Origin of the sequence: Flavobacterium gawalongense (genome assembly GCF_007097265.1) — a bacterium.
GTDB classification, from domain to species: Bacteria; Bacteroidota; Bacteroidia; order Flavobacteriales; family Flavobacteriaceae; genus Flavobacterium; species Flavobacterium gawalongense.
In genome coordinates this window covers 57672-115342 of record NZ_VJZP01000009.1, presented here as the reverse complement: position 1 = coordinate 115342, position 57671 = coordinate 57672, and the positions used below count along the sequence as shown (strand labels likewise).

The window sequence follows — 57671 nt, the reverse complement described above, 5'->3', positions numbered from 1 at the left end:
AGAAATAATTATAGTGGGAAGTTATTTTCTTCCCGGCATACGAATCATTCGGGCCTTGAAAAAAGCATCCAAAAACAAAGTAAAAATTAAATTAATTCTATCCGGAATATCAGATTTGCCAATGACAAGACGCGCTACTTGCTTTCTCTATGCCAAACTGCTTAAATACAACATCGAATTATACGAATGGGACAAATCTATTTTACATGGAAAAGCAGCAGTAATAGATGGTTGTTGGACAACTATAGGCTCTTTTAACCTGAATAATTTAAGTTCTTATGGAAGTATGGAAATGAATGTTGAAATAAATTCTATCACATTTTCTAAAATGTATCAATCCCACCTCAACCAAATTATCGCACAATGCCAAAGAATAACTCCAGAATCTTTGAGAATTAAAACCAATTTATTCACAAAAATCATCAACCTGCTTTCCTATTTATTTACCAGAATAATAGAAATAATCGTCACGTACACACCTTATAAACGATTCAATAATTGACACTATTCCATGGCGATAGCAGCTTTTATTCCAAAAATAGAAAAAGGTTATTCTATTTAGTGAAGGTAAATTTATTGGTGAAAAAAATTATGATTATCAGTACTGTTAATTAAATATTTTTCGTAACTTTAACTCTATCATTTAAACCCATAAAACATTATAAATAAGCATTTTACAATTTTTAAAATACTAATTTAGAATTTAAAGAAATGGAACCTCATCGAATAAAAACTAAAAAAAAAGAGGACTGGATTCAAAAGGATTTCAAGAATAAAATCCCGAAATTAGACAGAAAAACACTATTTGTTCCCAGTCAGGATGAATTGTTTTTCTAGTTCATTTCTCAAAGAACTTTGTTAGCCCAGGTTAACGACGGAGCCGTGAGTCACTGTTCTGTAATTGAATGCTCTTTCAAGCACCAGGTTTAAAAGATTCTCCGCGGAGCTCCAAACTTTTAAACCGGTATTCTTAATCGGGGTTAGGGACAAAATAGTCCCTACTCCATTAACGATTTAAACCCTATGGATTTTGCCCAATACAAAGAAGCCTTTATCAAGGAAGCCCGTAAAATAGGATATTCCCTGCCCAATATTCAACGCTGTCTGGATTATGCTGAAGTTTTATTTTCACATGATGTCCCTGTAATTTACAATCCTACCCACTTATCAGCTCATGTAGGATATAAAAAAGAATACCTAAAAAAAGCGTCTATTTTCCCCAGATATTTTTATCGGGATTTTGAGATTACCAAAAAAAACGGCACCAAACGTCTTATTTCCGAGCCACTTCCCAGTTTGAAAGAAATCCAAATCTGGATTCTAAAAAACATTCTTTATAAAGCACCCATTAGCCCTTTTGCGAAAGCATACAGACCCAATGTAACGTTGCTGGAAAACCTGAGATTCCATAAAAACCAACCCAAAGTTTTCACGCTGGATTTGGAACATTTCTTTCCATCGATTACCATTGAGGCAGTTGAAAAAGAGTTTCATCAATTGGGGTATTCTAAGATGGTATCCAGATTGCTTTCCAAATTATGCACCCGTGACAAGACTTTGCCACAAGGCGCACCCACGAGTCCCTATCTTTCGAATTTAATTTTTAAAGATGCCGATGCTGCCATTGCTGCGTATTGCAAAGAGCAAAAAATAAGATACACCCGTTATGCAGATGACATGAGTTTTTCTGGCGATTTTGATGAGAATAAACTGCTTCTTAAAGTAACGGAAATCGTTGAAAAATTAAACCTTCGAATCAATAAAAACAAAACCAAACTCATGACGTCTAATACACGCCAAGCCGTTACAGGCATTGTGGTCAATGAGAAACCGCAAGTGGTTTTTCATAAACGTAATGAGTTAAGACAGGCCATGTATTACATTAAGAAATTTGGTTTTGAGGAACACCGCGAATATAGAGAGATTAACCAGAAGAATTATCTGGAACATTTGCTGGGAAAAATAAATTTTGTGTTACAAATAAACCCAAAAGACACGGAATTTATTGGGTACAAATCTATACTGATTGACCTAAAAAAGAAACACGATTTAAAAGCATTGGAAGACGAATTGTTGCCAATATAAAAAGAAACACTCCTATTTATACAGATTGAGTGTTGAAAACTCTTTTTTGTGCCATTGGGTACTAAATATTGGTAGAGAACATCAATCGGAAGGAATTTAGCATGCCGTAGGTATGCAACATTTATTATCTTGTCGCGTACCTACGGCACGCTGAAGAAATTTCAATCCAATTACTACTACCAATATTTAGTGCCTGATGGCACATTTTAACCCTTGATTCGCATTAATTATAAAAACAACTAAGAAGCTCCATTTTGGGGCTTTTTACATCCCATAACTACCTGAAATAAAATACTTTATTTCATTTCAGCATTAAATAATTGATTAAATTTGATAAACAAAAATCTGAAATTTTTAATCATTTATATTTAGGACCTGGCCTATTTTGAACATCAGAAAACGATTGACTAAAGTCCGATTTCAAGTTCTGAACATCTTTATAACAAATCAAATAATTAAAAAAGTAATAAGCCATGAAAAAAATAACGACAATTATCGCATCACTATTTTTCTCTACTTTTCTATTTGCACAAACAGCATGGAAAGCAGACCCAATGCATTCTAAATTATCTTTTAGCACTGTACATCATGGTATATCGGATATTGCAGGATTATTCAAAACCTTTGAGATAACCGCCACAACCAACAAAACCGATTTTAGTGACGCCAGCTTTGAACTTTCAACAGAACTGGCATCAATCGATACCGAAGTAGAAATGCGAGATAATCATTTACGAAGTGCTGAATTCTTTGAAGTGGAAAAATATCCAAAAATGACTTTCAAAAGCACATCAATAGAAAAAATTGAAAAAGACAAATACAAACTAATGGGCAACCTCACACTTCATGGAATAACAAAGCCGGTAACTATCAATATGTGGTACAGAGGAACTATAGAAAATCCACAATCAAAAGCAATCACAGCCGGTTTTCAGTTTAGCGGAATTCTAAAACGTTCTGATTTTGACATCGGTCCAAAATTTCCTCCGGCAATGATTAGTGATGAAGTGAAAATTAAAGTAAATAGTGAATTTATAAAACAATAATCTTTTATCATTGATTATAGAAACCCTGTCATTGATACAGGCTAAAATGATTATAGGAAACAAGTTTTTTATCTTTATTAGTCCTAAAAAAGGCAATCTTTTTTAGGACTAATCATTTATATACCAATGAAATAATATAATTTATTCCGTTTTAACAACGAAAAATTGATTAAATTTGATAGTTGGAATGCTCCATTAGACAGGATGAATTTTGGTGTCTCATACTGTCATAAAAATATAAAACTAATCATAGTAACAGTAATTATAAAAACAATCCAGGATGGCATTTATAGACTATTACAAGATTCTTGAGGTGGACAAAAAAGCAACCGAAGCCGATATTAAAAAGGCGTATCGAAAACTCGCCCGAAAATACCATCCCGACTTAAATCCCAACGACAAGGAAGCCGAAAGAAAATTCAAGGAAATCAATGAGGCCAATGAAGTATTGAGCCATGCCGAGAATCGTAAAAAATACGATGAATACGGTGAAAACTGGCAACATGCCGAAGAATTTGAGAAATCAAAACAACAACGACAATACCATAGAGGCGGTCAGCAGGATGGTTTTGGCGGATTTGGCGGCGGCGGTGGAGATTTTTCTGATTTTTTTGAATCGATGTTTGGTGGTCGTTCATCAGGAGGCGGAGGTCGTCGTAATGCGCAGTTTAAAGGACAGGATTTTAATGCTGAACTGCATCTTGATCTAAAAGACGTATACACGACCCACAAACGAACCTTAACCATCAATGGCAAAAACATACGAATCACTATTCCTGCCGGAGTGGAGAATGGTCAGCAAATAAAAATCAGCGGTTTGGGTGGTGAAGGTTCCGGCGGTGGACCTAAAGGGGATTTGTACATCACTTTCACCGTTGAAAACCATACGAATTTTAAACTGGACAAACATAATCTATACTCCACTGTTGATTTAGATTTATATACCGCCGTATTGGGTGGTGATATCACCGCCGACACTTTTGACGGAAAGGTAAAACTGAGCGTAAAACCCGGAACTCAAAACGGAACAAAAGTAAAACTGAAAGGAAAAGGATTTCCTATTTATAAAAAGGAAGGGGAATTTGGTGATTTATATATTACCTATCAAATACAAATACCCACAAATCTTACCGAAAAAGAAAAAGAATTATTTACGGAACTTGCTAAGTTAAGAATGTCATGAACATAGAAAACCTCATCCCTATACCTGCATTATGCACCCATTACAAAGTAGAAATGTCTTTCTTTAACAATCTCAGCGAAATGGGTTTGATCGAAATAAAAACAATCGAAGAAACGCAATATATCCATCCTGATACTATCTATGAAATAGAAAAAATGATACGAATACATCAAGAATTAGCCGTTAATATCGAAGGAATCGATGTGGTATTTAATCTGTTGCAAAAAATAGATGATTTACAGAATGAACTAATCTCCGTTAAAAACAGATTGCGTTTGTACGAAAGTTGAATAGTACTTAAAATTGTATTAATCCTTTAAAAAAAAAATCTTAAAATCTAAAAAGTAATACTTTTTAGTAACCAATAGCATCACACGTTCTATCCCCAAGTCACTTCTAAATCAAGTCCTCATCATTAGAATAAGCATCAAGTGCCTGCTAATTCAGGATATTTTTCTTTACGATAAAAAGAGGGAACGATCATTAAGAAGAAAGAAAGCAATCCTATCCCCCTGACCTTAAACAAGTAGTTATTAGCTATTCTATGAATGCTATTATTTTGGTGGTAACTGCAATGCTTCTATCCTATTTTAGCGAACATTTTGCTCATGCAAGCAGTTTAGGACAAAGTTTTTTTCGGTACCCGTATCATATAAAATAAAAAACTAACGCGATGAACTGGCATTTACTCCCTCTTTCGGAGATAGTCCAATTGTTGAATACAACTCCATCCGGTATTGATGCTGTAACGGCATCAGAACACTTGCGCGAACACGGGAAAAATCAAATCGAGGATAAAAAAAAGAAAACTATTTTGCAGATGTTGCTACATCAGCTATTAGACTTCATGATACTCATCCTTATTACAGCAGCAGTTATTTCTGGAATATTAGGCGATGTAACAGATGCGGTAATAATTCTTGCCATTGTTGTAATAAACGCTTTTGTAGGGTTCATACAAGAATACCGTGCAGAAAAAGCAATGGAAGCATTAAAGAATATGGCCGCAAACCATGCCCGTATTTTACGTGAAGGAAAGATGATTGATACTCCTGCTTCCGATTTAGTGCCAGGAGATGTCGTGGTACTTGAAGCTGGCAATATTATTCCTGCCGATGTCCGTTTTTTTGAAACACATCAGGTAAAAGTGGATGAATCTGCCCTAACAGGTGAGTCGAATAATGTGGAAAAAAATCCGGAAGAACTTTCCGCAGGAGACTATCCGCTTGGCGACCGGGCAAACATGGGTTATAAAGGAACATCCATTACCAGCGGACGAGCACTTGCTTATGTGGTGGCAACAGGAATGAATACCGAGTTGGGAAACATCGCAAAAATGATCCAAACCGATGAAACCACCACTCCCTTACAAAAAAGGTTAACCGCTTTTGGAAAACGATTATCGGTTACCATTCTTATAATCTGCACCGTAATTTTCCTTATCGGATGGTTGCGCGGAGAATCTGTTTTAACGATGCTGATTACTTCCATTTCGCTTGCTGTTGCCGCCATTCCCGAAGCTTTACCTGCACTGGTGACTATTGCTTTGGCTTTTGGCGCTAAGAAATTAGCAAAAAGTAATGCACTTATCCGGAAATTACCGGCTGTGGAGACATTGGGTTCCGTAACTTATATCTGCTCAGATAAAACAGGAACCCTTACGCTGAATAAAATGACCGTACAGGAAATTTTTGAAACTTCAGATACAAAATATGATGCTGTTTTTGCAGAAAGCAATATGCTTCTCCATATAATGGCTTTAAATAATGATGTCTCCAAAGAGGAAAACGGGAAATGGCTTGGAGATTCAACCGAAGTGGCACTAGTTCAATATGCTTTCGATAAAAATTTAAACCGCGCCGATTTAGAATTAAAATTTCCCCGAATTGCAGAATTGCCTTTTGATTCTAAAAGAAAATGCATGACTACAATCCATCAAATCGAAAATCCTGCTGCTGACCAGAGCACAGCCATTATTGTGATTACAAAAGGTGCTGTAGACGTGCTTTTTGACAAACTGAATGTCGATCAAAAATCGCTTATTCCTGAATTTGAACTCAAAGTCAACGAGATGGCCGAGAAAGGATATCGGGTGTTGGGATATGCAATGAAAATTCTTCCCTCGTTGCCGGAAAATTTGGATGCTGATGAAATCGAAACGGAATTAACCCTTATTGGTTTTGCCGGAATGATTGACCCTCCGCGTGAAGAAGCAAGACAAGCTGTTACTGAATGCAAAGAAGCAGGCATCATTCCGGTGATGATTACCGGTGATCATAAGCTAACCGCTAAAGCCATTGCCGAAAAACTGGGAATCATTTCTACTGATGAAGATCTGGTACTGACAGGTCCAGAACTTACAGCATTAACACAGATTGAGTTTATAAATATCGTGGAAAAAGTAAAAGTATATGCACGGGTAAATCCGGAACAGAAATTAAGAATCATTAACGCCTTGCAATCAAAAAACCACTTTGTCGCCATGACAGGCGATGGTGTGAATGATGCACCAGCGCTTAAAAATGCCGATATCGGTATTGCAATGGGAATTAATGGAACGGAAGTTTCCAAAGAAGCCTCGCACATGATTTTGCTTGATGATAATTTTGCCACTATTGTAGTTGCAATAAAACACGGCAGAAAAATATTCGATAATATCCTCAAATTTATTAAGTATATCATGACCGGAAATTCAGGCGAAATATGGGCGATATTTTTAGCTCCTTTTTTCGGATTGCCAATTCCGCTGTTGGCCATACATATTCTTTGGATCAATTTAGTAACTGATGGTTTGCCAGGGCTAGCGCTTGCCTCAGAACCGTCCGAATCAAACATAATGAAACGACCACCAAGAAATCCGAAGGAAAATATTTTCTCAAACGGCATGGCGATACATATTTTGTGGGTAGGATTTTTGATGGGTGCAGTAACCATTGGCATGCAAGCATGGGCAATACACAGCGCAAACACCCACTGGCAAACGATGGCATTCACAGTGCTATGTTTCAGCCAGTTGGGACATGTTATTATCATTCGTTCCGGAACACAATCCATATTCAAAATAGGTTTTTTTTCTAACAAGCCTATGTTAGGTGCCTTAACAATCACTATTATTCTTCAATTTACGATTATTTACACGCCCTTTTTTAACGAGGTTTTTAAAACACAACCCCTAACTATTTATGAGTTGCTACTAACCTTAGCGGCATCAAGTATTATATTTTGTTCCGGTGAATTTGAGAAATGGATTAAAAACAGAAATAAATAAACTGCAATAGTCTTATAATTCTTTATTTCATTTTAGTATAAAATATTCAGTTAATACATTCCAACCTTTTTCACAGGAGCCTTTTTAAATAATATAATATGACAGTCCGCAATATGTTCCAAAGGATAAAATATGGCACACAGATAACACGGATTGAACGGATTTTGCACAGATTTAAATAACTGTTTGATTCACCAAGTAAAAAAATCCGTGTAAATCGGTATAATCTGTACAATCTGTGGGCTAATATTTATACTTTATAAATGTACAAACGACGAAAATTGTATTCGAAATGATTTTAGTCCGCATTACGGATAGTCATATAATATAAAAAGCCATTGATGCAAAATTTTCCTCTTTACATCAATGGTTCTTTCCATTCGCTTCTTAAAGAAAAGTTACTTTTTGTGTTCGTTTGTTTCAGGACGATCGTATTAGTTAAAATAAAAAAAACTGTTCCATAAGTGTCCATATCTTTCCATATTTTTCTAAATTTATTTTTTCTCGACAAAACTATCAAAAAAATAGACGAACAACAAGTAAAACATCTGACAATCAGAGAAATAATCGTATATTTGAGTAGCCATTTTCTGTTAAAAATTAATTCATTCGCTTATGAATAGTATTTTTAAAATAATCGAATTGTTCAAAGTTTTTTTACTTGAAATTGGTGAACTTTCGTATTTTGCCGGCCGTTTTTTTAGAGAAGTTTTTAAACGCCCTTCAGAGTTCAAGGAATTTCTTCGCCAATGCTTTTATATGGGAAATCGTTCCCTACTGCTTGTTGCCGTTACGGGATTTATTATTGGTTTAGTTTTTACCTTACAATCACGTCCCACGTTGCAGGAATTTGGCGCAGTTTCTTGGATGCCATCTATGGTGAGTATTTCGCTTATTAGAGAAATTGGACCTATTATAACGGCCTTGATTTGCGCGGGACGCATCGGTTCCGGAATTGGTGCCGAGCTAGGTTCTATGAGGGTTACGGAACAAATTGATGCCATGGAAGTTTCAGGTACAAATCCCTTTAAATACTTAGTGGTTACACGAATATTAGCGACCACTTTTATGCTTCCTATTCTGGTTTTTTTTGGAGATGCTATCGCCATTTTTGGTTCTTTTCTGGTGGAAAATATCAAGGGAAATGTGTCCTTTTTATTGTATTACAATCAGGTTTTTGATGCATTGGAATTTGGTGATTTAATCCCCGCAACGATTAAAACCTTCTTTTTTGGATTTGCCATAGGATTAGTAGGTTGTTTTAAGGGGTATAATTGTAAAAAAGGAACTGCAGGTGTGGGTTTAGCAGCCAACTCTGCGGTGGTTTTTACCTCGATGCTGCTGTTTATTATTGACTTTATTGCTGTTTTTGTTACCGATATTTTTTATGATTTATAACTGATTATGAGTACTCCAATACAAAATCAAAAACCTATTATAGAAATCAAAGACTTAAAAAAAAGCTATGGTGATAATCATGTTTTGGATGGTTTTAATATGGTTTTGTATGAAGGTGAAAATCTGGTTATCATGGGAAAATCAGGTTCCGGTAAATCCGTAATGATTAAATGCCTAATTGGATTGGAAGAGCATGACAGTGGTTCTATCGTAGTGATGGAAAAAGATATTAGTGAACTCGACCACGAAGAATTAGACGAGCTTCGGACAGAAGTTGGATTTCTTTTTCAAGGAAGCGCACTTTATGATTCCATGACAGTCAGAGAAAATCTGGAATTCCCATTAAGACGTCATAAAAAAAAATTCGGAAAAATAAAAGACACTACTCCATTGGTTATGGAAGCATTGGAAAATGTAGGTTTGGCTCATACTATAAATTTAATGCCCGAAGAACTTTCGGGGGGAATGAAACGTAGGATTGCTTTGGCAAGAACTTTAATTCTCCAACCTAAAATTATTCTTTATGACGAACCAACTACTGGGTTAGACCCCATCACTGCAAAAGAAATTTTGCTATTAATGATGTCCATCCAGAAAAAATACAACACTTCGGCAATTATCATCACACATGATGTGGATTGCGCCAGAGTGATTTCGAACAGAATGATTTTATTGGTCGATGGTATCAATTATATCGAAGGCACTTTTGAGGAATTATCAATCTCAACTGATCCTAAAGTACAAGCATTTTTTAAATAAGAATAAAAATGGAAAAAACGACATCACAAAAAATACGCCTTGGGCTTTTTGTAATAATCGGGTTAATAATTTTTATACTAGCCGTTTATTTCATTGGCGATAAGCAACAAATGTTTGGAAAAACCTACCACTTAAAAGCTATTTTCAATAACGTGAATGGCTTACAAATAGGCAATAATGTGCGCTACTCAGGGATAAACGTAGGAACCGTTGAAGGAATCGAAATGGTTAGTGACACGATCATTCGAGTGGATATGCTTATTGAAAAAAACATTTTTTCCTATATCAAAAAAGATGCAGTTGCCATTATAGGTTCCGATGGTCTGGTGGGAAACATGATTATAAACATTCTTCCGGGGAAAGGCAAATTTCCGCCCGTTAACCCCGGAGATGAGATTAAATCCTTAAATCGCGTTCGTACGGATGAGATGCTTAATACGCTTGGGGTGACCAATAAAAACGCATCGCTTCTTACCGCTGATTTACTTAAAATCACAAAGGAAATCACTGATGGAAAAGGGACTGTGGGTTTATTGATTAAAGATTCTATTTTAGCAAAAGACCTGAAAGAAACCGTACATTATTTAAAAATTGCAGGAAAAGGAACCTCGGAATCTGTTACAAAATTAAACCGAATCATTTCTTCATTGGATAATAAAGACAATGTAATAGGTGTTTTGAAAGATACGGCCGTAGCCAATAATATGAAAACAATTGTTCAAAATTTAGATGAATCAAGTTATAAAATTGACGAAGTTGTAACCAATCTCAACTCGACAATTACAAATATTAAAGACGGAAAAGGCGCTATAAATTACCTTTCAAATGACCCTGAATTAGTACGGAAAATAGATTCTACGATGACTAACATTAATGAAGCCAGTTTTCGTCTAAATGAAAATATGGAAGCTTTGAAACACAATTTCTTATTTCGAGGTTATTTTAGAAAACAGGAAAAAGCAAAATTGAAAGAGCAGAAAAAATAGATTTATGAGATTAACATTGTTGCATTAGAAATACATAAAAGAACATCAAATCATGGTTACAATAGAAAAACTTGGAATAATTTTAAGCCCCACCGACAAAGAATTTGAAAATAATGGTGTATTTAATCCCGGGATTTATCAGGAAGACAATACGATACATATTTTATACAGAGCGGTGCAGCATGGAAATTATTCCACCATTGGCTATGCAAAAACGGAGGGACCGCTTAAGATAATTGAGAGAAAAGAGCAACCATTAATTAGTCGTGATTTTGATTACGAAAAACATGGTGTGGAAGATGCACGAATTGTAAAAATTGAAGACACCTATTACATTACTTATACAGCATATGATGGCATCAATGCGATGGGAGCACTTGCCACTTCAAAAGATTTAATCCTTTTTGAAAAACACGGAATAATAACTCCACATGTAAATTACCAAGAGTATGAAAATTTTGTGAATTGTTGTAGTGAGGCCAAATTAAATCCAAAATACCATCAATATTATAATCTTTTTGCGCAAATAGGATTGGTAGATGATGAGTTTCGACTGCTTAGGGATAAAGATGTGGTATTATTTCCTAGAAAAATAAATGGAAAATTTGTTATGCTGCATCGCATCTGGCCCGGAATTCAGATTGTTCAATTTGATGACTGGAAAGATTTAACTGAATCCTTTTGGGAAGAGTATCTTAAAAATCTTGTCAATCACATTGTCCTTGATCCTAAGGATATATTTGAGGTAAACTACATTGGAGCCGGTGGCTCGCCTATTGAAACTGAATTTGGCTGGCTATTAATTTATCATGGTGTACAAGAAACAACAACAGGAAAAATATATCACGCCAAGGCGGCTTTATTGCAATTAGACAAACCGGAAATTGAAATAGCAAGATTGCCCTATCCTCTTTTCTCTCCTACCAAACAATGGGAAATAGAAGGAGAAGTAAGCAACATTGTGTTCCCAACTGGTCACGCTTTATTTGGAAATGATCTTTATATCTATTACGGTGTGGCAGATAAACATATTGCTGTTGCAAAATTAGACCTCAACGAATTGCTTCTTGAATTGAGAAAACAACCCTAAAGAAGAAGCGTCATGAAATTTGAAAAAGGAATAAAAATGCTAATTGTAAGTTCTTATCCGCCAAGAGAATGTGGATTGGCGACTTTTTCAAATGATATTGCCAATGCAGTGAGGATTGTTTTTGGAGACACGCTTCCCGTTGAAGTGTGTGCTTTGCAAAATAGTGAGCAACAATTTGAATATAATGATGAAGTAACCTATATTTTACCTGTTGACTCATTGGAACATTATCGGATGATTGCCGAAAAAATAAATGAACGAAATGATATCGCATTGGTTTGTATTCAACATGAGTTTGGCCTTTTTAGAGGAGAATATGGCGATTATATCCTCTCCTTTATATTAGCGCTAAACAAACCAATTGTTACTGTTTTTCATACAGTACTACCAAATCCGGATGAGAAGAGAAAAAAAATTGTATATGCCATTGCTGATTTATCAGATCGTATCGTTGTGCTCACCAAAAACTCTCAGGCTATTTTGACTAATGATTACAATGTTCATAAGACGAAAACAATAGTAATTCCTCACGGCAATCATAGTGTACTCTGGGAACAGAAGGATAAATTAAAAGAAAAATACGATTTCTCCGATAAATTAGTGATGTCAACATTTGGTTTAATCAGTAAAAATAAAGGCATAGAAACCGTATTGCGTGCTTTACCGGAAATTGTTAAAAAACATTCTGAAGTTATTTATTTAGTAATTGGAAAAACACATCCTGAAATAATTCATCATGAAGGGGAAAAATATCGAGATAGCCTTATTGATATTGTGAAAGAACTTCATCTCGAAAACAATGTCATTTTTGTCAACGAATACCTTCAATTGCCACAATTATTGGAATATTTAACTTTATCTGATATCTATTTATTTTCTTCCAAAGATCCCAATCAAGCTGTGAGTGGCACCTTTGCCTATGCCATGAGTTGTGGTTGTGCGGTTATTTCTACTCCGATACCGCACGCTGTTGAAGCCCTTGTGGATGGAAACGGATTACTCTTGAAAAATTTTGATAATCCGGCAGAATTTGAAAAAGCAATATTATATCTAATCGAAAATAAAGAAGATCGGATAACCATGGAAAAAAACGCGTTTTCTTTGTCACATGCCACAAACTGGGAAAATATTGCTATTCAATACCGACTCCTATTTGACCAATTAACCAATAGAGAAGACGATTTAAGATTCAATTTTCCACCGATAAAATTGGATCATATTAAGAAACTAACCACTGATTTTGGAATACTTCAATTTTCAAAATTTAGTCAGCCAGATCCAGAATCAGGATACACATTAGACGACAATGCAAGAGCGTTGATCAATATGGTGCTGTATAACAAAGCTTTTCCAAACATAAATACCTTAAAATTAGCCAATACTTATTTGAATTTTATAGAAGGTATTCAGCAAAATAATGGATGGTTTGATAACTACAAAGGTTTTGACAATCAATTAACAAAACAAAATGAAGAAGTAAATCTTGAAGATGCAAACGGGAGAGCCTTATGGAGTTTAGGAACCGTAATTGCACATAGAGAATCCTTACCTGCAGAAATGATTTTACGGGCAGAAAAATGTTGGGATAAAGCAATAAAAAGAATTGACGACATTAAATCCCCAAGAGCCATAGCCTATGCTTTGAAAGGACTGTACCATTATTATTCAGCTTATAAAGAAGAGGGTATAAGGCAGAATATAGAAAAATTTGCTGATGAACTTTTGCATCATTATCACATCAATTCAGCAGAAAACTGGTGTTGGTATGAAGATTATATGACTTATGCGAATAACGTTTTGCCAGAAGCTATGATGTACAGTTATTTAGTTACAAAAAATCCTAAGTATAAAAAAATTGCGGTAATCACATTTGATTTTCTCCTTTCTCATTATTTTATGAAAGGACAATTAAAAGTAATCTCAAACAGAGGTTGGTTCAAGAAAGAAAATGAAAGGGTCTTCTATGGAGAACAGCCTATCGAAGTAGCCACTACCATTATTGCATTGGATTTGTTTTATGAAGTAACCAAAAATAAAAAGTACAAAGACCAGCTAAAACTGGCTTTCATCTGGTTTTTAGGGAACAATCATCTGAAACAAATCATGTATAATCCTGAAAATGGTGCATCTTATGACGGATTGGAAGACAAACACATCAACATTAATCAAGGTGCAGAATCTACCTTATGCTATTTCAAAGCGAGATTAATTATGGAAAAATATTCCGAAAACTAACCTTTAAAACCTTAGATAAAAACTATTTTATTGTGTTTTTTGAAACCTAAAATAGATAATTAATGTTTAAGATTTATTTGTCAAGCCAATGTTCCATTTTTACTTTCTTAGAATATGAATCCTGGTTTTACGAATTTGTCTTTCGGCATTGTGACGCAATTGTTCGTGATGTAAAAACCATCCTGCAATCGCTCCAATAACACTTCCAAGAGGTAACCCATCTGTCTTTTGAAATTATCACTCATTTTGATTATTTGTTCTTTCTAAATACTTTTTAATGCTGCAATGAGTAAATCAATGTCCTCTTTTGAGTTATAATGACTTAAAGAAATGCGCAAACTTGGTTTTTTCAAATCTTCATTAGAAAGCATTTCCGCTAATACATGCGAGGGTTTTATGCTTCCGCTTTGACAAGCGCTTCCGCGGGAAACTGCAATTCCTTTCATATCTAAATGGAATAAAATCATGGCTGTTTTATCTTCTGAAAAAGGCAATAAAACATTCAATATATTGTAAAATCCATCGGGGCTTCCGTTGATTACAAAAGCTGGAAATTCAATTTCAAGTTGGTCTATCAAGTAGTTTTTCAACTCCGAAATATGATTTCGTTCTGTTTCCAAATTACCATACGAAAGTTCCAAAGCCTTAGCCATTCCAGCGATTTGGTGCAACGCCTCAGTTCCTGCCCGCAATCCTTTTTCCTGTTCACCACCGAAAAACAGAGGTTGCAAACCGGAATTTTTTCGAATAAAAGCAAAACCAACGCCTTTTGGACCATGAAATTTATGAGCACTTGCTACAATAAAATTAACGGGTACTGTTTGTAAATCAATTGCTGTTTTTCCAATAGACTGCACGGTATCGGAATGAAACAAAGCATTGTTTTCTTGACAAATAATCCCTGTTCTCTCCAAATCCAAAACAATTCCTGTTTCGTTATTCACATGCATCAAGCTTACCAATGTTTTCTTTTCCTGCGAAAGTAATTCCACTAAATCAGTGATATCAATTTCCCCATTTGGTTTAACAGCCACATAATCCACCTGAATACCGTATTCTTTTTCCAAAACTAAAACCGTATACAACACGGCATGATGCTCGATTTTACTGGTAATGATTCGTTTTACTTTCAAATCTTTAACGGCAGAACGAAGAATCCAATTATTGGCTTCGGTACCGCAGGAGGTGAAAATTATTTCTTGCGCAGTCCCATTCAAATGTTTCGCGATTGACTTTCTGGAAAGCTCCAATATACTTTTGGCATTACGTCCAAAACTATGCGTTGACGATGGATTTCCATAATCTTCCGTCATTACTTTGGTCATTTCCTGGATCACTTCAGCACGAATAGCAGTTGTAGAAGCATTATCGAGATATACTTTTTTCATTTTTTGAAAATTATAAATTATTTTAAGCCTTCCATTTTTGATGATACCGCTTTCAATTTTCTGGGAAAGATCAGTTTCTCATTAAAAACAGCTATCGAGACCAAAATCAGGAAATACGAAAATAATTGAAGGTAAGTTGCTTGTTCATTGTAATAAAATATGGCCAGTAAAAAACCAATAATTGGATTAATATAGATCATAATCCCAACCGCTGACGAATTAATTCCATTTAGGGCGTACAAGTTTAAAAACAAGGGAATAATAGTAAAAAAAACAACAATAACTAACAGACAGCCATAAAACAAAGGCTCAGTAGGAATTGCTCCACTATAATTTGGATAAAACGGCAGAAGAATTATTGCGGCAAACAGTAATTGTATGGTCAGAACCAGGAATTTATCCAGTTCACTATTTTTTCGCTGACTGACTAAATACAAAGCATAAGTAGCCGCTGTAATAAGACTATAAAAAATATCCTCAAAATGATTGAATGATAATAAAATGCAACTAAAAACACTTATCGTTACTGCAATCCATTGCCATTTACTCAGTTTTTCCTTCAGCATAAAAAAAGCAAAAACAGTGGTTAGAATCGGACAGATTAAATAGGCTAATGATGCCGCTTTTACACTAACATGATTCATCACATAAATAAAAACGAACCAATTAGAGGATAGAAACAGCCCACCTCCCAAAGTCAAAACAACAACATTTTTTCGCTTTTTTGTAGTCATATTTTTAAAATGATTCCAGTTTTGCTGCATTACTTTTCGTCGGAAAGCAACATTAATAAGCACCATCACGACAACACTAAAAAAAACGCGGTAAAATAAAATGTCTAAAGACGGGTAATTATGTAACGGTTTTAATGCTAAACTGAAAAACCCCCAGATAAAAAAGGCAGAAAAAGCGGCTAAATAATATTTATTAATTCTCATATTCAGTATTAAATTCAGGCAAAGATAATGATTTCTATTCGCTTTAAATTCCCGATGTCTTCCATTTAAACAAAGCTTTAATGGTCTTTATTAGAAATTTAAAAACCCAATATGCTGTTAAATTCGATGATTTTGAATAGGAATGTATTTGGAACAAATTAAAAATTCTATTTTTGTTTCAAATATTATAAACATGAAACGATTACTAGGATTATTGGTTTTTACATTGCTGCTAAACGGTTGTGATGATGGTGATTTGACTTTAGAGACCATTAGTTTTGAAGATGCTACAACAGAAAGCTGCACTACGAAAAATATCATCTATAAACTGAAAGATAAGGAATCGTTGCTTCTCGAAATTCCTGAAAATTCCTTCAAAAACGAACCCAGTTTAGCTGACACACCTACGATAATAGACATTAGCGCTACCAATAGGGTTGTATATCGTTTTTATGACGGAACGGTTTCCTCTTCAACCATTTGTGAATCTATTCCTCCGGCAACTCCTATTGTAACGGATCAATGGACTGCTACAGACGGTAAAATTCAAATATTTACTACTGCTGTAAAAACAACAAACACTACTGATAATAGTACCAAAATTACCGGATACAATCATAATATAGTTTTCAAAAATATCACTTTTGCAAAAAGCAGCGGTACTCAGGTTTATGAAACGTTTGCTTTTGGAGATTATGTCACCTCAGCAACCCCATTGCCTTTTCTATTTGATGAAACAGTAGAACAATGCAGTACTTCGAAACAAATTTATAATTATACCAGTAGTGAAGCACTCATATTGGACATTGATCCTGCTTTGATTGTTAATGATGCAACGCCTTTAAATGCTCCAAGAACCGGACTTATAAGCGCAACTGCTAACAAGCTTACCTATCGATTGTTTTCTGGATTGCTTACATCAAGCTATTTTTGCAACACTACTTTTCCAACAACTCCTGCAATAAGTGAAGAATGGATAGCTGTCTCAGGGGTATCAAATGTGAGTGGAATTGTTGAAGTAACTACCACTACTTTTGGCACTGGGTTTAAACATACTATCGTGCTTAAAAATGTTACTATGAAGAAAGGGAACAACGATTTCAAACTTGGAGACAGCTATATTTATGGCGAACTTTTGACAACAATTTAAACCCAATTATAAGCCTAAAATCAGGCTAATTTTATATTCAAAAAAACGTCCCATTTTAAGTAAAATTTTCTAATGAAAATTGGCTTAAAATGGGACGCTTTTTTTGTTATTACAAACTAAAAAAAAAAAGACCTTACTTACTATTTTGTTTGATAAAAACTTCTGTTGCTCCCTGGCCGTATTTTTGATAATTGCCTTCTTGAAAAGCAATATTATCATAACGACCCAATAAAAAATCCAGCTCTGCTTTTAGGATTCCTTCACCCACACCATGAATAAAAACAATCTTTGGAATGCGATTGCGAATGGCAAATTCTATGTGTCTTTTTGCCGTTTCAGTTTGCAAGGTCAGAATATCATAATTAGACATTCCGCGCTTATTAGAAACTAATTTTTCGATGTGTAAATCGAACTCCGGAGCTGAAATCTCATGTTTATCTTTGCGTTCTTTAACAAAACTTCGTGGTTTTGGGATTTCTTTCTCTTTCGAAATTTCATCTACATTAATTCTTCTAATAGAATCCATTAAGTTACTGGAATCGTTTATTTTAAGTAATTCATTGACAAAAAATGTCATCGTAAAACCATCCTCTGTTTCTATCGTAACTTGGTTATCTTTCACTGAAAGCACTACTCCGTTCATGGCTTCATCAAGCACTGAAACTTTATCTCCTTTATTAAACATTTTCATCTTCTTTATCTTGATTCTTACTTGGCGTCTTGGCACTCAATTGCATCATTCCAAACATAAAAACAACAATTGCCACTACCATCACATATATATTTTTCTCTACTTTTACTTGCTCGTATAAAGCTACAATGATTGCAATAATCATTATGGGAATTAAAAACTTTTTCATCTCTTTAGGTATCAGTTTCCAAAAGTAATGAATTTAAAATTGCATCAATTTATTATCTCAACCGTTTCTTATTTTTTCGTAAAATTGTAAAAACAAAAAACCATTGGATTTAGAAAAATATATGCTCCCTTGTTTAAGCAAAACACTCTTTGGAATAGAGTGTTTGGGCTGTGGTTTTCAGAGAGGATTATTGTTGTTTTTACAAGGCAATTTTACAGCTGCTTTCAAGATGTACCCTGCCCTATTTACAACGCTATTATTTTTAGGAATTGTTGGTTTGCATTTCGTTGATAAACGAAATAATTATCAAAAATACATCATTGGAATGGCAATCATTAATGGCCTATTTATGATTGCCGGGTATTTTTATAAACACTATTAAGTGATGATTTTATTTTTTCGAAACAGAGAGCAACTTATCACGAATCAAAAAATTGATTTTTAGATTGTTAAAAAAGTAACCTATAAATTAAATAATTTAAACTTCCTCTAAGTCATAAAAATCATTATTTTTGAATTTATGACTGTATTAAATTCATCCGATTGTAAATAATATTGTGGTCATATCAAACCCAAAACTCAGTTACGCCTACACTGATTTCAGCATCTATGAAAGAAATTAACCTTAAAAAAGCACCATTACAAAGAATCGTTTTTTTTCTCATTCTTATTTTGGGAATGATTTATCTCTATTATACCTGGACAAGATTTAAAGAGGAACGAACTGACAGCGTATTACAAATTGCAAGATCTATTGAAGCAGCCTTACCAAAAGGAGCTTTAAAAACACTTGAAGTAAATCCGTCAGATATTAACAAGCCCGATTACCAGACTTTAAAAAATAGTCTGAAAGCAATAATCCGTGTTAATCCCAAGGCAAGCTTTGCGTATTTATACACCCAGAAAAATGGCAAAATATACTTCATGGTTGATTCAGAACCTGAGAGTTCTGAAGATTATTCTCCTCCCGGACAAGAATACACAGAAGCAGACGAACCTACTTTCAAAGCCATCAATAACGGAAATGATATTATCACAGAACCTTCTACTGATAGATGGGGAACATGGGTTAGTGCTTATATCCCCATAAGAGATAAAGTTTCCGGTAAAACCATTGCTGTATACGGTATGGATTTTGACGCAAAGTCATGGAATAATGCCTTACTATTCGAAGTATTTCAATCCAGTTTATTAGTACTGCTATTTCTAATCACATCACTATTTTTATTTAAAATAATGGACAAGAATAAAATCCTTAATTATGACATTATTAACCGAAAAATAGAAGAAAAAAAATTACAAGATGCCTTATTAGTCCTTAAAAAAAAGAATGATGAATTGGATCAATTTGCTTACATTGTTTCTCATGATCTTAAGGCTCCATTAAGAGCAATCTATAGTCTTTCGGAATGGATTATTGAAGATTTAACCAATATTTCTGACGAGACAAATTCAAATTTCAAATTATTACAGGGAAGAATTCTAAGAATGGAAAACTTAATTAATGGCATTCTGGAATATTCCCGCATTGGAACAACAAATATCGAACTTGAAAGGGTCGATTTACATAAAATGCTGGAAGAAATAGTTGAAACAATTGTTCCTAATGAAGGATTTGAAGTTAGTATTGACAACAATTTCCCCATTATTAGTACAGAAAAAATATTAATGCATCAGATTTTCAGTAACCTGATAGGCAATGCAGTGAAATATAACGACAAACCTATTGGAAAAATTGAATGTACTTATGTTTCATTACCTGACTTTCATCAATTTACCATAAAAGACAATGGACCCGGAATTCCTAAAAAATACCAGGAAAAAGTATTTGGTGTTTTTCAAACCATTTTAGCCCGAGATATTAAGGAAAGCACCGGTATTGGCTTGTCTATTGTAAAAAAAATCATCGAAGGAAAATTGGGAAGTATTCATATTGAATCTGACGGAAACTATGGTTCGAGTTTTATTTTTACCATTCCTAAAAAACCAAAAACGATAGTTTAATAAATTTTAGCCTTTTGTAAACGTGCAAAACAACAAACGGATAATCCAAGACAGCTTCGTTTTTTTGTTATATTTTTTTAGAATTTGTTCAAATATGTTACCAATCAAAAAAAACATTCCATTCTCATTCAATCTGCCAATTTCTTTGCATTATTGTTGCCACTGTTTCTAAAAAACGCCTTACTTTTATCCTTTTAAATTAACAATTCAAACCTATAATCGTGACAAAAGATCTGATTATCAAAAATATTAGCGCTTTAAAGAGCCACTTTTCCATCAACTACGGAATCAAGACAAAAACGGAAGCCTTTGCTGAAAAATTATTCTATACGCTATTTGATGCCAATGCGCCTTTGAATGAAAGCGTCGATGAGCTGGAACAACAATTCAAAGAAATCTCAGCAATTGCCTGCAAAAAGCCGCATGCATTATGCGATTCAATTTGGGACAAATACCTTGAAACCTTGCCTTCTGTGCTTGAAAAACTGAATCAGGACGCTGCCTATATTCTAGAAAACGATCCTGCTTCAAACAGTATTGAGGAAGTATATTTGGCTTACCCTGGGTTTTACGCAATCGCCATTTACCGATTAAGTCATGAATTGTATTTACTAGACCTACTACTATTCTCCAGATTGATGAGTGAATACGCGCATCGTATTACAGGTACAGACATTCACGCAGGTGCAACTATCGCATCACCTTTCTTCATAGACCATGCCACCGGAATTGTAATTGGAGAAACCACTGTCATTGAAAAACATGTGAAAATTTACCAAGGGGTAACTCTAGGCGCGTTGAGTGTAAGCAAAGACATGAAAAATGCAAAAAGACATCCTACCGTGGAGAAAAATGTTTGTATTTATGCCAATGCAACTATTTTGGGCGGAGAAACTACCATTGGTAAAAACAGTATAATTGGAGGAAATGCATGGGTTACCAAATCTATTCCGGTAAATTCAATTGTACTTAATACCACTACCACAGAAGTAAAAATAAAAGAGATAAATTAGCATGAAACCACAAAAATTATTAGACCTGATTGGAAATACCCCTTTGGTGGAGACTACTAATTTGATAAAAAATAAAAACGTAAAACTTTTACTAAAGCTCGAAGGAAACAATCCCGGAGGCAGCGTAAAAGATCGAGCGGCTTACAATATGATTAAATCCGCACTGGAAAGAGGCGAAATCAAAAAAGGAGATAAACTCATTGAGGCAACCAGTGGAAATACCGGAATTGCTTTGGCGATGATTGCCCAATTATTCAATATCGAAATTGAATTGGTTCTGCCGGAGGATTCTACCAAAGAACGAACTCAAACCATGCGCGCTTATGGTGCCACCGTGATTTTAACGCCTGCTGACACCGGAATTATCGGTTCCAGAGATTATGCTGATAAAAAGGTGACCGAAGGTGGTTATATCATGTTAAACCAGTTTGCGAATGAGGACAACTGGAAAGCACATTATAAAACGACAGGCCCAGAAATATGGAATGATACTGACGGAACTGTAACGCATTTTGTTTCCGCTATGGGAACTACAGGAACGATTATAGGAACTTCTACATATTTGAAAGAGAAAAATTCGGCAATTCAAATTGTAGGTGCACAACCAAGTGATGGTTCCCAAATTCCGGGAATCAGAAAATGGCCTCAAGAATATTTACCTAAAATTTTCGATGGCTCAAAAGTAGATACGATTATTGAAGTCACCGAACAAGAAGCACGTGAGATGACCAAACGTTTGGCTCTCGAAGAAGGCGTTTTTGCGGGAATGAGCAGCGGTGGTTCGGTTGCAGCAGCCATAAAAATAGCCAATACTTTAGAATCGGGAGTGATTGTTGCTATTATCTGTGACCGTGGCGATCGTTATTTATCTTCGGATTTGTTTGATTAAATCACTTTGACCTTATAAAACAGCCTTCCTTTTAAGTATCTTTCCGATATAAAAGGAAGGCTGATTCAATTTCAACAAGAGCATTTTTTTATTTTAATCCAATGAAACTCCTCTTCTGAATTACAACTTTATAATTTCGTTACAAATGAAAAATACAACATTAATATACTGCATTCTATTTTTATCAATCTTTATGGGAGGAAAAGCACAGGCTCAGGACTGGCCAAATTTAAATAAATACCAAAACGAAAATATGAATCTCAAACCAGCAGAAGCAGGACAAAAAAGGATTGTATTTATGGGCGATTCGATTACCGAATTTTGGGCAACGGTAAATTCCGAATACTTTTCGGGGAAACCGTATATAAATCGCGGAATTAGCGGACAAACCACACCCCAGATGCTAGTTCGTTTCAGAGCCGATGTTATTACATTAAAACCAGCCGTAGTGGTGATTTTAGCCGGAATAAATGATATTGCCGGCAATACAGGTCCTGCAACATTAGATATGATCAAAAACAATATTTTTTCGATGGCCGAATTGGCAAAAGCAAACCAGATTAAAGTGATTCTATGTTCCGTGTTGCCTGCTTTTGATTTTCCTTGGAAACCCAATCAAAATCCTGCTGAAAAAATTGTAGCCCTAAATGAACTATTAAAAAATTATGCCAATGCCAATGGCATTGTATATCTTGATTATTATTCGGCAATGGTAGACGGAAGAAAAGGGCTGCTGACCTCCTATTCAAATGATGGCGTACATCCCAACAAAGCAGGCTATCAAATCATGGCGCCACTTGCCGAAGAAGCAATAACATTAGCATTGAAATAAATCCTCTTTTTTTTAAACCTACATATTAACGAGCTATTGTAGCAAAAATAGATTCTTGTAAAAAATAAATACTAAAAAATGAACTATCGCAGACTGGGTAAAACAGATTTTGAAATCTCCGAAATATCGCTTGGCACTTGGCAAGTTGGCGGAAAATGGGGTTCTCCTTTTAATGATAAAACCGCAGATGAGTTAATCAATACTGCTATTGATAATGGCGTGAATTTTATTGATACTGCTGATGTTTACGAAAACGGATTGAGTGAAACCGCCGTAGGCCGAGTGGTTCGTTCTCGTTCTGAACGAATCTATTTCGCTACCAAATGTGGCCGACACATCAATCCGCATGTCAATGAAGGCTATCAACCAAAAGTGCTACAAAAATTCGTAGAAGACAGTCTGAGAAGAACCGGATTGGAAACATTGGATTTAATACAATTGCATTGTCCTCCAACCGAAGTATTTTACCGTCCGGAAATCTTTGAAATGTTTGATCGTTTGAAAGAGCAGGGAAAGATTTTAAATCTTGGCGTTAGTGTCGAAAAAGTGGAAGAAGGACTAAAAGCTATTGAATTCCCAAATGTAACAACGGTACAGATTATTTTTAACCTTTTCCGTCAGCGTCCAACCGAACTATTTTTCAAAGAAGCATTAAAACGTGATATTGGTATCATTGCAAGAGTTCCACTAGCCAGTGGACTTCTGACAGGAAAATTTAATGCTAAAACAACTTTTGACACTCAAGATCACCGTAATTTTAATCGAAATGGAGAAGCTTTTGACAAAGGCGAAACATTCTCTGGAATAAATTATGAACTGGGATTAAAAGCAGTAGAAGAATTGAAAGTTTTATTTCCTGAAGCAACAAATCTGGCTCCTATTGCTTTGCAGTGGATTTTGAGTTTTGATGAAGTGAGTTGTATTATTCCTGGCGCATCAAACGAAAGTCATGTATTGTCCAATTTATCGGTTTATGATTTACCAAAATTGACCTATGAAAAAATTGCAGCGATGAATGAAATTTATGAGCGTTATATCAAGCCCGAAATACATCAGCTTTGGTAATGAGTTGTTACGAAAGAAAGAAAACCTGTGTGATTTATAAATTCATAAAAAAGCTCGATTTAACTTAAATTGAGCCTTTTTTATGAATTAGCCGTCCGAAAATAGCGACACACCAAAAACATCGTTATGAAATAAAATTCATAGTTAGATTCAAAAAAAAAGACAATAAATTATCAAATTTCGGAAAACAGTTTACTAAGCCAATAATGGAAAATATATTTTATCTCAAATATCGTTTCTTGTTCGTTAGCAAAGTATTAAAGAATTGCAAGTGTTATTTTGTTAATAATTATCATTAGATTTTAGTAAGGAAAATCACTATGTTTGTAGAGTGCTAAAAATCAATTAGCACAACTATAGAATCCTTTACAACGCTATCGGGACAATCATCACAGTACCGTATAATTAAATAAACGATAATCTTAGGTGTTTATGAAAAAAATTAAACTAAAAAAAGTAACCTTACAAAAAACAGTGTTATTCCTAATTCTAATTTTAGGTGTGATATATTTCCATTACACTTGGAAACAATTTAAAAATGACCAGGCTGACGAAGTATTGCAAATTGCAAGATCCATTGAAATAATGTTGCCAAAAGAGAATTTAAAAACACTTAAAGGAAAACCAAGCGATATTGATACCCCGCAGTATAAGGTTATAAAAAATACCTTGAAAGCAATAATTAGCGTCAATACCAAAGCCCGATTTGCTTATATATATACCAAACAAAACGGAAAAATATACTTTATTGCAGATTCCGAACCTGCTGAATCAAAAGATTATTCACCTCCTGGACAGGAATATACTGAAGCTGACTTGGCTTATAGCCTACCTTTTGACAATGGAAAAGAATTTGTTACAGATTCCGTTACCGATAGATGGGGAACATGGATAAGCGTGCTTATTCCTATAAAAGATGAAGTTACAGGAAAGACCATTGCCGTATTTGCGATGGATTTTAACGCAAAGGCATGGGATACTATCTTATTATTCAAAATAATTGAATCCGGTGCGTTAATTGTGTCATTGCTATTGGCATTCCTTTTTTTATTTATAATAAATGCTAAAAATGAAATGCTTAAGTCTGACAACACAAAACACAGACTCACTGAAAATGAGTTAAGAGAAAGCGAGAAAAAATACCGCACCATTTTCGAAAATATACAAGACGTATTCTATCAAACTGACCTTGCAGGGATTGTTCTCGAAATAAGTCCATCAATTAAACATTTCTCTGAATTCGTCAGGGATGAAATCATAGGCACCCCCGTGCATAATCTCTATTATAACCCTGACGACAGAATTATACTGCTTAACGTAATAATGAAAAATGGAGAACTCCGGGATTATGAATTAAAACTTAAGACAAAAACCGGCACAACAAAGCATGTCTCAATTAACGCCCGTTTAGTTTTCGATGCCAATGGCAATCCAAACCATATCGATGGGGCAATACGGGATATCACCGAGCGCAAACATGCTAAGAAGAAGCTCATCGAAAGCGAATACCACCTGCGAACTATCATCGAAGCGGAGCCCGAATGCATCAAGATAGTGGATGCAGAGGGTCGATTGTTACTCATGAATCCGGCTGGGTTAGCTATAATCGAGGCTGATTCAATGGAACAGGTAGCTGGGCAAGAGATCTTTGGTCTCATCACCGCTGAATACCGCAGCGCCTTTATCAAAATGCATAAACGGGTAATTGCCGGCGAATCCGTACAAATGGAATTCGAATTGGTGGGTCTTAAGGGTGGCCATCACTGGCTGGAGACCAACGCTGTGCCTTTGCAGTACCACGGCAAGACGGTACACCTCTCCCACACCCGTAACATTACCGAACGCAAACTGGCTGAAGAGAAGTTAAAGAACAGCGAAATGTTTTTAAAAGAAACACAAACAATTGCACGTCTTGGCACTTATATTATAAACATTGAAAATGGTACTTGGACAAGTTCAGATATTTTAGATGCTATTTTGGGGATTAATTCTAATTATGATAAATCAACACAGGATTGGAATTCGATTGTTCATCCGGAATGGCTACAAATAATACTGGATTATTTTAGGAATGAAGTAATTGCACATAAATGCAAATTTGATAAAGAATATAAAATTATTCGAAAAAACGATAAACAAGAACGATGGGTTCACGCATTAGGTGAAGTGCTCTATAATGAAAAAAATCAGCCAATAAAAATGATTGGTACCATTCAAGATATTACCGAGCGTAAGCGGATTGAAGAGGAACTTATAATCGCCAAAGAAAAAGCCGAAGAAAGCGACCGTCTAAAATCGGCATTCCTTTCCAATATGAGCCATGAGATCCGTACTCCTATGAACGGTATTCTGGGCTTTGCCGAATTGCTTAAAGAACCTAGCTTAACGGGTGAAGAACAGCAAGAGTATATTGGCATTATAGAGAGAAGTGGTACTCGTATGCTCAATATCATCAACGATATTATTGATATTTCGAAGATAGAATCGGGATCGATGAAAATTTTAATTTCAGAAACAAATATCAACCAGCAGATTGAATACATCTATACCTTCTTTAAGCCAGAGATTGATGCTAAAAACATGCAGCTTTCCTTTAAAAACACATTACCATCAAAAGAGGCCCTGATTAAAACAGACCGTGAGAAAATCTATGCCATTCTTACCAATCTGGTTAAAAATGCTATAAAATTTACCCATAGCGGTTCTATTGAATTTGGCTATAATTTAAAGCCTGCCAAACCAAGGGCAGCGGGCATGTCTGGCTATCTTTTTGAACCCTTTGAACTGGAATTTTTTGTAAAGGATACAGGTACTGGCATTCGGCAGGAACAATTGGAAATCGTTTTTGAAAGGTTCAGACAAGGTAGTGAATCGCTAACCCGAAATTATGAAGGAGCCGGATTAGGCTTATCCATCTCAAAAGCTTTTGTGGAAATGTTAGGCGGGAAAATTTGGGTAGAAAGCGAAATTGGAAAAGGTTCCATATTTTATTTCACCATTCCTTACAATTGTGAACAGGAAGTAAAAGAGGTGGTAAAAATTACTGATTTGGTGCGTGATGAAGAAAAGCAAATTAAAAGCCTGAAAATATTAATTGCCGAAGACGACGAAATATCAGGAAAATTACTTACACAAACAATAAAGAAATTTGGTAAAGAAATTTTAAAGGCAAAAACCGGAATTGGAGCGGTTGAAATCTGTCATAATAACCCTGATATCGATTTGGTATTGATGGATATTCAAATGCCAGTAATGGACGGTTATGAAGCCACCAAAAAAATACGAAAATTTAATAAAGATGTAATCATTATTGCACAAACAGCCTATGCGCTAACTGGCGATAAAGAAAAGGCAATAACAGCAGGATGTAATGATTATATCTCAAAACCTGTCAAGAAGGACGAATTAATGGCGATGTTGTATAAGTATTTCAAAGAAGAGGAAGTGAATAACTATAATTAAACGACCGAAAAAAGCTGTAACATAAAAAGGCTCGATTTAATTGTAAATCGAGCCTTTTTATGAATTCTTATTTTTACACTAATGTAGCTGTAGTAGAAATTGCTGCATTCAATAATTTAGAAATGGGACAATTTTTCTCTGCTTTTGTAACCAATTCCTGAAAAACTTCATCCGTTATTCCTTTGATTTTTGCATTTACCGTTAAGTGTGAAGTTATAATCGTTCCTTCGACCAAATCAATATCGCATTTGGTTTCGATGCTTTCAATTTCAAAACCGGTTTCGGTAATATAAGCAGAAAGTTGCATCGTAAAACAACCAGAGTGCGCTGCAGCAACCAGTTCTTCTGGATTAGTCCCTACTCCTTCTTCAAAACGGGATTTGAACGAATATTGTGTATTTTCTAAAGTTTTACTTTGTGTTGTAAGTTTCCCGGCTCCTTCTTTCAGTGAACCAATCCAAACTGCGGTTGCATTTCTTTTCATAATTATAGTTTTTTAGCTTTCTCAAATTTACTTTATTTATCAAAAAATACTTTCAAGAACAGCGTTTTTTTTTACGAAAATTTAAAAAACAAATTCAGAAAAATATAATTTAAACTATACATATAGAATTGCGAAAATGATTATGAATAAAAAAGCAAGAATTTTTTTATAAATAACTTTAATTTATTGTAGTATTTTATTTATGTTTGCGTCAATAATTTATTATTAAAATTTTAAAAACCTAAACCAACCAATGAAATTAACAAAAATTATTTTTTTTGTATCGATTGCAGTACTACTAAACAGCTGTGCTTCTGGATACAAAATGATTAAACCGACAACACTGAATTATATTTCTAACAACACTAGCAATGGAGTTACGATGGAATACAAATACGATTTGTTAAGTAAAAAATACGCAAAAAAGGAATCTAAAAAAGGACTCCGATTAGTAGCGATTAAAATAAAAAACAACACCGAAAAAGATTTAGTTTTTGGAAGAGATATTAAATTGAGTTTTGAAAATGGAAATGAATTATATCTATTGGAAAATGAAAAAACTTTTAAATCTTTAAAACAAAGCCCAGCATCCTACTTATTTTATTTACTGTTATCACCAATTAATTTTTACACTACAGAAACTAATTCATACGGAGTTGCTGAACAAACGAGTTCAACTCCAGTTGGATTGTTACTTGGACCTGGTTTAGTCGCTGGAAATATGATTGCCGCGAGTAATGCTAACAAAAAATTTAAAACAGAGTTGAACGATTACAACATTAATGGTAAGGTCATTAAAAAAGGAGAAACTTCTTTTGGATTAATTAGCTTTCAATCCGACAACTATGACGCTATTAAAGTTACAGTAGACCAAGAAGCTGTAAAGCTAAATGAAAAACAGCCCGAAGTTGCTAAAATTTGATTTTTTAATGAATATTTAAAGCTCAACTGGAATCAATTTAATCTTTTTACTTGCCAGTTTTTGTGCGACTTGCTCGGCTACAAGAGATAAAACAGCCGATAATTGTACGTTTTTAGTATCAAGTGCTTTTTTTGAAATTTCATCTTCATCCTTAATCAGTTTGATAAACGTTTCAATGAAAACAAACTGTTGATCGGTCGATTGACAAATCAAATCTGCAAATTCCCTAATAGAATCTGAAGGGTTTTCTTCTAAAATAAGTTTAGCACAAACCAGAAGTTTGTTCTTCCATTAATATTTCTAACTTGCAGACAGGTCATCAAGTCGCAAAGCGAGTCTAGCCGATAACGTAACCAAAAATCAAACAAATTACAAAATTGTGAGCATAGAAAAAGTAGAAACAATGGTAGAAATAAGCATTGATAATTCCGATAATAAAATTGGATTATTAAATTTAACTGTAATAATCTTATCAATATACGTTTTGGGAGCCTTAATAATTGATACTATTTATGTTCTTCCTACTGAAACTTCGCTCCTATTAAACGTTATTGACAACACTATTTGTGTATTTTTCTTTTTTGAATTTTGCATTCGTTTTTACAAGGCTGAGAACAAATTAAAATTTATGCATTGGGGATGGATTGACTTAGTTTCAAGCATTCCAATGGTTGGTTTTTTTCGAGCAGGTAGACTATTACGGCTCATAAGATTACTTCGTGTGGTAAGAGCATTTCGTTCGACAAGACAAATTGTAAATCACATTTTTGCAAACAAAGCAAAAGGAGCATTGACTTCGGTATTTATTATTGCTGTTTTGCTTGTAATCTTTTCATCCATTGCAATCTTACAAGTTGAAGATGACCCTAACAGTAATATTAAAACTGCTGAAGATGCAATTTGGTGGGCTTATGTTACAATCACGACAGTTGGCTATGGTGACAAATTTCCGGTTACAAGCGAAGGACGAATAATTGCAGCAATCTTAATGACTGCTGGTGTTGGACTTTTCGGGACATTTACAGCATTTATTGCATCTTGGTTTGTAACAGAAAACAAAAAATAAAACAAGTGACGACAAATAACAAAAGAAGTGCAGCTTGAAACAGCGGTTTCCCCACAGGCACGAGCCCAATGCCATTCAGTTAAGGATTCGTCAGTTCGAGTTGAGTAAAAATTTGCGATAGAAAATTTATACGAAGTATCGAGAACCTTTTGATATTAAAGACTTCACGATACTATTTTGAATAGTAAAGCTATCGCATTACTATTCAAAATCACTACCATTGACGTTTTTTCAAAACTAATATAAAACCTATCGTATGGACACAAATAGTAAAGGTTAAATTTGAACACGAATTCCACTAATTTTCACAAATCTATGCGGCTAATACAGTTCGTGAAATTAATTTCACGAATGAATTCGTGGCAATTTGTGAAATTCGTGTTTATTTTTAGACTTATGTCCAGACGATAGGTATAATACGTCATTATATATTGCTTTTTTTTTTGTAAAAAAATTAAGCCTCGAAGTGACTTGTAAAACCTCTTAACTTAATGACATTGGGGTCGGGGTTGCAGCGGAAAGCGGAATTGGGCTCAAATAAAAAACACTTGATATTAAAAATATTTCCCAATTTGAATTTATAAAACCATTCAAACGCTTATTTTTGCGCTATGGCAAAGAAAAATACAGACAAAGTTGTCTTTCATCAGATAAAAGTCCTTGATGCTGGTGCAAAGGGCGTATCGGTAGCAAAGGCTCCCGACGGAAAAGTAGTTTTTATCCCGAATGTGGTTCCGGGTGATGTGGTTGATGTGCAGACTTTCAAGAAGCGCAAGGCCTATTACGAAGGAAAAGCGGTTCATTTTCATGAATATTCAGAGCATCGTGTAGAACCTATTTGCGAGCACTTTGGTGTTTGTGGCGGTTGTAAATGGCAGAACATGAAGTACAGCCAACAGTTGTATTACAAACAAAATGAGGTAAAAAACCATTTGCAACGCATTGGAAAAATAGAACTTCCGGAATTTGAGCCAATCTTAGGTTCGGAAAAACAGTTTTTTTACAGAAACAAAATGGAATTTTCGTTTTCGAACAGTCGTTGGTTAACCGAAAAAGAAATTGACAGCACCGAAGATTTAGGAAACAGAAACGCACTTGGTTTTCACATTCCGAAAATGTGGGACAAAATCCTGGACATCAACAAATGTCATTTGCAGGAAGACCCATCGAATGCGATTAGAAACGAAGTAAAGGATTTTGCCAATGCGCATGGTTTGACTTTCTTTAATCCAAGAGATCACGAAGGATTGCTTAGAACTTTGATGTTGCGAACGGCTTCGACCGGTGAAATTATGGTTTTGATTCAGTTTTTTGAAAACGACAAAGCCAATAGAGAATTACTTTTAGACCATCTTTACGAGAAATTCCCTCAGATTACTTCGCTGCAATACGTTGTCAATAATAAAGCTAACGATACTTTATACGATACCGACATTAAATTATACAAAGGAAGAGATTACATCTTGGAAGAAATGGAAGGTTTGAAATTTAGCATTAATGCGAAATCTTTTTACCAAACCAACTCGGATCAAGCGTATGAATTATACAAAATAACGAGAGATTTCGCTGGACTTACAGGAAATGAAATCGTTTATGATTTATATACCGGAACGGGAACGATTGCACAATTTGTTTCTAAAAACGCCAAAAAAGTTATTGGTGTGGAAAGTGTTCCTGAGGCGATTAAAGATGCTAAATTAAATGCAGAACGCAATGAAATTACCAATTGTGAGTTCTTTGTAGGAGATATGAAAGTCGTTTTTAACGATAGTTTCATTGCACAACACGGTCATCCTGATGTGATTATCACGGATCCGCCAAGAGACGGAATGCACAAAGATGTAATTGAACAAATTATGAAAATTGCTCCTGAAAAAGTGGTTTATGTTAGTTGTAATTCGGCTACACAAGCACGTGATTTGGCTTTGATGGATGAAAAATACAAAGTAACCCGGGTACGTCCGGTAGATATGTTTCCACAAACACACCATGTTGAAAATGTAGTACTTTTGGAAAGACGATAATTGATTTTTGATTGAAGATTACAGAATTCAGATTGCAGATTGAAAAATTGTCATTGATATTGTGATTGATATTAATATTGAAATTTTTCCTTCAGTTATCTTATTGCGCACCGGTTTACACAAAAACAAATTGTAAATGAAAAAAATAATTTTATTGGCATTCGCTTTAGCGCTATCGTTCTCCAGCTGTGAGAAAGATGATATTTGCGATGCAAATACAGCTACAACGCCCAGACTGGTCATTACCTTTTATGATATTACGAATCCCGCGGTTTTGAAAAACGTGACGAATCTAAAAGTGGTTGGTGCAGGAATGACCGATGGAATTATTTTTAATACGAGTGCAACCGGTGAATCAAAATACCTGACTAGCGGAAACGCCATTTCTATTCCATTGAAAACCAACGAGGATACCACCAGTTATAATTTTACACTGAATTCAGGAAATGCAAATCCAGCATTGGTAAACGAAGACAATATAAAGTTCGATTATACCAGAGCCGATATTTTTGTATCAAGAGCTTGCGGTTTTAAGACGCTTTTTACGTTAAACACTTCAAATCCTTATACCCATACAGATGCAGCGGTTCCTGATGAAAAATGGATACAATACATCTCGGTTGAAAAAAGTAATATAGATAACGAAAATGACACACACCTTAAAATATTTTTTTAGTTTTTGCTTCATGTTGTCTCTATTTTTGGCACAAGCACAAGATACTGACACCATCCAAAGAAAAAAAATGGATGAAGTGATTCCTGAAGCTCCAAAGCCAATAACTAAAAAACTTCCGGAAGAAAAAAAGAACGATACCATTGTAAAAACAGATCGTTACGGTTTTCGTGTAGGTGTTGATTTATACAAATTGACTCGTGCCTTATATGACAAAGATTATAAAGGTCTAGAATTAGTAGGTGATTATCGCTTGACAAAAAAATATTTCTTGGCAGCCGAAGTTGGAAATGAAAATAAAACGACGGATGATGACCGATTGAATACTACAACCAAAGGTTCGTATTTAAAAGTCGGTTTTGATTACAATGGCTATGAAAACTGGTTGGATATGGAAAACATCATTTCCATAGGCATGCGATATGGCGTGAGTACTTTTAGCCAACAGTTAAACACTTATAAAATTTACAATGCCAATCCATATTTTGGTGAAGTCCCTGTAATTACATCAGGTAACAAATATAACGGTTTAACCGCAAGTTGGATTGAAGTCGTGGCAGGAGTAAAAGCCAAAGTATTCAATAATGTATTTATGGGTTTCAGTCTTCGCTTGAATCGATTAGTAACCAATAAAGAACCCGATAATTTCAAAAACCTATACATTCCTGGATTTAATAGAACCTACGATGGAGATTTTGGAGTAGGATTTAATTACACTGTTACCTACTTTATACCTTTTTACAAAAAAAAAGTTACTCCTAAGAAAGTGGAGATCAAAAAAGAAGATCAAAAAAAGTAAAACTTACTCGAGTTTCAAAATAAAAAATATCGCAAAGGAAACAACTGTTCTCTTTGCGATATTTTTTGTTTTGAGTAAAACGAACTAAACATAGAGTATACCGTAATACTTTTTAAAACTTAAATGATCTTACATTTCTTATATGGTTTTTATTTCTCAACATATAAGGAATATAAGTCCATTTAAGAAATGGTGCAATTATTCTATTTTATCCAGCAAAAGCATAACTTTTAATTTGAATAATATTTTCTTTCATAAAAGCTAGTAATTATTATTCCTCGATTCTCGTAATTATTAATTTGTAATTCGTAATTTATAAAATTACATTTCCTTTATTTCTTTTATAAAAATCCATTTCATAAATAATTTTTCGCCGTCTTTAGTCTTTACTGCCTGAAATTTAGGTGATAAAAGCGTGCCAACTGCAAAAGCAGTCAACGGAACCCAATAACCGATTAAATTGGTATAGTGATCCACTAAATATCGGAATGACGTAAATAATATTGCAAAACAACCCAATTGGTATATAAATGCACGTACTTGTAATTTGGTCATAATAAATTATGAGTTTTGAGTTATGAATTATGATTTTTTTTAATCTAATATCTTAAATCTGATCCTGATCTCCACTTTCTGACACCTGAAACTTCGTTCTCTTGCTTCCTTCGTACATTTCGTATTTTACCAAACGTGCTTCTAAACCAGCGTTGAAAAGTTTAATTTTTCTCGAAGGTTTTAGTCCAACATATTTCAAAGCTTCAAGATTAGCCGTGATAAACCAAGCATTTGTTCCCGGGTAATTTTTCTTTAAGGTATCTCCAATACTTTTGTAGAATTCTTCCATGTGAATGTCCAAACGCTCATCATACGGCGGATTGAAAACCATGTGTAATTTTCCTTCAGATGTTTTTTCCGTATCAAAAAAGTTCTTTTCCTCGATGGTTACGTACTCATCAAGATTGGCATTTTTGATATTGTCTTTGGCTTTTTGAACCGCACTTGGTGCTTTATCATAGCCTTTTATGGTGTAATGAAATTCACGAACACGTTTCAATAAACTGTCTGAAATAGCATCAAATAAATCATTGTCCCAATCGTTCCATTTTTCGAAAGCAAATTCTTTACGGTTGATGTTTGCCGGAATATTACAGGCAATCATAGCGGCTTCGGCTAGAAATGTTCCAGAACCACACATAGGATCCAAGAAATCACCTTGACCATCCCAACCCGAAAGCAAAAGAATTCCTGCAGCCAGTACCTCGTTTATAGGAGCAATATTGGTAGCGGTTCTATACCCACGTTGGTTCAATGAATTCCCGGAAGTATCCAGTGCAACTGAAACCTGGTCTTTATCGATGTGAATGTTGATTCTCAAATCAGGATGCACTTTGTCAATACTTGGTCGTTGCCCTGTTCTTTCTCTAAATTGATCGACAATCGCATCTTTACATTTCTGGGAAACAAATTCCGAGTGATTAAAATATTCCGAATGTACCGTTGTATCAATCACAAAAGTCTGATTGGCATTCAATAATTTAGACCAATTCACTCCCGAAATACCTTTGTATAAAGCCTGTTCATTATTTGCCTTGAAAAAATAAATAGGTTTCAGGATTTTCAAAGCCGTACGTAACCCTAAATTCGCTTTGTACATAAACCCTTTATCTCCTTTAAAACTCACCATTCTCACACCTTGCTCCACATCTTGTGCGCCCAGCATTTGCAATTCTTTCGCTAATATTTCTTCAAAACCAAAAAAGGTTTTGGCAACCATTTTAAAATTATTTTCCATTGTAAAATCAAGTATTCGTTGCAAAAATACACTAAATTTGCATCAATCGAATTAATTGAAAAAGAATAAATGTCTGCAGCACAAAATCCGCCAACTGAAAATCAACAACAATCACCAGCAAACTGGTATACCTCTTGGTTTGACACTCCGTATTATCACATCCTTTACAAAGACCGAAACTATAGAGAAGCCCAGGTTTTTATGGATAATCTTACACATTACCTTAATCTTCCTGAAAAAGCAAAAGTATTGGATTTAGCTTGTGGCAAAGGCCGTCATTCTATCTATTTGAACCAATTAGGATTTAATGTTATTGGTGCTGATTTATCTGAAAATAGCATTGCTGAAGCCCGTAAAAACAGCAATGAAACCCTTCATTTTAAAGTACACGACATGCGTGAACCTTTTGAAGAGAAATTCGATGCTATTTTCAATTTATTCACCAGTTTTGGCTATTTTGAGAATGACGAAGACAATCTAACCACATTAAAAGCCATCAAAGAAAGCCTTTCAGAATATGGTTTTGCCGTGATTGACTTCATGAATGTCAACCAAGTCATCGACACACTGGTTCCTGAAGAAACGAAAACAGTAGAAGGAATCGATTTTCATATCAAGCGTTATGTAGCCGAAGGCCATATTTACAAAGAAATTGACTTTGAAGACAAAGGACAAAAATTTCACTTTACTGAAAAAGTAAAAGCCTTAACCCTCAAAGATTTTGAAGAATTAATGGAAGAAGCCGGAATTTACTTATTGGATATTTTTGGCGATTACAAATTGAAAAAATTCCACAAAACAGATAGTGAACGACTAATCATGATTTTTAAATAGATAATTTCGGTTAATCGGTTATTTGGTTAATCGATAAAACATGTTAACTATTCAACAAATAAACAGTTAAACAAAAAACATGAATTACCTTTTACCATTACTTTCCGTACTCATAGGGTATATCGTCGCATTGGTTTTAAGACCAAAAAACAAAACCAACCTAAAGTTATTATTAGCCTTTAGCGGTTCTTTTTTACTTTCTTTGACGGTAATGCACTTATTACCGGAAGTGTACGAAAGCGCCAATCCTAACATTGGAATCTTTATTATGTTGGGAATCCTATTCCAAATCATATTGGAGTTTTTTTCAAAAGGGGCGGAACACGGTCACGTACACGGACATGAAATAATAACTCAAATCCCGTGGTTGCTGTTCATCAGTCTTTGCATCCACGCCTTTCTGGAAGGATTTCCCGTAAGTCACCACCATGATTTAGCCATAGGAATTGCCATCCACCATTTGCCAATCGCCATCATATTGACCACCTTTTTCATCAATGCAAGTCTGGATAAAAACGCCATTCTTTTCTTCATGGTAACTTTTGCAATTATGACGCCACTAGGAACCATTTTGTCTGATTACATGCCCATCTTAAACGTATATTATACTGAAATTACAGCCATTGTAATAGGGATATTATTCCATATTTCATCCACCATTATTTTTGAAACCAGCGAAGGACACAAATTCAATATCGCCAAAGTTTCAATGATAATTTTAGGAATTGCCTTGGCGTATTTTATATAATTTTACAATTTGGGCGTGACCCGCTGAAAAAGCGGGTCGGGCTATTCGCTACAATCTTTTTTCTCCTTCCGCTGTCGCTACAGGAGTAAAAAAGGATTTCCGCTGCTATCCCTCACGCATGAAACGTACAGATAACTCGCAAGTTGTCCCTTCAAAAAAATAAAAAAAATGACTTTTACTAAAACCACCGAACAATCCTCCAAATACGAACATTTAGAAAAAATGTCGGTTCAAGAATTACTTTCTAATATCAATCAGGAAGACAAAACCGTTCCTTTAGCCGTAGAAAAAGCCTTGCCGCAAATAGAACCTTTAGTAACCGAAATCGTTGCCAAAATGAAACTCGGCGGACGATTGTTTTACATTGGAGCAGGAACTTCAGGACGTTTGGGAATTCTGGATGCTTCGGAATGTCCGCCAACCTTCGGCGTTCCTTTCGACTTGGTAATCGGGATTATTGCCGGTGGTGACACCGCCATTCGTAGAGCCGTAGAAAATGCCGAAGATAATGCCCCCCAAGCCTGGATTGATTTGCAAGCTTTCGATATAAATGAAAATGATGTCGTAGTAGGAATTGCCGCTTCAGGCACAACTCCTTATGTCATTGGAGGATTACAAGCCTGTAACGAAAATAATATCACCACAGGAAGCATTTCTTGCAATGCAGGAAGTCCGCTTTCACAAACTGCAAAATTCCCTATTGAAGTAGTTGTAGGACCTGAATTTGTAACCGGAAGTTCCCGTATGAAAGCGGGAACAGCCCAAAAATTAGTGCTGAATATGATTACCACCACCACCATGATTCAACTCGGGAAGGTGAAAGGTAACAAAATGGTTGATATGCAATTGAGCAATAGCAAACTGGTAGATCGCGGTGTAAAAATGATTATGGGAGAAATTCCTGTTTCCTACGAGGAAGCTGCCGAATTATTGAAAAAACATGGCAGTGTGAGAAAAGCTGTTGATAATTACAGTGGCCAGTAGGCAGATTACAGACGAACCCTTTCAGAGTTTAAAACTCTGAAAGGGTTATGACAAAGTAACATAACCTTAAACTTTAAACTAAAGAAATGGCAACCAACAAAGAACTATTATCCAAAGGAATCAAATATTTAGCGGGTGCTTTACCGCTACTTTTTTTAGGTCCTGCAGTGATTTATAATGCCTTTATGAATCAGCAAAATGTGTGGCATTATTTGGTTTTAGCAATAGGAATTATAGCTTGTCTTGCCGCCATGTTTCTGATGTATTTGGGATTAAAAACAATTATGAAAAGCTTATTTAACGACTAATTCGTATCTTTACTAAAAATTTCAATCATGGATATTCAAGCTGAAATAAATTGGATTCATCAAGAAATTGATAAAGTAAAAGATCCTTCTTTTGTTGAAAAACTCAAACATCTTTTACAATCACTCAATTCAACAGTTGATGAAACTAGTATTGACTATAATAATGATATTGACAATGCATTAGAAAGTATCAAAAAAGGTAATTTTTATTCTGATGAAGAAGCAAGATCAATTTCAAAAAAATGGGGAAGAAAATAATTTGGTCAAATAATGCTTTAGCCCAACTAGAAGATATTCATTTTTATATTTTTTTTGAAAGCAAATCAATCCAAATTGCTGACAAAGTAATCGAAGCTATCTTTGATAGTACAGAAATTCTAAAAACCCAACCCGAAATTTTTAAACTCGACAAACAAAAGACCAATAATGATGGAACTTTCCGTGTTTGTCTAATTTATGATTATAGCATATCCTATCAAATTACTGAAACTACAATTCTAATTCTCCGTGTGAGACATAACGCCAGAAAATCGAAAAAACTCCCATGGAAAACCTAATTCACGTTCAAAAAACATTTGAAAAAGTCGTTTACATCGATAAAAAAATTAACAATAGAGAATTTGAGGATTGCGTTTTTAAAAACTGTGATTTCTCCAATAGTGATTTCTCCTATAATATCTTCATGGATTGTGAATTCATTGATTGTAATCTGGCCATGACAAAATTATCAGGAACAAGCTTAAAAGGAGTACAATTTAGAAACTGCAAATTGCTGGGCATCCAATTTGAGGAATGCGATGATTTCTTGTTCAACGTCAATTTTCAGGAATGCGTTTTGGATTATTCGTCGTTTGCGAATAAAAAAATGCCAAAAACAAAATTCAATTCCTGTTCGTTGAAAGAAGTAACTTTTGTTGGAGCGAATCTTACGAATTCGGTTTTTGACAACAGTAATTTGGATGGTGCTATTTTTAATAATACCCAATTAGCAGGAGCTGATTTTTCAAAAGCATCTAATTTTAAAATTGATCCCGAATTCAATCCGATGAAAAAAGCCAAATTTTCTACTCAGGGAATTGTTGGACTACTAGACAAATACGATATTAAAATACAATAGTTATAATTGCCCCAGATGGAAGTGAAAACCCCGCAACGTACAGCTGTATTAGGCCTTAAAAAACAGTTTGAAAATAAATCCACTTAAGAAATGAAAAAAATAATACTCCTCCTCCCACTACTGCTACTAATGTCATGCTATGATGCGGAGCGCAATTGTGCAGCTTTTAAAACTGGGAAATTCAAATTTGAATATGAAGTTGACGGTGTCAAGAAAACTACTGTTTTTGAACGCAATGACAGTATCGAAATTGAAACTTTTGAAGGCAAAACAGACACTGCTTCGATACGATGGGTAAATGATTGTGAGTACATTCTACAAAAAATACATCCAAAAAATATGGCCGAAGAAAAAGCAATTGGTATGAAAATTTTGACAACCTCAAAAAATTCCTATACCTTTGAATTCGGAATGATTGGTGTCGACACAAAGCAAAGAGGAACTGTTACTAAGATTGCCGATTAAGTATTTTTAAACTATAAATTATAACTAAATAAAAATGGAAGTATTTTTAAATCCTGACGCTTGGATTGCCTTGTTAACATTGACATTTTTGGAAATTGTATTAGGAATCGATAATATAATTTTCATATCGATTGCCACAGGAAAACTACCTGCCGAAAGTCGTAAAAAAGCTACCAAAATAGGAATGTTCCTTGCCATGTTCATGAGAATTGCGCTTTTGTTTGGTATCAATTTATTGATTCAAATGAAGAAACCTTGGTTTAGCATTGATTTTAGTTGGTTTACTGCAGGAGTGACAGGTCAAAGTATCATTTTATTACTCGGGGGTTTATTCTTGATTTATAAGAGTACGAATGAGATTCGTGAAAAAGTAGACGAAAAAGGACATGAAGAAAAAGAAATAAGCAAAGCGGCCACAAAATCATTTCAAAATGTACTTTTTCAAATTATCATGATTGATTTAGTTTTCTCTTTCGATAGTATTCTTACGGCGGTAGGTATGACAAATGGAGTTGAAGGTGCTTTATATATTATGATTACTGCAGTGATTATATCCGTATTAATAATGATGCAATTTGCTGTTCCTGTTGGAAGTTTTGTAAACAAACATCCTTCTATTCAAATTTTGGGTTTATCATTTTTGATACTAATTGGATTTATGTTACTTACTGAAAGTGCTCATTTATCGAATGCCTTAATCTTTGGAAATCACGTTACACCAGTACCAAAAGGATATTTGTATTTTGCGATATCTTTCTCATTATTAGTTGAAGTATTGAATATGAAAATGAAGAAAAACAAATAAACGAAACTATTTTTTGATAAAGAAGCTCCTTTTCGGGAGCTTTTTTTTATTCTTAAAATTTATTCCCTCCTTAAATAAGGAAACACTAAAAAGACCGCAAATTTGGTCTTTTTTCTTTTTATATATTGTTTTATAAATTAACTTAGACGCAAATAAGCGTCATGAAAAATACCATCTCCCATAGAGTTGCAGACTTTTTAAAAAACTTCCCTCCTTTTAGCTTTTTACAACAAAAAGATATCGAAATCATTTCTGAACAAATATCCATCATTTACAAAGAAAAGGATAGTGTTGTGTTTGCCGAAAACGAAGAAACGCACTCCTGTTTTTATGTAGTCCATAAAGGAGCAGTAGCACTTAGAACAAGCCTCCAAAACGATATTTTGGATATGTGTGATGAAGGAGACATTTTTGGGTTGAGGCCACTTATCGCGAATGAAAATTATAAGATGGAAGCCAAAACCCATGAAGAAAGCATCCTTTATGCCATTCCCATTGCCATTTTTAAACCTTATGCACTAGAAAACAGAGCTGTAGGAAATTTTTTAATAGAAAGCTTTGCCTCTAATACACTCAACCCCTATTCTAAAAGCCACAGCGGAAAACTATATGGTGAAACAACCGGGAGCGAATTCTTGGACAATGATAAAAAGCTATTGGACTTACAGCCTGTAAAATATTCTAAAAAGCTCATTACCTGTTCTTCTATAACCACAGTAAAAACCATTGCTGAAACCATGACCAAAAAAAATGTGGGCGCCATTCTCGTTGTAGAGGATACGCTCCCCATTGGTATCATTACAGATAAAGATTTAAGGAACAAAATTGTGACCGGAAAATATCCAATCACCACAACTGCTGCCGCAATAATGACTTCTCCTGTTATTACTTATCCAAGGAAAATGACCGTTACTCAGGCTCAAATGGCAATGATGAAAAGTAACATTAGCCATTTATGTCTTACAAAAGATGGCACAACAAATTCCAAAGCTGTCGGGATCCTATCCAAACATGATGTTATGGTGGAGCTTGGCAACAATCCGGGCGTATTGATAAAAGCGGTAAAAAGAGCTAAAAAATTCAAACAGATAAAGCCGATACGAGCCAGCATAATGCAATTGTTACAAGGATATTTAGACCAAAATATTCCTATGACACTGACTTCAAAAATAATTACAGAATTAAATGACGTCTGTATAAAGCAAGTCATAGCAATAGCGCTAAAAAAAATGAAAACGCCTCCACCTGTAAAATTTGCATGGTTGGCACTGGGAAGTCAAGGAAGAAGCGAACAATTGCTACATACCGATCAGGACAATGCCTTAGTTTATGAGGATGTTCCGGAAGAATTGAAAATAGAGACCAAAAATTATTTTTTAGAATTGGCTACCCATGTAAATAAAGGACTCTTTGTTATTGGATATGATTATTGTCCCGCAGAAATGATGGCTTCTAATCCAAAATGGTGCTTAAGTCTTGGCGAATGGGAAAGTCTGGTTTACCATTGGATTACCAACCCAGGAAAAAATGAAGTATTATTATCCTTCATATTTTTTGATTATAGTCTGTCATATGGAGATAGTGAACTCGTAAACAAGTTGTCCGAATTTATTTTTGAAAATGTAAAAGCTAATCCTGTTTTTTATATTCATTTGGTAAGCGGCGCGCTACAAAGCCCTTCTCCAACCGGATTCTTCAGACAATTTTTATTAGAACAAGACGGCGCCCACAAAGATTTTTTTGACATAAAAAGACGGGCTTTAATGCCACTAACCGATGCCGCAAGAGTTTTGATTCTCTCTCATTCTGTGAAATCTATTAGCAATACTCCGGAACGTTTTGAAAAATTGGCAGAATTAGAACCCCATAACAGAGAGTTGTATTTAGCATGTTCCTATTCCTATAAAGCATTATTGAAATTCAGAACTAAACAGGGCCTTTTACATCATGATTCTGGTCAGTATATTGCGTTGGAAGCGCTTTCCAAATTAGAAAAAATAAAGTTAAAGCGAACTTTTAAAACCATCAAGGAATTACAAGAACTCATCACTATCCGATTTAATCCTTCAAATATATTATGATGATGAACTTTTTAAAAAAAAGTAAAGCTATTCTATTTGAATTTTGGGGCAAATCCGAAAAATCATCCGATGACGAACAATCAAATGACATCGACGCTATGCGTTTTGTTGTGTTGGATACAGAGACCACTGGTTTTGATTATACTAATGACAGGATACTTTGTATTGGAGCCATCATCTTGCAAAATGGCATGATTCCCATTCATGATAGTTTTGAAGTTTTTATTCAACAAGAACATTACGATCAAGCAAGTGCACAAATTCATGGAATCCTGAAAGAATGTGTCATAGATCGCCCCACTGAATTAGAAGCCTTACAACAGTTTTTGGAGTTCTTAGGAGACTCCGTTATAATTGCTCACCATACTATATTTGACATCACCATGATTAATAAGGCATTGGAGAGAAATGGATTGCCGAAATTAAAAAACAAGACTTTAGACACGGCGGTGCTGTATAAAAAAACGTTATTGGTTTCTAATTTATTGGAACGTAAGGAAAACTATAGTTTGGACGAACTTGCCGATAAATTTGATATTTCAAAAAAGGATAGACATACCGCAATGGGTGATGCCTATATTACCGCAATTGCTTTTTTGAAAATCCTAAACAAATTGAGAAATAAAAAGGAACTTAACTTAAAACAATTGTTTAAATAAAGTCAGAATATTAAAAATAGTTCTGGAAAGCCTGCAGAAGTTTTTATAGGTATTAAACATAAAAAAGTTCCTTTTCAAGCTACCTTGTGGAAACAAATATAAAGAACACAGATTGTACTGATTAAGCAGATTTACACTGATTTATAAGCTAATATAAAAACAGTTAAACACGAATTTCATTAATTCCCACTAATTAATTCGTGCAAATTCGTGAAATTCGTGTTAAATATCCTATTCAATATTATGTCAAGACGGTAGTCTTTTCAGAAGCTTTTTTTAGTCTAAAGACAATGTTATTTGACCATCGTCATCCAATTGAATGTCAATATCATCAGCATCTGTTTCTCCTTGAACTTCTATTTCTTCCGGAATAATTTCCTCTGGAATTTCATACGGCAAAGATTCCAAAAGATTTACTTGTTTCAATTTATCAGTTGTCAATTGATTACCGAGCGCTTTAAACCCTTTTAAAGCAATAAAGGATTCAATATCAACCGTCATACTCTCTTTCTGAACTCCTTTTACTTTTGCAAAAACCAATTCGGCAACAGGACGATAATCCGTAGCTACAATTTCAAGATGTGAATTAGAATGTTCCGTGATGAAACTTTCCTCTTTGTTCTCTGTTTCTACCAAGAAACGTTTGATATAATAGCGCTCTTTTTCACCATCATAATAAATCGCTGAAATTGGTTTTTTAGGAACCCATTTTTCCAAAATTACCATATCTTCATCAAAATGAGTCGATAATTCAGGCGTAATTACTTTTATTTTTCCGGATTGAGATATAATCAAAATCTTATCACTTGGTCTGAATTCTCCCAATAGCTCTCCTCTCCCATCGACGTTTAATCGTTGGACAGTATCGTCAAACCAAACTTTTCTTGGTAATAAAGTCGAAATCCCTTTTTCTTTCAGTTCGATTTTCTTGATTGGATATTTAGTTACCAAATTTCCTTTGGAAGCACGCCCTTTTATGGCTAAACTGGCAAAATCAATATCGAATTTCAATTTTTTAACACTTCCTACCTGACGTAATAGTATCGTAATTACCTCCGCTTCACCATTTGGATTACAAGAGAAATACACTACTTGAGAACCTGCAGTTTCATTGGTTAAATCATAGGCTTTGTCACGGGTTACCCCAGAAACATTGAATCTTTTTATATAGGAAGGACCAGATTTCCCGTCACGGTAAATCATATTGTAAATCGTACGCTTATCACTTTTGTCAAAAATAGCAATATGGATAATATCTTTACCTACAAAAGTTTTAGCATCTACTTTGGTAATCATCATTTTACCATCTCGCAGAAAAACAATTACATCATCAATATCGGAACAATCCGTAACGTATTCGTCTTTTTTCAAACTCGTTCCTACAAAACCTTCTTCTCTATTTACATACAGTTTCGTGTTTCTTAAAACCACTTTGGTAGCTTCGATATCATCAAAAATACGAAGCTCCGTTTGGCGTTCGCGTCCTTTCCCGTATTTCTCTTTTAACTTAGTAAAATAGGCAATTGCAAAATCAATCAGATGTTCTAAGTTGTGTTTTACTTGTTCAATATCGCCTTCCAATGATTCGATTTTGTCCTGTGCTTTATTGCTGTCAAATTTAGAAATACGCATGATTCGGATATCCAATAAACGCAGAATATCTTCTTCGGTAACCGCACGTTTTAAGTGTTTCGTATGTGGTTTCAAACCATCATCAACCGATTTGATTACGCCTTCCCTAGTGGTTTCTTCTTCAATGTCACGGTATATTTTATTCTCAATAAAAATACGTTCCAAAGAAAGAAAATGCCATTGTTCTTCCAATTCGCCTAACTGGATTTCGAGTTCGCTTTTTAAGAGCTGAACAGTCCTATTTGTTGAAATTCTCAACATCGCAGAAACTCCAATGAACAACGGTTTGTTATCCTCAATCACACAACCCAAAGGAGCTACCGAAGTTTCACAGGCCGTGAAAGCAAACAATGCATCAATCGTTTTATCTGGTGAAACTCCTGGAAAAAGGTGTATTAATATTTCTACCTCAGCAGCGGTATTGTCCTCAATTTTCTTGATTTTGATTTTCCCTTTATCATTCGCTTTCAAAATACTGTCAATCAAAGTGGTCGTATTGGTCGAAAACGGAATTTGGGTAATCACCAAGGTATTCTTGTCTAGCTGTGCAATTTTGGCACGTACACGTACACGTCCGCCACGCAATCCATCATTATAATTAGACACATCAGCAATACCTTGTGTCAAGAAATCAGGATATAGGGTAAATGGTTTTCCTTTTAATATTTTTATCGAAGAATCAATTAGTTCATTAAAATTATGAGGTAAGACTTTCGTCGAAAGACCCACAGCGATTCCCTCTGCTCCGGAAGCCAATAATAATGGGAATTTTACAGGCAGATTATTGGGCTCCGCACGACGACCATCGTAAGAAACTCCCCAGTCAGTAATCTTTGGAGAATATAAAACTTCCAAAGCAAATTTAGACAAACGCGCTTCGATATAACGAGAAGCCGCAGCACCATCTCCTGTTAGGATATTCCCCCAGTTTCCCTGACAGTCAATCAGCAGTTCTTTCTGACCAATTTGTACCATCGCATCACCAATACTCTGATCTCCGTGAGGATGATACTGCATAGTGTGTCCAACAACATTAGCTACTTTATTATAACGACCGTCATCTAATTCTTTCAAGGAGTGCATGATACGGCGTTGTACCGGCTTAAAGCCATCTTCAATCGCAGGAACTGCACGCTCCAGAATTACATAGGAAGCATAATCCAAAAACCAATCTTTATACATTCCTGTAACTTTGGTTATGGTATCATTTTCATCTTCTTGGTTTTCGTAAAAATGCTGTCCCTCAAAAGATTTTTTATCTACATCAATAATTTCATCCGAATCATTTTCTTCTAGATTTTCATCAGTAGAATGATTGTTAGAATTATTTTCTTCTTGACCTTCTGGGATTGTATTTTCGTCTTCTTCGTCTTTCATTTATTGAAATCGATTTTATTTTTTACTTGTTACAAACTTAACTAATAATAACTATTATTCAAAAGTTATGTTTTTTGTATACACTAAACCCTATTCCAACTTCCCCAATAAAACACAATCCTGTTCCCATTTTTTGAGTTCCACTTTATAGGCATTGGTGTTTTTGGTGAGTCGTAGGGTATGTGGAGATCCTTTTCGGATGGTTTCTAAATCTAAATCTATGGTTACATTTCGGATGGCAGACTCCATTTCGCTTCTATTGGCTTGTAAACTTTTAAAGTCATATAGTTGCTCTGTTGGCGATTGTAAAAAATTATTCAAAATAGCCCAAACCTTTGAATAGCTACTTTTTTGAGGCACTGCTCTTGACCAGTTTGCAGGAATTTGTGGTTTATTGTCCACTCTGTTTTCTAAATGTTTTTTGGCAATAGTTAAAATAGCATTCCCTAATACCGTATCTTTTAAATTGTTAACCAAAATTGTATCTATCAAATAATCATTCACAAAATCCCTGTCCAAGTTTTGTGTGATGGATTGCGCCACACTTTCTATCCACAACGTATCCTTTTCTTTGTGCTGGGCTATTTGTATGCAATTGGATAGTAAACTTTTTAAAATAGTCCCCTTATGTTCTAAAAAGTTAAAACCAGCAAGAGAATTAGGTAATTTTTCAAGAACTTTTTCTGTTAATTTGGAAAACTGTACTTGATTTAATCGATTTAAAATTGTCAATAAATGATTCAAATTTTTACTGTTCTTCAATATTGCATTATCCAATACAACATCATCAAAAGGTACTGTCGAAAAACGAGTCAATAATTCCATCCATTTATCGGTTGAAATATTCGAAAAATAGTTGATTAAAATATTTTTTGACTCTTGATTGATAAAATCAGCATCGTTTACAACCTTCAAAAAATCAACGATTGCATCAAAAGATTCCGTTTCTTCATCTCTCGAATTGTAGGAGCCTGCCAAATTATATTGAAAAATTTCTTTGCCCATTTCTTTTTCAAAATCGGTTATGGAATCCCATCTTGAAGCGTAATATTGCAACCATTTTAATTTTGTAAAAATAGTAGCTCCTTTCAAAATTGCCAAATGATTTTCTTTTTTCCAAAACACAACAGCTCCATAATGGTACCAAAACATCATTTCCATTCCAGCGTTTCCGGTATAACCTTCGGCTTCTTTTTCTATTGGATCGCCATCATTTATTTCAAAATTACAGATTAAATCTTCTATTTCCACGCTTCTTACATCTATTGAAGGAAAAGACGAAGAATCCCAATGATTAATTGATATATACTCCTCATAAATTTCGCCCATTTCGGCTGAATCCACATCAATTTCATCATCATCATCATCATAATAATAACTTCTTCGGTTACCATAATCATAATCCATCTCCAGCGAACCAGCTTGGTAGGAAGTCACAAGAGCCAGTTTTGCATAATAACCCGCTTTTTCTGCAGCTTTCAATAAAACTTCCGCCACGGGTCTGTCCTTGAGTTTTAGCTGTTCTAATGAAAAATTTGTTGGAGTATATTGATGCCCTAACAGATAAACGTAAGGCATATCAGTACGCTCTGTTTGGCTTTGAAACAAATTTTCAATTGCATCAATTTCAGGAAGTAATGAGGTTAATTTTATATTATTTTCTACTTGCAGGTCAATTAGATTATAAACCAAACAAACTCTGTATCCAGAAGTCGTGGGTTTAATTTCGTGTTGACAATCGGCATAAAAAGCAACATAAGGGAGTGTATCGTTAGAACAATTTTCGGCAAAAGAAACGCTATGTTCTTCTCCATCGAACGAAAGCACTAATTCTCCACCTGAATGTTTGGAAGGTAAACCTATAATCAGTGTTCCAAACATCCCTTTTTCTTTTTCAGAATCTTTGTGTGGAAGAAAAAAATCGCCTTCTTCATAAATAAGCATTTTGTATAAATGGGCTTCTGTTTTTTTATCTTTAATACCTAAATCGGGTTTGATTTTAGTTATCGTTTTATCGATTAAATTATTCCAATTATTGCCTTCAAACTCAATTTGAGAAGCATCAATTTCCCAACAATTCCGAACATTTGTATCAAGAATAGTTTCACTTCCTTTTCCAAAAGGGGCTTTATGAGCCACTGAAATAAGGGCTTGAATTTGTATTTTATTCAGCGGAAATGCAATTTCATCTAAATTTTTGACGCTCATTTTTGGAAAACAAAAATCATTTACGCCTGCGCTAAAAAAAGTACCAGAAGTTGCAATTTTATCAAGTGCTTCAGTTAGTTGTTTTTTAAAATCTATCATTTTTTTATAATCCGAATTAATTCAAACAGCATTTTTTGAATTTCTTACCACTTCCACAATGACATGGGTCATTTCTGCCTATTTTTTCGTGTAGTTCTTTTACAATTGGTTTTTCAACAAAACTTGCTCCCGAATTGCCAAAAAGATAATTCAATCTTTCGTCTGCGTTCTTTTGTTCCTCAATAATTTTCGCTTCGCCTTTAAGTATAGATACTGAAAGTTCCCCAATAGTTTCCATTTCTGATGCTATCATTGGTTTGAAATCTGAAAAACGATGTTTAGCAAATGTCAAACTTTTGTTGAAAATTTCCGCCTCTGTTTCAAACTCAATTTCCGAAATACCGTCTGGTTTTTGCCATTTATGAACAAAATTAAATTCCCACAATGAAGCAGGTTCATTAGCAATTAAAACTCCTTTAAGTTCTTGAGAAGTGGCTATAAATTCGCTGTAGGTTTTGGAATCTATTAGTTCTTTTTCAAACAAAAAGTCATACACATAAACACTTCCCCAGAGTATAGCATACTTATCTGATGTATCATTCGAGAAAAACCCACCCGATATTTCTTGAAGAAATTTATAGAATTCCTGCGTTTCGATTGCAAAGTGTTTTTGGGATTTTTCGTTATTTACCCTCCAATAACGCATCAAAAGCTCCCAAATTTTTGAACTTACGGCAAATCGAATATTCTTTTGCAACATTGTTTTAATAAACTGTGCTTGAAGAATATGGTAGGCGTCCGATTTATTTTCTAAAAATAATTTTTGAATTGATTTTGCATCCCAATTGTCCTCGAAAAGTCCTTTTTCAAATAAAGTTATACTTTGTTCTATTTCTACAAAATCAAAAGTGTATTTTTGAATGTCTTGTACTACTTTTTCTTTTTCAAAAACGATTCCTGCTTGACTTGCCAAATAGTGTTTTTCTAAAGAATTAAATAATTTTATTATAATCAAATCATATTCAGAACCACAAATTAAAGTATCGCTATTGCTAACAGCTTCAAAATTCGGGTCAACTGCTTTTTCAATAATATCGATATGTTGGTAGTATAATAAGGTCTTAAAAAACGATAAAAATTCATCATAGTTTTCGGCTACATTGACTGAAGCATCTGCAAAAATTTTTTCTGTTTCGGCAATATTATTTTGATAGGCGTAATAATTTACTAAAAAACGATTGGAATAAACAGAGCTTTCTTTATATATTTCTGGGTGTTTTTCTTTTATTAAATTTACAAAATCAATAACTTTTTCAAACTTTTTTGCGGTTTTGTGATGCCCTTGCACCTCCAATACAACTTCTAGCGTATCATATTCTTGGTTGAACCCATCAGGCAATTCTTCCGAGAAAAACACCATTGCTTCATCATAAATATCTAATGTATTCTCGGTTGAATTCATATAAACATCCCAAAATTCTTCTGCTTTCATATTTTTAATTATTTACAAATAAACCATTTAACCCATTATTGTCTAATTTTCAATCTATTTTTAACCTGTAAAAATAGCCCTTTCTTCAATACTTTCATTATCAAAATCCGATGAAATTTGCTTTTTTATTTTGGACAAAATAATAAGTATCTATATTTTGATTTTCATTTATTAACTTATTGCTTAACGAATAAAAATGGGGATTTGATTTTAAGGAATGTATTAAATCTAAATTTCGTTTAATCCAATCTAACTCAATATCTAAAGGAAAATGCGCCGATACTATATCACTCCAATCATCATTATAAAGATGCAAAGACATCATTTCATTCTTTAAACATTACTCAAAAATTCCTTAACTCTTTTATCCAAAGGATTGTAATGTAATTTTAAAACCGGATTCTAAAATCATTTGAAATTCGAAAACATAAATTTCCTCACTCAAATTTAGCATTCTTAATTTGAAATCTGGAGGACGATTAAACTCTTTCTGACCAAATCCGAAACAATCAAAAAGGTCATCATTGAGTAAAACCATCAAACCTGCTATTTCTTTTTTTAACAACAAACAATTACAGAACAAAGCCGTATTCAATTCTAACTTGGCTAATTCTTTGTACACCTTTTTTGGTAAAGTATAGTTTTTATTCACTTGGTTTTTATTTTTAGGTCTTCCTTTTAGACTTTTTATCCTTTAAGAGCCGTTTGGTTTTGCGTGAGGGATGGCAGTGGAGCTCTTTTTTTGAATTGCACCGCCTTTAAAGGCGGTGCAATTCAAAAAAAAGCGGGAACGGAAAGCCCGACCTGTAGTTTTTACGAAGGGTCACGCCCACACACTGACGAAGTAAATTAAAATCTACCCCGCTACAAACAACTCCCTCAACTCGGTATTACTAAGATTCCCAATCCAATTTTCGCCTGTGGAAACGGTCAATTCGGCTAGGGCTTTTTTGGATTGAATCATATCGTTTATTTTTTCTTCGAAGGTGTTTTTGGTAATAAAACGATGCACCATTACGTTGCTTTTTTGTCCAATTCTGTAGGCTCTGTCCGTTGCTTGGGCTTCTACGGCGGGGTTCCACCAAAGGTCAAAATGGATGACGTGATTGGCGGCAGTAAGATTCAAACCTGTTCCTGCGGCTTTGAGCGAAAGGATAAATACCTTATCGGCACGGTTGTTCTGGAAACCATCGACCATTGTTGCACGCTGTTTCAAGTTACAGCCTCCGTGGTAAAACAGCGGTTCTTCTTTGTATCTTTCTGTGATAAAATGCTTTAGCAAATTACCCATTTCTGTAAATTGGGTAAAAATCAATACTTTTTCACCACTTTCAATAATACTGTCCAATCGATTAAATAATAATTCCATTTTGCCACTTAGCGAAGCGTCAAGAATATTGTTTTTTAAATATTGTGTGGGATGATTGCATATTTGTTTGAGTGCCAGAATCATCTGGAGAACCAATCCTTGTCGGACAAAAAGGGCTTTATCATCGCTAAGGTCTAAACTATCGATGTCTTCCATAGCCTTTTGTAGCGTTTTTTCATACAAACTAGCTTGCTCATTGGCAAGGGTCGAATAACAATCCATTTCGATTTTATCCGGTAAATCAGAAATAATAGATTTGTCCGACTTTAATCGACGCATCATAAAGGGAGCGGTCACTTTCTTTAGATTTTCGGCAACAGCCACGTCATTAAACTGCTGAATCGGGTTACCATACGTTTCGTTAAACTCTTTGAGGTTACCCAAAAAACCACGATTGCTATAATCCATAATACTCCACAATTCGCTCAAACGGTTCTCGACCGGCGTTCCGCTCATCGCTATAAAATGATTGGCACCAATGGTTTTAATGGCTTTGGTTTGTTCGGTATTGGTGTTTTTTATGTTTTGTGCTTCGTCAATTACGAGCGAATGCCATTTTTTCTTTTTCAATTCCTTGGCATCACTACGCACGATTCCATAAGAGGAAATTAACACGTCAAAATCATCGTCCTTATCCAATTTCCGATTCCCACCGTGGTAAATTTTGGTTTTTAATGTTGGGGCAAATTTGGATATTTCGGTTTCCCAATTCGTCAAAAGTCCCGTTGGGGCAACGACCAAGGCTTTTTCATTTTCGAGCAATCCGTCTTCTTTGTATTTCAATAAAGTGGTAATCACCTGCAAGGTTTTCCCCAATCCCATATCATCGGCAAGAACGGATCCAAAACCAATTTTGGCATTGCGGTACATCCAAGAAAACCCGCGGTGTTGATACGGACGCAGCTGGGCGTTGATCCCTTTTGGCAATTCGATTTCCGAAAAATTAGTCAGTTCGGCAATCAAATCCCGTACGTCATCAGTCAAGCCAACTGTAGCACCTTGGTATTCGCCACTCAAAGCAGCTCGCAACATTTCGAAAGCCGAAAGCTCTTTGGTGGACGTAAAATGTTTGTGTATTTTTTCTAAATCGTTTTGATTGACATAAATATACCTGGATTTGTATTTGAGTAATCCATCTGATTTTTTGAGTAATTTATTGAACTCCTCTTCGCTCATCAAGGTATCTCCAATGGCAATCTGCCAATCAAAATCGAATAATTTTCCGAGCGTAATAAACGATTTTCCTTCCGTTTTTCGTTTAATTTTAAGGCTCGCTTTGGGTTTTAAAATCTCTTGCAATGATTTTGGAAGCAAAATATCAATATCCAAAAGCTGAATCGCTGGAATCATTTCCATCAAGAAAGGTGTAAAAACAGCATTGCCCATTACTATCTTATCTGCTCCTTGACTGTTTATATAACCATCTAAACCATCAATAAACGGGCTTAATTGAGTCAGGCTTTGCAGAATTTCGTAGCGATTTTTATCGAATTTTTCTAAATTTAAAATATCGTGCAAGCCATAAGGTGCTTCATCAGGTTGTTGTTGTTTCTCCTTTATATTTAGCGTAATCAAAAAATCATCGGACAATTCACTGACTACAATTTGCGGTTTGTAATTGCCTTGCGTAATAAAATATTTTTGAGTCCAAGCCGAAATACCGCCACTCAAAGCGTCCTCACCCGGTTTTTTGAATCCGTAAATTTCATTTCTGAAAAACAAATTCAAAAACAAATCGGGATTGGGTACATCTTCCAGAATATGAATCATTTCAGTCAAAAACAACGAAAGCAGATTGAATGCCTGATTGTTGTTAATGGCTTTTTGACCTTTTTTTTCTTCCCAAAGAAAAATGGCTGGTGGCAAAATTTCTTCTAATTTTTCGACCAAATCTCTAACATCCTTACTCAATAGAGCAGGCAACCAGCGTATCGCGAATTCCTTGTTTTGCAATTGCACAATTTGAGGCACCACCGCACCATTTGCCAAAAGATGCACCGAAAAATGCAAAATCGTGTGCAACGAAGCCGTCGAGGGTTGGTAATCCAGTGTTTTAGACGAATGAATTTGGGCTATCTGTTGCAAGAAATGAAGAAATGAAAACTGGGTTTCATTCACAAAAACTTTCGATTGATAGGTTTCGTCAATCGTGATTTTATTCTGGCTGTGTGGATTTATTTTTTGTTCCTGAAGACTTGCCTTTAGAAACAAATTCTCTAATGATATTTTACCCTGAACTACTTTTTGTGCTGCCTTTACCGTTCTGGCAATTTTAGAACTGTATTTTTCCTTAAAATTTCCAGTACCTTGATAGAACGCAGGAAAATCAGCCAACAAAGCGGTTAACGGTTCGTGTATGGGTGATAGTTTAGAAAAAGATAATTTCTTGTATGCATTCTCAGGATTATAGTCCGTTGTTTTTTTCTTTTTGGAATCAAAATACAAATCGGTAATCTTCGGAATTTCAGAAGTCGGGGCATTTACAAAAATTCCTAATTTATTGAGTTCGGCAATCAAATTCACTTGGTGTAGCTCAAATACCAAAAACGGGTTATTATCAATCTCGGCACTCACTTTATACACCACTGCAGCCAAGTGTTTGCAAGGCACTGCCCAATCTGGACAACTGCATTGCATCTTGAAATCGGTCCATTGTTTGGGAAACACTTTCATGCCTAAATTTTCGGCAATGGTCAATACTTCGGGATCGAGCTCTCTATTCAACAATTTAGAAATAATGGTTGGCTTTTTTGCCAAAGCACTAATAAACTCCCCCAATTGCGGTTCAAAAAACGGAGGCAAAGTAATATCTACATTATAGGGTTTTGGCCTACTTCCTGCTACTTTGGCTTCTATTCTATTGCCCTTGAAAATAATTTTTGTAACCGCCCCTTTCTTGGCATAACTTTTTCCCCGATCCAACCTGTTTTCGTAATCAATATTACTTAACGATTGAAGCCATTGCTGACCCCACCAGGTTTTTCCGAAATTACTTGACATATTTTTATTTTTTATAATTTATGATTGACAAAACACAAATTCTATTTATTATTCTTTCCCTAATTTCCCCTTCAAAAACGCAATCTCCTTCTCTAATTTCTCTACTTTTAATAACTTATTTCTAGAGTTTTTTTCTTTTGTAATTCTTCCAAGAATTTTTCGTGTGAATTTTATCTACTACATAATCTAATAAATACTTTTTTGCAGTAATGTTTTGGTTTTCCCTAAACCGGCGCTTGCCCTTCTATTTGGCTGTCATTGAGCATTGAGAAAAGCATAGAAATTTCCAAATTATTTATTTTCGATTAATTGTTTCCAGACTTCGTTAATTTATTTTTCTTAAAGTTCAAGAAATTTCAAATTTTTTTATAAAAAATTTTCCCTACTCGGTTGATATGGTCTTTTAAACTTTCGGAAGTTAATTGATTATAAATTGAAATGTCAAATAAATAAGGAGTATTCAAATCATCAATTTCGAAATTTATTTCTCCAACTAAACCATACTTCAATTCATTTCCAAAAAGTGTCAGGTCAACATCCGAGCCATTTCTAAAATTCCCTTTTGCTCGGGAACCATAAATAATTACCTTCTCGATTTCAGAATGTTTAACAAAAACTGAATTTATTTTAGAAATCGTTTCTTTATTTAAGCCAAATTTCATCATAAAAATGTTTTCATTCTTTCATTAAAATTAATAAAAGCTAAAAAATAAACCTCTTTTATTTTATGAGCTATTTTATCGACTGTTTCCTCATTATAGGTATGAACACTTTCATTTCGGCTTTCTATCATGTCCATCCAAATTTGTCCTTCTTCAAATAAACCTTTATTAAAAGCTTCTCTTGTAGCGCTTCTTGATCCAACAATATTTTGAATTCCTTCAAATATCAAAAAGTCTTTCATCACGTTCCAAGCCAATTCATGTGTATATTCAAAACTTTGAATCAAACCCTGCTCTTCAAGTTCATTAAGTTCCCCTTTTTCAATAAATTTTGTTAATTGAGAAAGAGCTTTTCCAAAATTCTGAAACCTCTGCTTCCATCGAACATCTTGATTTTCCATATTATTCTATATCAGTTTGAATTTTAAACTTTCTCAATCACGTCCAATTCTACCTTCAAATTCTTGATGATAAATTCTTGGCGATCTGGAGTATTTTTACCCATATAGAAAGACAATAATTGTTCGATTGAGGTATTTTTATCCATCATAATAGGATCTAAACGAATGGTTTCTCCAATGAAATTTTTGAACTCATCTGGAGAAATTTCTCCCAATCCTTTAAATCGAGTGATTTCCGGTTTTGGTTTTAATTTTTCGATTGCTGCTTTTCGTTCGTCATCAGAATAGCAGTAAATCGTTTCTTTCTTATTTCGAACTCTAAAAAGTGGTGTTTGTAAAATGTACAAATGGCCTTCTTTTATTAATTCAGGAAAAAACTGCAAGAAAAAAGTAATCAATAATAATCGAATGTGCATTCCATCGACATCGGCATCAGTTGCAATTACGATGTTGTTGTAACGCAATTTTTCTAATCCATCTTCAATATCTAGTGCCGCTTGCAATAAATTGAATTCTTCATTTTCATAAACAATTTTCTTGCTCATTCCATACGAATTCAAGGGCTTACCACGTAAACTAAAAACGGCTTGTGTATTTACATCCCGCGATTTGGTAATTGACCCAGAAGCCGAATCTCCCTCAGTAATAAAAAGTGTACTCTCCAAACTTTTAGGATTTTTAGTATCCGGAAGATGGGCACGACAATCCCTTAATTTCTTGTTATGCAAATTAGCTTTTTTGGCTCGATCTGTCGCTAATTTTCTAATACCGGATAATTCTTTACGCTCTCTTTCGGCTTGAAGAATTTTTCGCAACAATGCTTCTGCAGTTAGAGGATTCTTGTGTAAATAATTATCTAACTTCGTTTTCACAAAATCATTTACAAAAGTACGAACCGATGGCATTCCTGGTTCAGAACCCATATCAGTTGAACCCAGTTTGGTTTTGGTTTGTGACTCAAAAACCGGCTCCATTACTTTGATGCTAATAGCTGTAACAATAGACTTTCGAACATCTGATGCTTCGAAACTTTTATTGTAATACTCCCGAATGGTTTTCACAATCGCTTCACGATACGCTGCCAAATGTGTTCCTCCTTGCGTTGTATTTTGTCCGTTTACGAAGGAATGGTATTCTTCGCTGTATTGTGTTTTACTGTGCGTTAAGGCAATCTCGATATCCTCGCCTTTCAAATGGATGATTGGATATTCTAAATCATCTGCATGAATGGTTTCTTCCAATAAATCTTTCAGACCATTCTCTGAAAAGTATTTTTCGCCATTGAATAAAATGGTCAATCCATTGTTTAAGTAACAATAGTTTTTGAGCATTTTGATTACATATTCGAATCTGAATTTGTAATTTTTGAAAATCGCCTCGTCAGGAGTAAAAGCTACTTTGGTTCCTTTTCGCTTAGTAGTTTCAATAATATCTTCTTCAAGAACCAGATTTCCCGCAGAAAACTCAGCTGCTTTTTGTTTGTCGTCCCGAACGGATTCTACACGAAAATAATTGGACAAAGCATTCACAGCTTTTGTCCCTACTCCATTCAAACCAACGGATTTCTTAAATGCCAATGAATCGTATTTTCCACCCGTATTCATTTTGGAAACTACATCAATCACTTTTCCCAATGGAATTCCGCGACCGTAATCCCTAACAGTAACTGTTTTGTCTTTGATAGTTACCTCAATAGTTTTTCCTGCACCCATGACAAACTCATCGATACAGTTATCGAGCACCTCTTTTAGAAGAATATAAATACCATCATCTGGAGAGGAACCATCGCCAAGTTTCCCAATATACATTCCGGGACGCATGCGAATATGTTCTTTCCAGTCGAGCGACCGAATGTTATCTTCGGTATATTGATTTTGTTCGGACATTTTAAAATTTGTGGATTTTGTGCTAATGTAGTATAATTCGATAAAATTTAAAATAGGAAGCCATCAAAGTTATTAAGAATGATATTGACAACGGAAAAAGACTACAGATTTGAGAATTCAGATTACAGATTTTAGAAAAAGAAATAAAAGGTTGAAAAACTCAAAAATTCTTGATAATCTCTTTCAACTGATT

General features: G+C 34.7%; 52 protein-coding genes (2 of these 52 cut by a window edge). 36 read left to right on the top strand and 16 right to left on the bottom strand.

Annotated elements, in window-relative coordinates; genetic code table 11:
• The 12 genes from FNW38_RS07275 to FNW38_RS07225 form a co-directional block, all read left to right on the top strand.
• On the top strand, positions 1 to 502 hold the final stretch of the coding sequence (locus FNW38_RS07275) for a phospholipase D-like domain-containing protein (RefSeq protein WP_185963106.1). 653 nt of this gene lie to the left of the window's left edge; only the last 502 of its 1155 coding nucleotides appear in the window; its start codon lies off the left edge, out of view; the stop codon is at positions 500 to 502.
• Positions 503 to 711: 209 nt separating this feature from the next.
• Entirely contained in the window at positions 712 to 837 is a 126-nt protein-coding gene (locus FNW38_RS17895; protein WP_262710873.1) for a hypothetical protein, read from the top strand.
• A gap of 186 nt (positions 838 to 1023) precedes the next feature.
• Positions 1024 to 2085 carry a reverse transcriptase domain-containing protein gene (locus tag FNW38_RS07270; protein WP_143386483.1) on the top strand — a complete coding sequence of 354 codons (1062 nt, stop codon included), beginning with the start codon at positions 1024 to 1026 and terminating at the stop codon, positions 2083 to 2085.
• A gap of 473 nt (positions 2086 to 2558) precedes the next feature.
• The gene (locus tag FNW38_RS07265; protein WP_143386482.1) at positions 2559 to 3131 is read left to right on the top strand and encodes a YceI family protein; all 573 of its coding nucleotides are present in this window, start codon (positions 2559 to 2561) and stop codon (positions 3129 to 3131) included.
• Between the two features lie 280 nt (positions 3132 to 3411).
• Complete coding sequence (locus FNW38_RS07260) at positions 3412 to 4314, top strand: DnaJ C-terminal domain-containing protein (protein ID WP_144064717.1); 903 nt, start codon at positions 3412 to 3414, stop codon at positions 4312 to 4314.
• Complete coding sequence (locus tag FNW38_RS07255) at positions 4311 to 4604, top strand: chaperone modulator CbpM (protein WP_143386480.1); 294 nt, start codon at positions 4311 to 4313, stop codon at positions 4602 to 4604. Before FNW38_RS07260 ends, FNW38_RS07255 begins: the two co-directional genes overlap by 4 nt.
• 383 nt (positions 4605 to 4987) lie before the next feature.
• A complete protein-coding gene (locus FNW38_RS07250; RefSeq protein WP_144064716.1) occupies positions 4988 to 7582 on the top strand; it encodes a cation-translocating P-type ATPase in 2595 nt (864 codons plus the stop codon).
• A gap of 615 nt (positions 7583 to 8197) precedes the next feature.
• Positions 8198 to 8980: an MlaE family ABC transporter permease gene (locus FNW38_RS07245; protein ID WP_143386478.1), complete on the top strand. Its 783-nt coding sequence runs from the start codon at positions 8198 to 8200 to the stop codon at positions 8978 to 8980.
• Between the two features lie 6 nt (positions 8981 to 8986).
• Positions 8987 to 9739, top strand: a complete 753-nt coding sequence (locus FNW38_RS07240) for an ABC transporter ATP-binding protein (protein ID WP_143386477.1) — start codon at positions 8987 to 8989, stop codon at positions 9737 to 9739.
• 8 nt (positions 9740 to 9747) lie between these two features.
• Complete coding sequence (locus FNW38_RS07235) at positions 9748 to 10725, top strand: MlaD family protein (RefSeq protein WP_144064715.1); 978 nt, start codon at positions 9748 to 9750, stop codon at positions 10723 to 10725.
• 52 nt (positions 10726 to 10777) lie between these two features.
• Complete coding sequence (locus tag FNW38_RS07230) at positions 10778 to 11815, top strand: glycoside hydrolase family 130 protein (protein ID WP_143386475.1); 1038 nt, start codon at positions 10778 to 10780, stop codon at positions 11813 to 11815.
• Positions 11816 to 11827: 12 nt separating this feature from the next.
• On the top strand, positions 11828 to 14050 hold the full coding sequence (locus FNW38_RS07225) for a glycosyltransferase (protein WP_143386474.1): 2223 nt from the start codon (positions 11828 to 11830) through the stop codon (positions 14048 to 14050).
• A 263-nt stretch (positions 14051 to 14313) separates the two neighbouring features.
• Here FNW38_RS07225 and FNW38_RS07220 read toward each other — a convergent pair whose 3' ends face one another.
• A complete protein-coding gene (locus FNW38_RS07220) occupies positions 14314 to 15438 on the bottom strand; it encodes a cysteine desulfurase family protein (RefSeq protein ID WP_143386473.1) in 1125 nt (374 codons plus the stop codon).
• 17 nt (positions 15439 to 15455) lie between these two features.
• Entirely contained in the window at positions 15456 to 16376 is a 921-nt protein-coding gene (locus tag FNW38_RS07215; protein WP_143386472.1) for an EamA family transporter, read from the bottom strand.
• A gap of 193 nt (positions 16377 to 16569) precedes the next feature.
• Between FNW38_RS07215 and FNW38_RS07210 the strand changes: the two genes are divergently transcribed.
• On the top strand, positions 16570 to 17526 hold the full coding sequence (locus FNW38_RS07210) for a hypothetical protein (protein WP_143386471.1): 957 nt from the start codon (positions 16570 to 16572) through the stop codon (positions 17524 to 17526).
• A gap of 133 nt (positions 17527 to 17659) precedes the next feature.
• On the opposite strand, the gene FNW38_RS07205 is transcribed toward FNW38_RS07210, so the two are convergent.
• Positions 17660 to 18211, bottom strand: a complete 552-nt coding sequence (locus FNW38_RS07205; RefSeq protein WP_143386470.1) for a Smr/MutS family protein — start codon at positions 18209 to 18211, stop codon at positions 17660 to 17662.
• Complete coding sequence (locus FNW38_RS07200; RefSeq protein ID WP_143386469.1) at positions 18204 to 18386, bottom strand: hypothetical protein; 183 nt, start codon at positions 18384 to 18386, stop codon at positions 18204 to 18206. Before FNW38_RS07200 ends, FNW38_RS07205 begins: the two co-directional genes overlap by 8 nt.
• A gap of 103 nt (positions 18387 to 18489) precedes the next feature.
• Between FNW38_RS07200 and FNW38_RS07195 the strand changes: the two genes are divergently transcribed.
• From FNW38_RS07195 to FNW38_RS07165, 7 genes are all read left to right on the top strand, one after another.
• Positions 18490 to 18768: a DUF2752 domain-containing protein gene (locus FNW38_RS07195; protein ID WP_143386468.1), complete on the top strand. Its 279-nt coding sequence runs from the start codon at positions 18490 to 18492 to the stop codon at positions 18766 to 18768.
• 227 nt (positions 18769 to 18995) lie between these two features.
• Positions 18996 to 20390, top strand: a complete 1395-nt coding sequence (locus tag FNW38_RS07190; RefSeq protein ID WP_143386467.1) for an ATP-binding protein — start codon at positions 18996 to 18998, stop codon at positions 20388 to 20390.
• Between the two features lie 221 nt (positions 20391 to 20611).
• Complete coding sequence (gene epsC, locus FNW38_RS07185; RefSeq protein ID WP_143386466.1) at positions 20612 to 21403, top strand: serine O-acetyltransferase EpsC; 792 nt, start codon at positions 20612 to 20614, stop codon at positions 21401 to 21403.
• A 1-nt stretch (position 21404) separates the two neighbouring features.
• Positions 21405 to 22292, top strand: coding sequence for a cysteine synthase CysM (cysM, locus tag FNW38_RS07180; protein WP_143386465.1), 888 nt, complete (start codon positions 21405 to 21407; stop codon positions 22290 to 22292).
• A 145-nt stretch (positions 22293 to 22437) separates the two neighbouring features.
• The gene (locus FNW38_RS07175; protein WP_235890164.1) at positions 22438 to 23124 is read left to right on the top strand and encodes an SGNH/GDSL hydrolase family protein; all 687 of its coding nucleotides are present in this window, start codon (positions 22438 to 22440) and stop codon (positions 23122 to 23124) included.
• Between the two features lie 78 nt (positions 23125 to 23202).
• Positions 23203 to 24189 carry an aldo/keto reductase gene (locus FNW38_RS07170; RefSeq protein ID WP_143386464.1) on the top strand — a complete coding sequence of 329 codons (987 nt, stop codon included), beginning with the start codon at positions 23203 to 23205 and terminating at the stop codon, positions 24187 to 24189.
• A gap of 432 nt (positions 24190 to 24621) precedes the next feature.
• Complete coding sequence (locus FNW38_RS07165; RefSeq protein WP_144265599.1) at positions 24622 to 27651, top strand: PAS domain-containing hybrid sensor histidine kinase/response regulator; 3030 nt, start codon at positions 24622 to 24624, stop codon at positions 27649 to 27651.
• A gap of 73 nt (positions 27652 to 27724) precedes the next feature.
• On the opposite strand, the gene FNW38_RS07160 is transcribed toward FNW38_RS07165, so the two are convergent.
• Positions 27725 to 28135, bottom strand: a complete 411-nt coding sequence (locus FNW38_RS07160; protein ID WP_143386462.1) for an OsmC family peroxiredoxin — start codon at positions 28133 to 28135, stop codon at positions 27725 to 27727.
• Between the two features lie 253 nt (positions 28136 to 28388).
• Here FNW38_RS07160 and FNW38_RS07155 point away from each other — a divergent pair, with 253 nt between their 5' ends.
• The 5 genes from FNW38_RS07155 to FNW38_RS07135 all read left to right on the top strand — a co-directional run bounded on the left by FNW38_RS07155 (position 28389) and on the right by FNW38_RS07135 (position 33619).
• Positions 28389 to 29057 (top strand): hypothetical protein, encoded by a 669-nt coding sequence (locus FNW38_RS07155; RefSeq protein WP_143386461.1) that lies wholly within the window; start codon positions 28389 to 28391, stop codon positions 29055 to 29057.
• Between the two features lie 379 nt (positions 29058 to 29436).
• Positions 29437 to 30123: a potassium channel family protein gene (locus FNW38_RS07150; protein ID WP_235890163.1), complete on the top strand. Its 687-nt coding sequence runs from the start codon at positions 29437 to 29439 to the stop codon at positions 30121 to 30123.
• 611 nt (positions 30124 to 30734) lie between these two features.
• Positions 30735 to 32147 carry a 23S rRNA (uracil(1939)-C(5))-methyltransferase RlmD gene (gene rlmD / locus FNW38_RS07145; protein ID WP_143386460.1) on the top strand — a complete coding sequence of 471 codons (1413 nt, stop codon included), beginning with the start codon at positions 30735 to 30737 and terminating at the stop codon, positions 32145 to 32147.
• A gap of 136 nt (positions 32148 to 32283) precedes the next feature.
• On the top strand, positions 32284 to 32823 hold the full coding sequence (locus FNW38_RS07140; protein ID WP_143386459.1) for a DUF6452 family protein: 540 nt from the start codon (positions 32284 to 32286) through the stop codon (positions 32821 to 32823).
• A gap of 10 nt (positions 32824 to 32833) precedes the next feature.
• Positions 32834 to 33619, top strand: a complete 786-nt coding sequence (locus tag FNW38_RS07135) for a DUF6048 family protein (protein ID WP_235890162.1) — start codon at positions 32834 to 32836, stop codon at positions 33617 to 33619.
• A gap of 321 nt (positions 33620 to 33940) precedes the next feature.
• Here FNW38_RS07135 and FNW38_RS07130 read toward each other — a convergent pair whose 3' ends face one another.
• On the bottom strand, positions 33941 to 34174 hold the full coding sequence (locus tag FNW38_RS07130) for a hypothetical protein (RefSeq protein WP_143386457.1): 234 nt from the start codon (positions 34172 to 34174) through the stop codon (positions 33941 to 33943).
• Between the two features lie 52 nt (positions 34175 to 34226).
• Positions 34227 to 35411, bottom strand: a complete 1185-nt coding sequence (locus FNW38_RS07125; RefSeq protein WP_143386456.1) for a THUMP domain-containing class I SAM-dependent RNA methyltransferase — start codon at positions 35409 to 35411, stop codon at positions 34227 to 34229.
• A gap of 69 nt (positions 35412 to 35480) precedes the next feature.
• Here FNW38_RS07125 and FNW38_RS07120 point away from each other — a divergent pair, with 69 nt between their 5' ends.
• From FNW38_RS07120 to FNW38_RS07070, 11 genes are all read left to right on the top strand, one after another.
• Positions 35481 to 36245: a class I SAM-dependent methyltransferase gene (locus tag FNW38_RS07120; RefSeq protein ID WP_143386455.1), complete on the top strand. Its 765-nt coding sequence runs from the start codon at positions 35481 to 35483 to the stop codon at positions 36243 to 36245.
• 79 nt (positions 36246 to 36324) lie between these two features.
• Positions 36325 to 36993: a ZIP family metal transporter gene (locus tag FNW38_RS07115; RefSeq protein ID WP_143386454.1), complete on the top strand. Its 669-nt coding sequence runs from the start codon at positions 36325 to 36327 to the stop codon at positions 36991 to 36993.
• A 168-nt stretch (positions 36994 to 37161) separates the two neighbouring features.
• Complete coding sequence (murQ, locus tag FNW38_RS07110; protein ID WP_143386453.1) at positions 37162 to 37977, top strand: N-acetylmuramic acid 6-phosphate etherase; 816 nt, start codon at positions 37162 to 37164, stop codon at positions 37975 to 37977.
• Between the two features lie 86 nt (positions 37978 to 38063).
• Positions 38064 to 38285: a DUF6095 family protein gene (locus FNW38_RS07105; protein ID WP_143386452.1), complete on the top strand. Its 222-nt coding sequence runs from the start codon at positions 38064 to 38066 to the stop codon at positions 38283 to 38285.
• 27 nt (positions 38286 to 38312) lie between these two features.
• Positions 38313 to 38543: a hypothetical protein gene (locus FNW38_RS07100; RefSeq protein ID WP_143386451.1), complete on the top strand. Its 231-nt coding sequence runs from the start codon at positions 38313 to 38315 to the stop codon at positions 38541 to 38543.
• Positions 38528 to 38842, top strand: a complete 315-nt coding sequence (locus FNW38_RS07095; RefSeq protein WP_143386450.1) for a type II toxin-antitoxin system RelE/ParE family toxin — start codon at positions 38528 to 38530, stop codon at positions 38840 to 38842. The genes FNW38_RS07100 and FNW38_RS07095 overlap by 16 nt, the downstream gene beginning before the upstream one ends.
• On the top strand, positions 38830 to 39402 hold the full coding sequence (locus FNW38_RS07090) for a pentapeptide repeat-containing protein (RefSeq protein WP_143386449.1): 573 nt from the start codon (positions 38830 to 38832) through the stop codon (positions 39400 to 39402). Before FNW38_RS07095 ends, FNW38_RS07090 begins: the two co-directional genes overlap by 13 nt.
• Before the next feature lie 90 nt (positions 39403 to 39492).
• Positions 39493 to 39867 (top strand): DNA topoisomerase IV, encoded by a 375-nt coding sequence (locus FNW38_RS07085; RefSeq protein ID WP_143386448.1) that lies wholly within the window; start codon positions 39493 to 39495, stop codon positions 39865 to 39867.
• A 34-nt stretch (positions 39868 to 39901) separates the two neighbouring features.
• Positions 39902 to 40672: a TerC family protein gene (locus FNW38_RS07080; RefSeq protein ID WP_143386447.1), complete on the top strand. Its 771-nt coding sequence runs from the start codon at positions 39902 to 39904 to the stop codon at positions 40670 to 40672.
• A 161-nt stretch (positions 40673 to 40833) separates the two neighbouring features.
• On the top strand, positions 40834 to 42753 hold the full coding sequence (locus FNW38_RS07075) for a DUF294 nucleotidyltransferase-like domain-containing protein (protein WP_143386446.1): 1920 nt from the start codon (positions 40834 to 40836) through the stop codon (positions 42751 to 42753).
• Positions 42753 to 43412: a 3'-5' exonuclease gene (locus FNW38_RS07070; protein ID WP_143386445.1), complete on the top strand. Its 660-nt coding sequence runs from the start codon at positions 42753 to 42755 to the stop codon at positions 43410 to 43412. Before FNW38_RS07075 ends, FNW38_RS07070 begins: the two co-directional genes overlap by 1 nt.
• A gap of 276 nt (positions 43413 to 43688) precedes the next feature.
• On the opposite strand, the gene FNW38_RS07065 is transcribed toward FNW38_RS07070, so the two are convergent.
• From FNW38_RS07065 to FNW38_RS07025, 9 genes are all read right to left on the bottom strand, one after another.
• Positions 43689 to 46421 carry a DNA gyrase/topoisomerase IV subunit A gene (locus FNW38_RS07065; RefSeq protein ID WP_143386444.1) on the bottom strand — a complete coding sequence of 911 codons (2733 nt, stop codon included), beginning with the start codon at positions 46419 to 46421 and terminating at the stop codon, positions 43689 to 43691.
• A 90-nt stretch (positions 46422 to 46511) separates the two neighbouring features.
• Positions 46512 to 48728: a 2OG-Fe(II) oxygenase gene (locus tag FNW38_RS07060; RefSeq protein WP_143386443.1), complete on the bottom strand. Its 2217-nt coding sequence runs from the start codon at positions 48726 to 48728 to the stop codon at positions 46512 to 46514.
• A 16-nt stretch (positions 48729 to 48744) separates the two neighbouring features.
• Positions 48745 to 50160, bottom strand: coding sequence for a YecA family protein (locus FNW38_RS17920; RefSeq protein ID WP_317129727.1), 1416 nt, complete (start codon positions 50158 to 50160; stop codon positions 48745 to 48747).
• A gap of 364 nt (positions 50161 to 50524) precedes the next feature.
• On the bottom strand, positions 50525 to 50812 hold the full coding sequence (locus FNW38_RS07050) for a hypothetical protein (protein ID WP_143386442.1): 288 nt from the start codon (positions 50810 to 50812) through the stop codon (positions 50525 to 50527).
• A gap of 204 nt (positions 50813 to 51016) precedes the next feature.
• Positions 51017 to 54529 carry a DEAD/DEAH box helicase gene (locus FNW38_RS07045; RefSeq protein ID WP_143386441.1) on the bottom strand — a complete coding sequence of 1171 codons (3513 nt, stop codon included), beginning with the start codon at positions 54527 to 54529 and terminating at the stop codon, positions 51017 to 51019.
• Between the two features lie 356 nt (positions 54530 to 54885).
• Positions 54886 to 55194: a nucleotidyltransferase domain-containing protein gene (locus tag FNW38_RS07040; protein ID WP_143386440.1), complete on the bottom strand. Its 309-nt coding sequence runs from the start codon at positions 55192 to 55194 to the stop codon at positions 54886 to 54888.
• On the bottom strand, positions 55191 to 55592 hold the full coding sequence (locus tag FNW38_RS07035; protein WP_143386439.1) for a nucleotidyltransferase substrate binding protein: 402 nt from the start codon (positions 55590 to 55592) through the stop codon (positions 55191 to 55193). Before FNW38_RS07035 ends, FNW38_RS07040 begins: the two co-directional genes overlap by 4 nt.
• A 23-nt stretch (positions 55593 to 55615) precedes the next feature.
• Positions 55616 to 57478, bottom strand: coding sequence for a DNA topoisomerase IV subunit B (locus FNW38_RS07030; RefSeq protein ID WP_143386438.1), 1863 nt, complete (start codon positions 57476 to 57478; stop codon positions 55616 to 55618).
• 160 nt (positions 57479 to 57638) lie between these two features.
• Positions 57639 to 57671: the final stretch of an NADPH-dependent FMN reductase gene (locus tag FNW38_RS07025; RefSeq protein WP_143386437.1), read on the bottom strand. Its footprint extends 489 nt past the window's final position; only the last 33 of its 522 coding nucleotides appear in the window; its start codon lies off the right edge, out of view — the gene reads right to left on this strand; the stop codon is at positions 57639 to 57641.

Bases quoted from the DNA above. Each gene is read 5' to 3' on its own strand.
- FNW38_RS07235 (WP_144064715.1), top strand. From the start codon at position 9,748: ATGGAAAAAACGACATCACAAAAAATACGCCTTGGGCTTTTTGTAATA.
- FNW38_RS17920 (WP_317129727.1), bottom strand. From the start codon at position 50,160: ATGAAAGCAGAAGAATTTTGGGATGTTTATATGAATTCAACCGAGAAT.
- FNW38_RS07125 (WP_143386456.1), bottom strand. From the start codon at position 35,411: ATGGAAAATAATTTTAAAATGGTTGCCAAAACCTTTTTTGGTTTTGAA.
- FNW38_RS07215 (WP_143386472.1), bottom strand. From the start codon at position 16,376: ATGAGAATTAATAAATATTATTTAGCCGCTTTTTCTGCCTTTTTTATC.
- FNW38_RS07065 (WP_143386444.1), bottom strand. From the start codon at position 46,421: ATGAAAGACGAAGAAGACGAAAATACAATCCCAGAAGGTCAAGAAGAA.
- FNW38_RS07175 (WP_235890164.1), top strand. From the start codon at position 22,438: ATGAAAAATACAACATTAATATACTGCATTCTATTTTTATCAATCTTT.
- FNW38_RS07165 (WP_144265599.1), top strand. From the start codon at position 24,622: ATGAAAAAAATTAAACTAAAAAAAGTAACCTTACAAAAAACAGTGTTA.
- FNW38_RS07100 (WP_143386451.1), top strand. From the start codon at position 38,313: ATGGATATTCAAGCTGAAATAAATTGGATTCATCAAGAAATTGATAAA.
- FNW38_RS07045 (WP_143386441.1), bottom strand. From the start codon at position 54,529: ATGTCAAGTAATTTCGGAAAAACCTGGTGGGGTCAGCAATGGCTTCAA.
- murQ (WP_143386453.1), top strand. From the start codon at position 37,162: ATGACTTTTACTAAAACCACCGAACAATCCTCCAAATACGAACATTTA.
- FNW38_RS07105 (WP_143386452.1), top strand. From the start codon at position 38,064: ATGGCAACCAACAAAGAACTATTATCCAAAGGAATCAAATATTTAGCG.
- FNW38_RS07210 (WP_143386471.1), top strand. From the start codon at position 16,570: ATGAAACGATTACTAGGATTATTGGTTTTTACATTGCTGCTAAACGGT.
- FNW38_RS07160 (WP_143386462.1), bottom strand. From the start codon at position 28,135: ATGAAAAGAAATGCAACCGCAGTTTGGATTGGTTCACTGAAAGAAGGA.
- FNW38_RS07040 (WP_143386440.1), bottom strand. From the start codon at position 55,194: ATGATGAAATTTGGCTTAAATAAAGAAACGATTTCTAAAATAAATTCA.
- cysM (WP_143386465.1), top strand. From the start codon at position 21,405: ATGAAACCACAAAAATTATTAGACCTGATTGGAAATACCCCTTTGGTG.
- FNW38_RS07205 (WP_143386470.1), bottom strand. From the start codon at position 18,211: ATGTTTAATAAAGGAGATAAAGTTTCAGTGCTTGATGAAGCCATGAAC.
- FNW38_RS07060 (WP_143386443.1), bottom strand. From the start codon at position 48,728: ATGATAGATTTTAAAAAACAACTAACTGAAGCACTTGATAAAATTGCA.
- FNW38_RS07260 (WP_144064717.1), top strand. From the start codon at position 3,412: ATGGCATTTATAGACTATTACAAGATTCTTGAGGTGGACAAAAAAGCA.
- FNW38_RS07070 (WP_143386445.1), top strand. From the start codon at position 42,753: ATGATGAACTTTTTAAAAAAAAGTAAAGCTATTCTATTTGAATTTTGG.
- FNW38_RS07030 (WP_143386438.1), bottom strand. From the start codon at position 57,478: ATGTCCGAACAAAATCAATATACCGAAGATAACATTCGGTCGCTCGAC.
- FNW38_RS07035 (WP_143386439.1), bottom strand. From the start codon at position 55,592: ATGGAAAATCAAGATGTTCGATGGAAGCAGAGGTTTCAGAATTTTGGA.
- FNW38_RS07230 (WP_143386475.1), top strand. From the start codon at position 10,778: ATGGTTACAATAGAAAAACTTGGAATAATTTTAAGCCCCACCGACAAA.
- FNW38_RS07270 (WP_143386483.1), top strand. From the start codon at position 1,024: ATGGATTTTGCCCAATACAAAGAAGCCTTTATCAAGGAAGCCCGTAAA.
- FNW38_RS07115 (WP_143386454.1), top strand. From the start codon at position 36,325: ATGAATTACCTTTTACCATTACTTTCCGTACTCATAGGGTATATCGTC.
- FNW38_RS07225 (WP_143386474.1), top strand. From the start codon at position 11,828: ATGAAATTTGAAAAAGGAATAAAAATGCTAATTGTAAGTTCTTATCCG.
- FNW38_RS17895 (WP_262710873.1), top strand. From the start codon at position 712: ATGGAACCTCATCGAATAAAAACTAAAAAAAAAGAGGACTGGATTCAA.
- FNW38_RS07090 (WP_143386449.1), top strand. From the start codon at position 38,830: ATGGAAAACCTAATTCACGTTCAAAAAACATTTGAAAAAGTCGTTTAC.
- FNW38_RS07080 (WP_143386447.1), top strand. From the start codon at position 39,902: ATGGAAGTATTTTTAAATCCTGACGCTTGGATTGCCTTGTTAACATTG.
- FNW38_RS07130 (WP_143386457.1), bottom strand. From the start codon at position 34,174: ATGACCAAATTACAAGTACGTGCATTTATATACCAATTGGGTTGTTTT.
- FNW38_RS07135 (WP_235890162.1), top strand. From the start codon at position 32,834: ATGTTGTCTCTATTTTTGGCACAAGCACAAGATACTGACACCATCCAA.
- FNW38_RS07190 (WP_143386467.1), top strand. From the start codon at position 18,996: ATGAAAGAAATTAACCTTAAAAAAGCACCATTACAAAGAATCGTTTTT.
- FNW38_RS07200 (WP_143386469.1), bottom strand. From the start codon at position 18,386: ATGAAAAAGTTTTTAATTCCCATAATGATTATTGCAATCATTGTAGCT.
- FNW38_RS07255 (WP_143386480.1), top strand. From the start codon at position 4,311: ATGAACATAGAAAACCTCATCCCTATACCTGCATTATGCACCCATTAC.
- FNW38_RS07095 (WP_143386450.1), top strand. From the start codon at position 38,528: ATGGGGAAGAAAATAATTTGGTCAAATAATGCTTTAGCCCAACTAGAA.
- FNW38_RS07170 (WP_143386464.1), top strand. From the start codon at position 23,203: ATGAACTATCGCAGACTGGGTAAAACAGATTTTGAAATCTCCGAAATA.
- FNW38_RS07155 (WP_143386461.1), top strand. From the start codon at position 28,389: ATGAAATTAACAAAAATTATTTTTTTTGTATCGATTGCAGTACTACTA.
- FNW38_RS07085 (WP_143386448.1), top strand. From the start codon at position 39,493: ATGAAAAAAATAATACTCCTCCTCCCACTACTGCTACTAATGTCATGC.
- FNW38_RS07265 (WP_143386482.1), top strand. From the start codon at position 2,559: ATGAAAAAAATAACGACAATTATCGCATCACTATTTTTCTCTACTTTT.
- rlmD (WP_143386460.1), top strand. From the start codon at position 30,735: ATGGCAAAGAAAAATACAGACAAAGTTGTCTTTCATCAGATAAAAGTC.
- FNW38_RS07140 (WP_143386459.1), top strand. From the start codon at position 32,284: ATGAAAAAAATAATTTTATTGGCATTCGCTTTAGCGCTATCGTTCTCC.
- FNW38_RS07245 (WP_143386478.1), top strand. From the start codon at position 8,198: ATGAATAGTATTTTTAAAATAATCGAATTGTTCAAAGTTTTTTTACTT.
- FNW38_RS07250 (WP_144064716.1), top strand. From the start codon at position 4,988: ATGAACTGGCATTTACTCCCTCTTTCGGAGATAGTCCAATTGTTGAAT.
- FNW38_RS07220 (WP_143386473.1), bottom strand. From the start codon at position 15,438: ATGAAAAAAGTATATCTCGATAATGCTTCTACAACTGCTATTCGTGCT.
- FNW38_RS07075 (WP_143386446.1), top strand. From the start codon at position 40,834: ATGAAAAATACCATCTCCCATAGAGTTGCAGACTTTTTAAAAAACTTC.
- FNW38_RS07240 (WP_143386477.1), top strand. From the start codon at position 8,987: ATGAGTACTCCAATACAAAATCAAAAACCTATTATAGAAATCAAAGAC.
- FNW38_RS07120 (WP_143386455.1), top strand. From the start codon at position 35,481: ATGTCTGCAGCACAAAATCCGCCAACTGAAAATCAACAACAATCACCA.